Source organism: Escherichia sp. XD33 (assembly GCF_019375075.1).
Classification (GTDB): domain Bacteria; phylum Pseudomonadota; class Gammaproteobacteria; order Enterobacterales; family Enterobacteriaceae; genus Enterobacter; species Enterobacter flexneri_A.
In genome coordinates, this window is sequence record NZ_JAENDM010000013.1 from 57,672 (window position 1) to 108,369 (window position 50,698).

Annotated in this window: 52 protein-coding genes and 2 pseudogenes; 29 read left to right on the forward strand and 25 right to left on the reverse strand. The window is 50.1% G+C overall.

The window, feature by feature from the left end:
- The first annotated feature begins 19 nt into the window (after positions 1-19).
- From yebF to ptrB, 3 genes are all read left to right on the forward strand, one after another.
- The gene (gene yebF, locus K0778_RS10150) at positions 20-376 is read left to right on the forward strand and encodes a protein YebF (protein WP_001295500.1); all 357 of its coding nucleotides are present in this window, start codon (positions 20-22) and stop codon (positions 374-376) included.
- A gap of 326 nt (positions 377-702) precedes the next feature.
- Entirely contained in the window at positions 703-1,362 is a 660-nt protein-coding gene (locus tag K0778_RS10155) for a tellurite resistance TerB family protein (protein WP_000024745.1), read from the forward strand.
- A gap of 208 nt (positions 1,363-1,570) precedes the next feature.
- The gene (gene ptrB, locus K0778_RS10160) at positions 1,571-3,631 is read left to right on the forward strand and encodes an oligopeptidase B (protein WP_000936967.1); all 2,061 of its coding nucleotides are present in this window, start codon (positions 1,571-1,573) and stop codon (positions 3,629-3,631) included.
- Here ptrB and exoX read toward each other — a convergent pair.
- The 3 genes from exoX to holE all read right to left on the reverse strand — a co-directional run bounded on the left by exoX (position 3,628) and on the right by holE (position 5,302).
- Positions 3,628-4,290 carry an exodeoxyribonuclease X gene (gene exoX / locus K0778_RS10165; RefSeq protein WP_063084778.1) on the reverse strand — a complete coding sequence of 221 codons (663 nt, stop codon included), beginning with the start codon at positions 4,288-4,290 and terminating at the stop codon, positions 3,628-3,630. The genes ptrB and exoX overlap by 4 nt on opposite strands.
- A gap of 23 nt (positions 4,291-4,313) precedes the next feature.
- The gene (gene yobB / locus K0778_RS10170) at positions 4,314-4,970 is read right to left on the reverse strand and encodes a carbon-nitrogen hydrolase family protein YobB (RefSeq protein ID WP_000011657.1); all 657 of its coding nucleotides are present in this window, start codon (positions 4,968-4,970) and stop codon (positions 4,314-4,316) included.
- A gap of 101 nt (positions 4,971-5,071) precedes the next feature.
- Positions 5,072-5,302, reverse strand: a complete 231-nt coding sequence (gene holE, locus K0778_RS10175) for a DNA polymerase III subunit theta (protein WP_000916763.1) — start codon at positions 5,300-5,302, stop codon at positions 5,072-5,074.
- Positions 5,303-5,440: 138 nt separating this feature from the next.
- On the opposite strand from holE, the gene yobA reads away from it, so the two are divergent.
- The 4 genes from yobA to pphA all read left to right on the forward strand — a co-directional run bounded on the left by yobA (position 5,441) and on the right by pphA (position 8,096).
- Positions 5,441-5,815, forward strand: a complete 375-nt coding sequence (gene yobA, locus K0778_RS10180; protein WP_000168747.1) for a CopC domain-containing protein YobA — start codon at positions 5,441-5,443, stop codon at positions 5,813-5,815.
- 3 nt (positions 5,816-5,818) lie between these two features.
- Complete coding sequence (copD, locus tag K0778_RS10185; protein ID WP_000879294.1) at positions 5,819-6,691, forward strand: copper homeostasis membrane protein CopD; 873 nt, start codon at positions 5,819-5,821, stop codon at positions 6,689-6,691.
- A gap of 12 nt (positions 6,692-6,703) precedes the next feature.
- A complete protein-coding gene (locus K0778_RS10190; protein ID WP_000976472.1) occupies positions 6,704-7,045 on the forward strand; it encodes a YebY family protein in 342 nt (113 codons plus the stop codon).
- Between the two features lie 394 nt (positions 7,046-7,439).
- Positions 7,440-8,096, forward strand: a complete 657-nt coding sequence (gene pphA, locus K0778_RS10195; RefSeq protein ID WP_000812724.1) for a protein-serine/threonine phosphatase — start codon at positions 7,440-7,442, stop codon at positions 8,094-8,096.
- On the opposite strand, the gene K0778_RS10200 is transcribed toward pphA, so the two are convergent.
- The 5 genes from K0778_RS10200 to yebS form a co-directional block, all read right to left on the reverse strand.
- Positions 8,097-8,288 (reverse strand): YebW family protein, encoded by a 192-nt coding sequence (locus K0778_RS10200; protein WP_001296140.1) that lies wholly within the window; start codon positions 8,286-8,288, stop codon positions 8,097-8,099.
- Between the two features lie 104 nt (positions 8,289-8,392).
- On the reverse strand, positions 8,393-8,629 hold the full coding sequence (locus K0778_RS10205; protein ID WP_001295499.1) for a YebV family protein: 237 nt from the start codon (positions 8,627-8,629) through the stop codon (positions 8,393-8,395).
- 117 nt (positions 8,630-8,746) lie between these two features.
- Entirely contained in the window at positions 8,747-10,186 is a 1,440-nt protein-coding gene (rsmF, locus tag K0778_RS10210; protein ID WP_000057022.1) for a 16S rRNA (cytosine(1407)-C(5))-methyltransferase RsmF, read from the reverse strand.
- A 79-nt stretch (positions 10,187-10,265) separates the two neighbouring features.
- Positions 10,266-12,899, reverse strand: a complete 2,634-nt coding sequence (yebT, locus tag K0778_RS10215) for a lipid-binding membrane homeostasis protein YebT (RefSeq protein ID WP_001297532.1) — start codon at positions 12,897-12,899, stop codon at positions 10,266-10,268.
- Positions 12,868-14,151: a membrane integrity lipid transport subunit YebS gene (gene yebS / locus K0778_RS10220; protein ID WP_001207282.1), complete on the reverse strand. Its 1,284-nt coding sequence runs from the start codon at positions 14,149-14,151 to the stop codon at positions 12,868-12,870. Before yebS ends, yebT begins: the two co-directional genes overlap by 32 nt.
- Before the next feature lie 129 nt (positions 14,152-14,280).
- Between yebS and msrC the strand changes: the two genes are divergently transcribed.
- The 4 genes from msrC (at position 14,281) to htpX (ending at position 18,714) form a co-directional block, all read left to right on the forward strand.
- A complete protein-coding gene (gene msrC, locus K0778_RS10225; RefSeq protein WP_001043877.1) occupies positions 14,281-14,778 on the forward strand; it encodes an L-methionine (R)-S-oxide reductase in 498 nt (165 codons plus the stop codon).
- Between the two features lie 96 nt (positions 14,779-14,874).
- Positions 14,875-15,573, forward strand: a complete 699-nt coding sequence (gene proQ / locus K0778_RS10230) for an RNA chaperone ProQ (RefSeq protein ID WP_000431381.1) — start codon at positions 14,875-14,877, stop codon at positions 15,571-15,573.
- A gap of 19 nt (positions 15,574-15,592) precedes the next feature.
- Entirely contained in the window at positions 15,593-17,641 is a 2,049-nt protein-coding gene (gene prc, locus K0778_RS10235) for a carboxy terminal-processing peptidase (protein WP_063084776.1), read from the forward strand.
- A 191-nt stretch (positions 17,642-17,832) separates the two neighbouring features.
- Positions 17,833-18,714, forward strand: a complete 882-nt coding sequence (htpX, locus tag K0778_RS10240; protein ID WP_000984517.1) for a protease HtpX — start codon at positions 17,833-17,835, stop codon at positions 18,712-18,714.
- Between the two features lie 45 nt (positions 18,715-18,759).
- Here htpX and K0778_RS10245 read toward each other — a convergent pair whose 3' ends face one another.
- Positions 18,760-20,133 carry an MFS transporter gene (locus tag K0778_RS10245; RefSeq protein ID WP_063084775.1) on the reverse strand — a complete coding sequence of 458 codons (1,374 nt, stop codon included), beginning with the start codon at positions 20,131-20,133 and terminating at the stop codon, positions 18,760-18,762.
- Positions 20,134-20,309: 176 nt separating this feature from the next.
- On the opposite strand from K0778_RS10245, the gene kdgR reads away from it, so the two are divergent.
- On the forward strand, positions 20,310-21,101 hold the full coding sequence (gene kdgR / locus K0778_RS10250; RefSeq protein ID WP_001262182.1) for a DNA-binding transcriptional regulator KdgR: 792 nt from the start codon (positions 20,310-20,312) through the stop codon (positions 21,099-21,101).
- Between the two features lie 142 nt (positions 21,102-21,243).
- Here the strand turns inward: kdgR and K0778_RS10255 are convergent, their stop codons facing one another.
- The gene (locus K0778_RS10255) at positions 21,244-21,483 is read right to left on the reverse strand and encodes a YobH family protein (RefSeq protein ID WP_001619528.1); all 240 of its coding nucleotides are present in this window, start codon (positions 21,481-21,483) and stop codon (positions 21,244-21,246) included.
- A gap of 158 nt (positions 21,484-21,641) precedes the next feature.
- Between K0778_RS10255 and mgrB the strand changes: the two genes are divergently transcribed.
- From mgrB to rlmA, 5 genes are all read left to right on the forward strand, one after another.
- Positions 21,642-21,785: a PhoP/PhoQ regulator MgrB gene (gene mgrB, locus K0778_RS10260; RefSeq protein WP_000714550.1), complete on the forward strand. Its 144-nt coding sequence runs from the start codon at positions 21,642-21,644 to the stop codon at positions 21,783-21,785.
- 74 nt (positions 21,786-21,859) lie between these two features.
- The gene (locus K0778_RS10265; protein ID WP_001006862.1) at positions 21,860-22,147 is read left to right on the forward strand and encodes a YebO family protein; all 288 of its coding nucleotides are present in this window, start codon (positions 21,860-21,862) and stop codon (positions 22,145-22,147) included.
- Between the two features lie 669 nt (positions 22,148-22,816).
- Positions 22,817-22,960, forward strand: a complete 144-nt coding sequence (locus K0778_RS10270) for a DUF2627 domain-containing protein (protein WP_001295496.1) — start codon at positions 22,817-22,819, stop codon at positions 22,958-22,960.
- A gap of 12 nt (positions 22,961-22,972) precedes the next feature.
- Positions 22,973-23,182, forward strand: a complete 210-nt coding sequence (gene cspE, locus K0778_RS10275; RefSeq protein ID WP_001062678.1) for a transcription antiterminator/RNA stability regulator CspE — start codon at positions 22,973-22,975, stop codon at positions 23,180-23,182.
- Between the two features lie 165 nt (positions 23,183-23,347).
- Positions 23,348-24,157, forward strand: coding sequence for a 23S rRNA (guanine(745)-N(1))-methyltransferase (rlmA, locus tag K0778_RS10280; RefSeq protein WP_000010120.1), 810 nt, complete (start codon positions 23,348-23,350; stop codon positions 24,155-24,157).
- Here rlmA and mntP read toward each other — a convergent pair.
- The 5 genes from mntP to manX all read right to left on the reverse strand — a co-directional run bounded on the left by mntP (position 24,154) and on the right by manX (position 28,360).
- Complete coding sequence (gene mntP, locus K0778_RS10285) at positions 24,154-24,720, reverse strand: manganese efflux pump MntP (protein ID WP_001296134.1); 567 nt, start codon at positions 24,718-24,720, stop codon at positions 24,154-24,156. The two genes, rlmA and mntP, sit on opposite strands and share 4 nt — an antisense overlap.
- A gap of 428 nt (positions 24,721-25,148) precedes the next feature.
- The gene (locus tag K0778_RS10290; protein WP_000156255.1) at positions 25,149-25,607 is read right to left on the reverse strand and encodes a DUF986 family protein; all 459 of its coding nucleotides are present in this window, start codon (positions 25,605-25,607) and stop codon (positions 25,149-25,151) included.
- Between the two features lie 54 nt (positions 25,608-25,661).
- Entirely contained in the window at positions 25,662-26,513 is an 852-nt protein-coding gene (gene manZ / locus K0778_RS10295) for a PTS mannose transporter subunit IID (protein ID WP_000228655.1), read from the reverse strand.
- A gap of 12 nt (positions 26,514-26,525) precedes the next feature.
- Entirely contained in the window at positions 26,526-27,326 is an 801-nt protein-coding gene (manY, locus tag K0778_RS10300; RefSeq protein WP_000406926.1) for a PTS mannose transporter subunit IIC, read from the reverse strand.
- 62 nt (positions 27,327-27,388) lie between these two features.
- Positions 27,389-28,360 (reverse strand): PTS mannose transporter subunit IIAB, encoded by a 972-nt coding sequence (gene manX, locus K0778_RS10305; protein WP_000150543.1) that lies wholly within the window; start codon positions 28,358-28,360, stop codon positions 27,389-27,391.
- Positions 28,361-28,676: 316 nt separating this feature from the next.
- On the opposite strand from manX, the gene yoaL reads away from it, so the two are divergent.
- Positions 28,677-28,835, forward strand: coding sequence for a protein YoaL (gene yoaL / locus K0778_RS28315; protein WP_001327808.1), 159 nt, complete (start codon positions 28,677-28,679; stop codon positions 28,833-28,835).
- Positions 28,823-30,379 carry a CNNM family cation transport protein YoaE gene (yoaE, locus tag K0778_RS10310; protein ID WP_000394983.1) on the forward strand — a complete coding sequence of 519 codons (1,557 nt, stop codon included), beginning with the start codon at positions 28,823-28,825 and terminating at the stop codon, positions 30,377-30,379. Before yoaL ends, yoaE begins: the two co-directional genes overlap by 13 nt.
- A 3-nt stretch (positions 30,380-30,382) precedes the next feature.
- Here yoaE and K0778_RS10315 read toward each other — a convergent pair whose 3' ends face one another.
- The 4 genes from K0778_RS10315 to pabB all read right to left on the reverse strand — a co-directional run bounded on the left by K0778_RS10315 (position 30,383) and on the right by pabB (position 35,603).
- On the reverse strand, positions 30,383-31,981 hold the full coding sequence (locus tag K0778_RS10315) for an EAL domain-containing protein (protein ID WP_001295494.1): 1,599 nt from the start codon (positions 31,979-31,981) through the stop codon (positions 30,383-30,385).
- 130 nt (positions 31,982-32,111) lie between these two features.
- Positions 32,112-33,476 (reverse strand): L-serine ammonia-lyase, encoded by a 1,365-nt coding sequence (gene sdaA, locus K0778_RS10320; RefSeq protein ID WP_000624298.1) that lies wholly within the window; start codon positions 33,474-33,476, stop codon positions 32,112-32,114.
- 183 nt (positions 33,477-33,659) lie between these two features.
- Positions 33,660-34,238, reverse strand: coding sequence for a CoA pyrophosphatase (locus K0778_RS10325; protein WP_000456714.1), 579 nt, complete (start codon positions 34,236-34,238; stop codon positions 33,660-33,662).
- 3 nt (positions 34,239-34,241) lie between these two features.
- Positions 34,242-35,603, reverse strand: coding sequence for an aminodeoxychorismate synthase component 1 (gene pabB, locus K0778_RS10330; RefSeq protein WP_000854972.1), 1,362 nt, complete (start codon positions 35,601-35,603; stop codon positions 34,242-34,244).
- 73 nt (positions 35,604-35,676) lie between these two features.
- Here pabB and K0778_RS10335 point away from each other — a divergent pair, with 73 nt between their 5' ends.
- Positions 35,677-35,856 (forward strand): YoaH family protein, encoded by a 180-nt coding sequence (locus tag K0778_RS10335; protein WP_000457334.1) that lies wholly within the window; start codon positions 35,677-35,679, stop codon positions 35,854-35,856.
- 119 nt (positions 35,857-35,975) lie between these two features.
- On the opposite strand, the gene K0778_RS10340 is transcribed toward K0778_RS10335, so the two are convergent.
- Together K0778_RS10340 and K0778_RS10345 are read right to left on the reverse strand one after the other, a co-directional pair.
- The gene (locus K0778_RS10340) at positions 35,976-36,275 is read right to left on the reverse strand and encodes a DUF1889 family protein (RefSeq protein ID WP_001111993.1); all 300 of its coding nucleotides are present in this window, start codon (positions 36,273-36,275) and stop codon (positions 35,976-35,978) included.
- 421 nt (positions 36,276-36,696) lie between these two features.
- Positions 36,697-37,041: a RidA family protein gene (locus tag K0778_RS10345; RefSeq protein ID WP_001295493.1), complete on the reverse strand. Its 345-nt coding sequence runs from the start codon at positions 37,039-37,041 to the stop codon at positions 36,697-36,699.
- A 131-nt stretch (positions 37,042-37,172) separates the two neighbouring features.
- Here K0778_RS10345 and K0778_RS10350 point away from each other — a divergent pair, with 131 nt between their 5' ends.
- The 5 genes from K0778_RS10350 to rnd all read left to right on the forward strand — a co-directional run bounded on the left by K0778_RS10350 (position 37,173) and on the right by rnd (position 43,544).
- Positions 37,173-39,083 (forward strand): ATP-dependent DNA helicase, encoded by a 1,911-nt coding sequence (locus K0778_RS10350; protein ID WP_000128847.1) that lies wholly within the window; start codon positions 37,173-37,175, stop codon positions 39,081-39,083.
- Positions 39,084-39,140: 57 nt separating this feature from the next.
- Positions 39,141-39,836, forward strand: a complete 696-nt coding sequence (tsaB, locus tag K0778_RS10355; protein WP_001220966.1) for a tRNA (adenosine(37)-N6)-threonylcarbamoyltransferase complex dimerization subunit type 1 TsaB — start codon at positions 39,141-39,143, stop codon at positions 39,834-39,836.
- Positions 39,837-39,875: 39 nt separating this feature from the next.
- A complete protein-coding gene (gene yeaY / locus K0778_RS10360) occupies positions 39,876-40,457 on the forward strand; it encodes a Slp family lipoprotein YeaY (protein WP_000290576.1) in 582 nt (193 codons plus the stop codon).
- Between the two features lie 204 nt (positions 40,458-40,661).
- Positions 40,662-42,347: a long-chain-fatty-acid--CoA ligase FadD gene (gene fadD, locus K0778_RS10365; protein ID WP_000758422.1), complete on the forward strand. Its 1,686-nt coding sequence runs from the start codon at positions 40,662-40,664 to the stop codon at positions 42,345-42,347.
- A gap of 81 nt (positions 42,348-42,428) precedes the next feature.
- A complete protein-coding gene (gene rnd / locus K0778_RS10370) occupies positions 42,429-43,544 on the forward strand; it encodes a ribonuclease D (protein WP_001303529.1) in 1,116 nt (371 codons plus the stop codon).
- 53 nt (positions 43,545-43,597) lie between these two features.
- Here the strand turns inward: rnd and yeaX are convergent, their stop codons facing one another.
- The 4 genes and pseudogenes from yeaX to dmlA form a co-directional block, all read right to left on the reverse strand.
- The gene (gene yeaX / locus K0778_RS10375) at positions 43,598-44,563 is read right to left on the reverse strand and encodes a carnitine monooxygenase reductase subunit YeaX (RefSeq protein ID WP_001287031.1); all 966 of its coding nucleotides are present in this window, start codon (positions 44,561-44,563) and stop codon (positions 43,598-43,600) included.
- A 55-nt stretch (positions 44,564-44,618) separates the two neighbouring features.
- Positions 44,619-45,743, reverse strand: a complete 1,125-nt coding sequence (gene yeaW, locus K0778_RS10380) for a carnitine monooxygenase, oxygenase subunit YeaW (protein ID WP_000067822.1) — start codon at positions 45,741-45,743, stop codon at positions 44,619-44,621.
- Between the two features lie 31 nt (positions 45,744-45,774).
- Positions 45,775-47,256, reverse strand: a pseudogene (gene yeaV / locus K0778_RS10385) (BCCT family transporter YeaV); the annotation flags it as partial.
- A gap of 154 nt (positions 47,257-47,410) precedes the next feature.
- A complete protein-coding gene (gene dmlA, locus K0778_RS10390; protein WP_000978494.1) occupies positions 47,411-48,496 on the reverse strand; it encodes a multifunctional D-malate/3-isopropylmalate/tartarate dehydrogenase in 1,086 nt (361 codons plus the stop codon).
- Positions 48,497-48,598: 102 nt separating this feature from the next.
- Here dmlA and dmlR point away from each other — a divergent pair, with 102 nt between their 5' ends.
- From dmlR to K0778_RS27670, 4 genes and pseudogenes are all read left to right on the forward strand, one after another.
- A complete protein-coding gene (gene dmlR / locus K0778_RS10395; RefSeq protein ID WP_001300522.1) occupies positions 48,599-49,522 on the forward strand; it encodes a DNA-binding transcriptional regulator DmlR in 924 nt (307 codons plus the stop codon).
- A gap of 126 nt (positions 49,523-49,648) precedes the next feature.
- Positions 49,649-50,287: a leucine efflux protein LeuE gene (gene leuE / locus K0778_RS10400; protein ID WP_000457206.1), complete on the forward strand. Its 639-nt coding sequence runs from the start codon at positions 49,649-49,651 to the stop codon at positions 50,285-50,287.
- A 172-nt stretch (positions 50,288-50,459) separates the two neighbouring features.
- Positions 50,460-50,582: pseudogene (locus K0778_RS10405) on the forward strand (DUF1971 domain-containing protein); the annotation flags it as partial.
- Positions 50,583-50,636: 54 nt separating this feature from the next.
- The coding region (locus K0778_RS27670) for a hypothetical protein (RefSeq protein ID WP_223671452.1) at positions 50,637-50,698 on the forward strand (62 nt) is incomplete at its 3' end.

Consider the following 50,698-nt stretch of genomic DNA (forward strand, 5'->3'; position numbering starts at 1 on the left):
TTGTGCTATGGAGAAAAACATGAAAAAAAGAGGGGCGTTTTTAGGGCTGTTGTTGGTTTCTGCCTGCGCATCAGTTTTCGCTGCCAATAATGAAACCAGCAAGTCGGTCACTTTCCCAAAGTGTGAAGGTCTGGATGCTGCCGGAATTGCCGCGAGCGTAAAACGTGATTATCAACAAAATCGCGTGGCGCGCTGGGCAGATGATCAAAAAATTGTCGGTCAGGCCGATCCCGTGGCTTGGGTCAGTTTGCAGGACATTCAGGGTAAAGATGATAAATGGTCAGTACCGCTAACCGTGCGTGGTAAAAGTGCCGATATTCATTACCAGGTCAGCGTGGACTGCAAAGCGGGAATGGCGGAATATCAGCGGCGTTAATGGCTTCTGATAATTCGATTGACCGTTGGCGGATGCGGCGCGAGTGCCTTGTCCGCCCCAGAACGCACCACAATCGTAGGCCTGAGAAGACGCAACAGCGTCGCATCGGGCAATCAGCATCAAACAATGCCACTCAAAACGACAAACTACTTTCACCTAAAATACCCTTATCACCTGATATACAGTAAATACCTTACCTGGCGCGAATTTCTTTGAATAACGGCCTACCGCCCCGCTTATTTGCGCATCTTTTGTCTCGATATACATTTTCTGACATCCTCATCCGCTATGCTACAGGCACTAAAAATGGTTATTGAGGAGCAAATATGGCTAACTGGTTAAATCAACTGCAATCCCTGCTTGGGCAAAGCAGTTCTTCTACCTCCTCGTCTGCGGATCAGGGATTGGGCAAACTGTTAGTGCCAGGCGCATTAGGCGGACTGGCTGGGCTGCTGGTCGCAAATAAATCAGCACGTAAACTTCTTACGAAATATGGCACCAACGCGTTACTGGTTGGCGGCGGAGCGGTAGCGGGTACGGTGCTGTGGAATAAATACAAAGATAAAATTCGCGCGGCGCATCAGGACGAACCGCAGTTTGGCGCGCAAAGTACGCCGCTGGATGAGCGTACGGAACGTTTGATCCTTGCGCTGGTCTTTGCCGCTAAAAGTGATGGTCATATTGATGCCAAAGAACGTGCGGCAATCGACCAGCAATTGCGTGAAGCCGGCGTGGAAGAGCAGGGGCGTGTACTCATTGAGCAGGCAATCGAACAACCGCTGGATCCACAACGCCTGGCTACCGGGGTCCGCAATGAAGAAGAGGCGCTGGAAATCTATTTCCTGAGTTGCGCGGCTATTGATATTGACCATTTTATGGAACGCAGTTACCTGAATGCACTGGGTGACGCGCTGAAAATCCCCCAGGATGTTCGTGACGGCATTGAACGCGATCTCGAACAGCAAAAACGCACTTTGGCGGAATAATTCCGCTCTCTGGATAGCCTGAAGTTGACTATTTCGGGCTATCCAGAACCGCACAGCCATTTGAACAGGCTGATTTTCTCTGTCTGCATAACATTCGATATCCGCGCCATTACCTGTCATCATCTAAGCAATGACGACCCTGTTTCGCTTGCATCCCCGGTGAGTTTTGCCACCCTTATAAGATGTTTCAACCAGAAAGAACAATAACATGCTACCAAAAGCCGCCCGCATTCCCCACGCCATGACGCTTCATGGCGATACGCGCATCGATAATTACTACTGGCTGCGGGACGATACGCGTTCTCAGCCAGAAGTCCTGGACTACCTGCAACAAGAAAATAGTTACGGTCATCGGGTGATGGCCTCACAACAAGCCTTGCAGGATCGCATCTTAAAGGAAATCATCGACCGCATTCCGCAACGAGAAGTTTCTGCGCCCTACATCAAAAATGGCTACCGCTATCGGCATATTTATGAACCAGGCTGTGAATATGCTATCTACCAGCGTCAATCGGCATTCAGTGAAGAGTGGGATGAGTGGGAAACATTGCTCGATGCCAATAAGCGCGCAGCTCATAGTGAGTTTTATTCGATGGGCGGAATGGCGATTACGCCCAATAACACCATCATGGCGCTGGCAGAAGATTTTCTTTCCCGACGCCAGTACGGCATTCGTTTTCGTAATCTGGAAACAGGTAACTGGTACCCGGAACTGCTGGATAACGTTGAACCCAGCTTTGTCTGGGCAAATGACTCCTGGACTTTCTACTATGTTCGCAAGCATCCGGTGACGCTGCTGCCTTATCAGGTCTGGCGTCACGCCATCGGTACGCCAGCATCGCAAGATAAACTGATTTACGAAGAAAAAGACGATACCTATTACGTCAGCCTGCATAAAACGACCTCGAAGCACTATGTAGTTATTCATTTGGCCAGCGCCACCACCAGTGAAGTTCGCCTGCTGGACGCGGAAATGGCCGATGCCGAGCCGTTTGTTTTTCTGCCGCGCCGCAAAGATCACGAATACAGCCTTGATCACTACCAGCATCGTTTTTATCTGCGTTCCAACCGCCACGGCAAAAACTTTGGCTTATACCGTACCCGTATGCGTGATGAGCAACAGTGGGAAGAGTTAATTCCGCCACGCGAAAACATCATGCTGGAAGGGTTTACGCTGTTTACCGACTGGCTGGTGGTTGAAGAGCGTCAGCGCGGGTTAACCAGTTTGCGCCAAATTAACCGCAAGACCCGGGAAGTCATTGGTATTGCCTTTGATGATCCAGCCTATGTGACCTGGATTGCCTACAATCCAGAACCTGAAACCGCGCGATTGCGTTATGGTTATTCTTCCATGACCACACCAGACACTTTGTTTGAACTGGATATGGATACCGGTGAGCGTCGTGTATTAAAACAAACAGAAGTGCCCGGTTTTGATGCGGCGAATTACCGCAGTGAACACCTGTGGATAGTCGCCCGTGATGGCGTCGAAGTTCCGGTTTCGTTGGTCTACCATCGCAAACATTTTCGCAAAGGACACAACCCGTTGCTGGTGTATGGCTATGGTTCTTACGGCGCAAGTATTGATGCCGATTTCAGTTTTAGCCGCTTGAGTTTATTAGATCGTGGCTTTGTCTACGCCATTGTCCATGTTCGCGGCGGTGGTGAGCTGGGGCAACAATGGTACGAAGACGGAAAATTTCTGAAGAAGAAAAATACGTTTAATGATTATCTTGATGCCTGCGATGCATTGTTAAAACTGGGCTATGGCTCTCCTTCGCTTTGTTATGCGATGGGCGGGAGTGCGGGGGGCATGTTGATGGGCGTTGCAATTAATCAACGCCCGGAATTATTCCACGGCGTTATCGCCCAGGTACCGTTTGTTGATGTTGTAACAACGATGCTTGATGAATCAATTCCTCTTACCACTGGTGAGTTTGAAGAGTGGGGTAACCCGCAGGATCCGCAATATTACGAGTACATGAAAAGCTACAGCCCGTATGACAACGTCACCGCACAGGCTTATCCGCATTTACTGGTAACGACCGGTTTGCACGATTCTCAGGTGCAATATTGGGAACCGGCAAAATGGGTCGCTAAATTGCGCGAGCTGAAAACCGATGACCATCTTTTATTGCTCTGTACCGACATGGACTCAGGCCATGGCGGTAAATCTGGTCGCTTTAAATCGTACGAAGGCGTAGCGATGGAATATGCTTTTCTGGTCGCGCTGGCGCAGGGAACATTACCCGCTACGCCTGCGGATTAAGTATTTTCCAGATAATGTTTCAGTGTTAAACGCAGCTCCGGGCTCATGCTGTCCAGGTTATTAAATAACCAGCGCAGATAGCCCGGATCGCGTTCGGCAACGTCGGAAACCGCTTTGCCACGGTATTTGCCAAAGGTGAAGGTCGTCATCAACGACGGACGTCCGGTGATATCGGCCATCTGTTCTGCCGTCCAGCCGGAGGTGTTCATAATATCGATAAGCAACGCGGCGGTGATATAACAGTCATACAACGCGCGGTGATGATGCAGGCCCGGCGGCGTCTGTACATTGAGCGTCCGTGTTTTATATAACGCCATATTGCTGTACTTGATTCCTGGCCACAAGCGACGGGCCAGTTTCATGGTGCAAATCCACTCACCGGGCATCTCAGGCAGTACGCGGCGGTCAAAGCTGGCGTTGTGCGCGACATACCATTCACTGCCGTAATAGTGTGGGATCACATCTTCAATCCACGGTTTATCGGCGACCATGGCTTCGGTGATGCGATGAATCGCCATCGCTTGTGGACTAATAGGACGATCGGGGCGCACCAGGTGGCTCATGGGGTTGACGATTTTTCCGTCAATGACATCAACAGAGGCAATCTCAACGATCCCTCCCTGCAAACCGCAGGTTTCTGTATCGATAATGCGCAACATGGCATGCTCCAGGCCGAAAAAGCCTAGCGTAATGGAATGATATCGCCTTGCCAACCCTGTGATGAACGCTGACCGACTAACAATAATGAACCATGATCGGCGCGAACGATGAGACGACCATATTCATCCCATAGTGCACTGTTACCACGGGCATTTGCCATCAGCACAGCAATCGAGTACTGATGTGAAAAAAATTGTAAGCGACGGGCCGACGCCAGCAGGTCGGGTTCTCCCAGACATTGCCCTGTCGTAAACAGTGAACAGGTCGGGTCCATATCCATACCTTGCGGTTGTTCATCGACCACCGTGATGGTTCTGGAACGACGGCCCAGACATGCACCATGACTCTGATGGTAGATCCCAGGCGTTTTTCGCCACGGTGCGAACACCGCAATTCCACGAATAAAGCGATCGTTATATTCAACGGGAAGGCCGGCAATGATGGTCATTCGCCAGGTCGTTGCGGCATAACAAAGCGGGTCTAACAGTGAGAGATCGGGTGGGGCAGGAAGGGCACGTCGCGAATAATCACACCCCAGTAAAGAAAGCGATGGAAAAACTAACAGCTGACATTGTTGCCTGGCGGCGGCCCTCACAAACTCCAGATGATGAGCTACCTGTTCGGTGAGTGAGGTTTTACGAGGCTCATATTGCGCTGCTGCAACTTTCCAGAACGACATAATGACTTCCTTTTCAAAATGACTGCAAATTATGGGTGCGGTTTAGAAAATACTCATAATTTAGCAGGCGTTATGTAAGAAAGTGTAACCCTGTATAAGTTTTATTTAAGTTTGGGCTCGTAAGGTAAACGTGACAGATTGACCGAAGCCAAACGGTGGGCAATAAGCCGCTCGCGAAACCAGCTGCGCAAATGTTCAGGCTGTTCACGTTCAACCGCTTCAGCGATCACCGGCATATTGTAGCGTTCTTTAAATGCCACCCCGGCCGCCGCCAAATCGACATTCACTTTATCCATTTCTGTTTGATCCAGTTTAGCCAGATTCTTCAGCATTCTTAATCTCCTCATCATTCGCGGGCAAAAGTTACTAAGAGTGAGCCAGGATGGCAAGCCGGAATTGATGATCCTCGACTCAGACATTAGACAAGGTTATGCTCTGTAAAAAAGTTATTACAAAAAGGAATAGATAATATGGCTTCAACTGCACGCTCCCTTCGCTACGCGCTGGCAATCCTGACCACTTCGTTGGTGACACCTTCCGTCTGGGCACATGCGCATTTAACGCATCAGTATCCTGCGGCAAACGCGCAAGTGACAGCTGCACCGCAGGCAATCACTTTAAACTTCTCGGAAGGTGTGGAAACAGGATTCAGTGGTGCAAAAATCACGGGGCCAAAAAACGAAAATATTAAAACATTACCGGCGAAGCGAAATGAGCAGGACCAAAAGCAACTGATTGTTCCACTGGCCGATTCGCTGAAACCCGGAACCTACACCGTTGACTGGCATGTTGTTTCGGTGGACGGGCATAAAACGAAAGGACACTACACCTTTAGCGTGAAATAAATCATGCTGGCGTTTACCTGGATCGCGCTGCGATTTATCCATTTCACCTCGCTGATGCTGGTTTTTGGCTTCGCAATGTACGGTGCCTGGCTGGCCCCCTTAACGATTCGTCGTTTGCTGGCGAAGCGTTTTCTGCGTTTACAACAGCACGCTGCCGTCTGGAGTTTGATCAGTGCCACTGCAATGCTCGCCGTTCAGGGCGGGTTGATGGGAACGGGATGGACAGATGTATTTTCGCCAAACATTTGGCAGGCTGTTTTACAAACGCAGTTTGGTGGCGTCTGGTTATGGCAAATTGTTCTCGCCCTCGTAACGTTGATCGTCGCCCTTATGCAACCGCGGAATATGCCACGTTTGCTGTTTATGCTCACTACCGCGCAATTTTTTCTGCTGGCGGGAGTGGGGCATGCGACGCTGAATGAAGGGGTAACGGAGAAAATCCATCAGACTAATCACGCGATTCACCTGATTTGTGCGGCGGCGTGGTTTGGGGGATTACTGCCGGTGCTCTGGTGTATGCAACTCATCAAAGGCCGTTGGCGACACCAGACTATTCAGGCGCTGATGCGTTTTTCCTGGTGCGGGCATTTTGCGGTGATCGGCGTACTGGCAAGCGGCGTGCTTAATGCATTGTTGATTACCGGATTTCCCCCCACGCTTACGACTTACTGGGGCCAACTCTTATTGCTCAAAGCCATCCTGGTGATGATTATGGTGGTCATTGCGCTGGCTAATCGTTATGTTCTTGTACCGCGCATGAGGCAGGATGAAGATCGTGCGGCACCCTTGTTTGTGTGGATGACTAAACTCGAATGGGCGATAGGTGCGGTAGTACTGGTGATCATCAGCCTGCTTGCGACTCTCGAACCTTTTTGATGGATTACGAAAATGATGAAAAAAAGTATTCTGGCGTTTCTGTTACTCACCAGTTCTGCAGCGGCGCTGGCGGCACCGCAGGTGATTACCGTCAGCCGTTTTGAAGTGGGTAAAGACAAATGGGCGTTTAATCGCGAAGAGGTGATGCTGACTTGCCGACCGGGTAATGCTTTGTATGTCATCAACCCAAGTACCCTCGTGCAGTATCCTTTAAACGATATCGCACAAAAGGAAGTTGCCAGTGGGAAGACTAAAGCCCAGCCGATTTCGGTGATTCAGATTGATGATCCTAACAATCCCGGCGAAAAAATGAGTCTGGCACCGTTTATAGAACGAGCTGAAAAACTCTGTTAATTACCTAAATAGCCTTTTGATTTCCAATAAAAAAACCGCCTCAGTTCTTTCACCAGAACGGGCGGTTTTTAACATTTAAGCTGATGACTACCGCGCTTTTTATTGACCATTTTGCACGCAAACTGGAAAACCTGGCGTCGTCATCTATTCTTAAAGGGCAAGGCAACTAAGCCTGCATTAATGCCAACTTTTAGCGCACGGCTCTCTCCCAAGAGCCATTTCCCTGGACCGAATACAGGAATCGTGTTCGGTCTCTTTTTATCTGTTAAAAGCCAGAAGCATTTCCTTCGCTGACTTTATAGTCAACCATAACACACACTCTACTGTCTGAGTCCAGCGTTTTTTAACATTCTTGTTAAGATTATGTGATCTTTAGCGCGGGAGGAAAATATTGATGAAACAGCCTGCGCCCGTTTATCAGAGAATTGCGGGTCATCAATGGCGACATATCTGGCTTTCTGGCGATATACACGGTTGTCTTGAGCAGTTGCGCCGCAAATTATGGCATTGTCGTTTTGATCCGTGGCGAGATTTACTTATCTCAGTGGGAGACGTTATCGATCGTGGGCCGCAAAGTTTACGTTGTCTGCAGTTACTGGAACAACATTGGGTTTGTGCGGTAAGAGGCAATCATGAACAGATGGCGATGGATGCGCTGGCATCCCAGCAGATGTCTTTGTGGTTGATGAATGGCGGCGACTGGTTTATTGCGCTGGCAGATAATCAACAGAAACAAGCGAAAACGGCGCTGGAAAAATGTCAGCATTTGCCCTTTATTCTTGAAGTACATAGTCGCACCGGCAAACATGTTATTGCTCATGCCGATTATCCAGATGATGTTTATGAATGGCAAAAGGACGTTGATTTGCATCAGGTCTTGTGGAGCCGCTCGCGATTAGGTGAACGCCAAAAAGGGCAGGGAATTACAGGTGCTGATCATTTCTGGTTTGGTCATACACCGTTGCGCCATCGCGTGGATATTGGCAACCTGCATTATATTGATACAGGTGCTGTCTTTGGGGGCGAACTGACTCTTGTGCAATTGCAATAATTAAAAATCACCATACTCCTGTGCAGGTCGCCAGAAACCATCTATAAAATCCTCAATCGGAAAACAACCGCCATGGCGGATCCGTTGATCGCTCATAGAATAAAGACACTGCTGTTCCGTGTTGTAGACATCCACAACGATATCTTCACAACCGCCATCCAGGTAGCAAACAAAAAGTACCAGCGCGAACATTTCATCCCCGAAGTGTGGTGCCGTACCGTTAAGTTTAGGAGAGATTTTACAACGGGGGAATAACCAGGACAAATAACCCGCCATGCCGACGGGTTCTTTTTGGATCAGGCAAGACGCATAATCCAGGCATCAGATTGTTGATCGTAACGGGTACGGTAAAGGACAGAGTGTTCGCCATTTAGCAGGGCAGGGATACTGGTTTCAGCATCCCAGGCATCCAGTTGCATACATAAATCGGGGTCAGATTTACAAGGAATGGTTAATGTTCGATCACCCGGCGATTCACCGTGTAATTCGCCGTCGTCGATTTCAAAAGCGCCTATGCGCACACTGGTTTTCATCTTCGTGCTCTCCATTTAGCTGCCGGTTGTGGTACGACCAGTCCGATCGCACCATTTTTCAGCCTAGTTGAGGCAGCCGAATGTGCCAGTCAAAAAGTGCGCTTTTTTTGTGCGCTGTCAGGCGTTACCGGTAAAAAGTTTCCCATCGCGCACCAGTTCACGCGGATAGCTGTTTTTCAATCGCGAACCAATCCGTTTGGCTAAACCAATCGGTTGATGCTGGAAAGTAACCAACACGTCATCCGCCACTGGCGCGGCTTGCGGGTAAACATCGCGCCCGCGATACCACTCCTCCGCTTCCTGCGGTGTCAGTTCAAAAGCGTTCACATTGTCGGGGGTGGCAAGGGCAATAACTGCTTCATGCTGCCAGCGATAACCTTTGTTGTGCGTTTCGGCAAGTTTAATCCCCAAGCGAGAAAATCGGACTTTACCGATCAGGGCTTCAATGCCCACCGGGAACAACCACAGTTCTTTGTCGCGTTGCCAGAGTCGCAGGTTTCCATCCCAGTTTAAGCCAACACTTGCAGCCGCCTGACGAATTTGTCCGGCTTCGCGATCTTTCACCGGGCTGAACGGGAAATTGCCCACTTTGTATTTGGGGGCGGGTAAGGCGGGGATCGCCTGAGTTTTACGCAGACGAGCAACGAAGAAGCCTTCGCAGTCGTAAATTTGTGGGAAAACATGCAAAAAGCCTTCTTCGGTCAGCGCTTTGTTTGCACCAGGGAAGAGATCGCCAAGTGGTAAAAACTCTACTGCGTCGGGGTAAGTCTCTTTCAGCCACAGGCAAACGGCTTCGTTTTCTTCCTGGTTTAAGGTACAGGTCGAGTAAACCAGCGTACCACCAGGACGTAATGCATGAAAGGCGCTGTCGATAAGCTCCCGTTGTGTAGCTGCGATTTCCTGATTGCTTTCTGGTGACCAGTTTTTTAGCGCATCGGGATCTTTACGCACCACGCCTTCGCCAGAGCAGGGAGCGTCCAGCAAAATGGCATCGAACATTTCTGGCACTGCCGCACCAAACACGCGGCCATCAAAATGTGTGAGCGCAACATTACTGATGCCACAGCGGCTGATATTGGCATGTAACACTTTTACCCGACTGGCGGAAAACTCATTGGCAAGGATTGCCCCTTCGTTATTCATCCGCGCGGCAATTTGCGTCGTTTTGGAGCCTGGCGCAGCTGCGACATCCATCACCCGCTGTGGTGCATTATCGTCAGCAAACAAGGCGGCAACGGGCAACATTGAACTGGCTTCCTGAATATAAAACAGGCCGCTTAAATGCTCGGCGGTACTACCCAATGGCAATGCATCTTCATTGTCGCGTTCAATCCAGAAACCTTCTTCACACCACGGAATTGGCGTAAGCGTCCAGCCATAAGGAGCGGTTAATTGCAGGAAATCAGCAACGGAGATTTTCAGCGTATTAACGCGAATGCTGCGGCGCAACGGGCGCTGACAGGCGGCAAGAAAATCATCAAATGAGAGCGTCGAAGGCATCGCTTCGCGCATTTGTGTCAGAAAGGCGTCCGGGAAATAAACGGTGTGTTGGGCCACGAGCATGTACCACTGGCAAAAAAACAGGCGCGCAGTTTAGCATAAACGCTCCGGCGCAGGCACGCCGGAGCAGTGGGCATTATTTGGGAAGCGCAGTTCCCCATTCACGCCACTCTTTCGGTTCACTTTCCTGCAACAGGAAGTGTTTGCCTTCCTGGGCTTTCGGTGCCAGTGGCGTACCCGGAGGCGTGGCGAAGGCGATGCCGCCACGGATAAACTGGTTAAAGGTGCCGGTTTTCACTACGCCGCCCGTCAGACCAAAGTCCAGACTGTAACCCGATGCCAACCAGAAGACGGAATTGTTACGCACCAGGTGTTGATAGCGTTTACTGATGCGCATCGCAATCATCACGCGATCTGACAATGTCCCCAGCGTCATTCCTGTAACCGTACCGACTTCCAGACCACGGAACAGCACAGGCGTACCAATACCTAACGAACCGGCTTCCGGCGCTTCAACAATAATGCTTAAGCCATCCAGGTAACGCGAATCAGTAATGGTGGCCTCTTGTAATTCAAAGTCGCGGCGAGGATTGCCCCGGCCTGGTTCGACGTTGATATACGGCTGGAGGATAGTATCTAGATGCTCAACGCCAGCTGCCGAAATTTGCGGTGTGACCACTGAGAAGCGCGTACCACCGCGAGCAAAGGTCTGGACATATTCCGGATAGAGCACCGCCTTTGCCTGTACTTCATTGCGCGCGGTAATCAGATCCAGCGTCTGGATTTGCCCGATATCAATACCGAGATAGCGAATTGGCATCCCGACCGCCAGTTTTCCGGCATCGAAAGCGTGAAGCGTAATCTGCCCACCAACCGCACGGGCCGCTGTTTCGGAAGCATACAGAATACGTTTGTCGCCTTTACGCTGACTGGCGCTGGCACCACTGAGGTTATCGAAGCTAATAGCCCCTTTTAATGCTCTGGAGAGCGGGGATGCCTGTACGGTCAGGCCACTACCATTCAGCTGAACTTTCGCCCCGCCTTCTGCCCAGAACACGCTATTGCTGGTCAGAAGGTTGCGATACTCCGGCTTAATATGCAGATCGATATCAAACGCGTTAGCTCGCGGACGCACGGTAATCACTTCACCAACTTCAAATTTACGGTACAGCACTACCGATCCTGCCTGCACATCCGGCAGCGTCTCTGCACTCAAACTCACGGTTGTGGTGGGTAAATCGCTAAGGCTGTTCTCCAGCGCTTTTTCCAAATTGGCATACAGTGGATAGCTGGCTTTCATCTCACCTTTATCGCCCGGCAGAATACGTATCCCGCCATTGATCCATTCTGAGGCGCTGGCACCGAGAAACTCAACGCCATCCAGCCCCACCTTCACATCGACACGGCTGTTGACGACAAATTTGCTATCGCCTTTTACCAGTTCGCGATGCTGAGGCTCGATGGCGACGGTAAAGGTGACGCCTTTGCTGGTGAGTTTACGATCGATAACCTGGCCTACCTGCACGCCGTGAAGAATGAGCGGCTGACCAGCATCAATACCGTAACTTTCCGGCGCGGTCAGGGTCAGCGTCAGAACATCAGGTTCATGCAGCAGTGCTTTTTCGCCTGGCACAACAACGAACTCTTTGCGTGGCTCGCCATCGCCGGGTACCAACTCGAAGGTTTTGCCAGTCAGCAGGGCGCTGAGATTGGCATCGCTAAGGGATAATTTCGGATTACGTAATTCGATGCGGGTATTTTCACGAAGCAGGGTAACGACGCTGGGATCAACTGTCATTTCCCCAGTGACTTTACCACCAGGATTTAAATCCAGTTTAGTTAGCTGTCCGACTTCCAGTCCCTGATACATTAATGGCGTCGAGTCGGCGGTTAATCCTGCCCCACTCGGCAGTTCCAGTTTTATTATTACGCCACGCTGGCTGTGGGCCAGATCTTCATACAGACCAAAGGTATCTTCCGCCTCGGCAGGTTTCGACTCTTCAGGTGAATCGAAGGCAATCGCACCGTTAACCAGTGCCGCCAGACTTTCCAGTTTCACCTTCGCGCCACTGATACTGACATTGGCATCAACGCCGGAAACGTTCCAGAAACGGCTACCTTTTTTCACCAGATCGGTAAAACGCCGCTCGATCAGGACATCAATCACCACGCCTTGCTTGTTGGGATTGATGGCATAGTCGTAGACTTTTCCCACAGGGATCTTGCGGAAATAGACCAATGAACCGCTGTTCAGCGAACCGAGATCGGGGGCTTGCAGGTGGATCATCAGATCGCCATTGTCCAGTCGATATTTCGGTTGGGTATCGAGTGCGACAAAGTGATCCTGCTCTTTACCTTTACCTGGCATCATGCCGATATAGTTACCACCGACGAGGGCGTCCAGCCCGGAGACACCTGCCAACGATGCTTTTGGCGTCACCAGCCAGAACTGAGTCTCTTCGCGCAGCGCATCTTTCATATCGGACTTGATGCTGACCTTGACTTCAATCTTACGAAGATCGTCGCTGAGGCTGATATCCTGCACTGTTCCGACTTCAACGCCCTGATAACGAACAGGCGTACGGCCCGGGACAATACCATCCGCCGACATAAAGTCGATGGTGACGGTATTACCCCGGTCCTGATAACTGTCCCAAATCAGCCAACCGGCAATCATTAGCGCGATGAACGGCAGCAGCCAGAAAGGTGAGATACGGCGTTTATTTTTAATCTGCGCTTCAGTCGTCGAAGCGGGCGTTTCCTGACTCATGTGCATCCCAAAGTAAGCGGCTGTCCAGCCATTCCACAGCAAGAATAGTCAAAATTACCGCTGCGCCGAAATAAAACGCAGCCGGTCCCATAGTAAAAGCGAGGATCTGATCGCGATTAATCAGCGACATGGTTAAAGATATGACAAACAGGTCGAGCATCGACCAGCGACCAATCCAGGTCACCATCCGCAGTAACAGAATGCGTGTGCGTAAACCTTGCTGGCATTTAAAATGAATGCTCAACAGTAAAGTGAACATGACGATCACTTTAGTAAACGGTACCAGAATACTGGCGATAAACACGATTCCTGCAACCGCAATGTTGCTACTTGCCAGCGACATAATTCCGGAAAGAATTGTATCTTCCTGCCGTCCTCCGTTCAGATAAATGATAGAAATAGGCAACAGGTTGGCAGGTAACAATAAAACGATTGACGCTAACAGCGCCGCCCAGCATTTTTGCAGACTATGACGGCGACGCAGGCGTAGCGGGATATGGCAACGCGGGCAGCGACCACGCTGATCTGGATAGCCGGTAAAATGGCACCCAAGACAGACACGAAGTTTCTCGTCCCTACGCGTAGCGGGGCGCTGCGGATAAAATCGCTCCCACAGTTCTTCGACATTAAGATGTGACAACGTCACCGTCGTTAAAATCACCAACGCCACAAAAGAGAACAAGCCGACACCAGCCTGGATATGGGCATAATCCTGTACCTTTATAGAAGCAACGCCAATGCCGACCAGGTAGATATCGAGCATTACCCACTCTTTAAGTCGCTCAAGCATCAGCAGTACCGGACGTAAATTCATTCCCAGTCGGTTACCAAACCATAAATAAGCTATGGAGGTCACCAGAATGAGCGGGGCACCAATAACGCAGAAAAAGACCATCGACCCCGTTATCGCATCGCCCTGTTTGGTCATTTGCCAGATGCCTTGCATAACGTTGGCGTCAATACGAATGCCTAACAGCCAGATATGCAACAGCGGTTCGCCCCAGGCAAACGGCATAAGCAACAGCATGGTGAAGGCCATTGCCGCCAGGCGCGTTAGCGACCAGTCGCGCCCGTCACGAATTTTTGCCTGACAGCGCGGACAATAGGCACTTTGATGAGAATTTATCTCGGGCAGGCTAAACAGCATGTCACATTGCGGGCAACGTTGGTAATCACCACGCGGCAGTTCCTCGCCGATTGCCCTCACTGTTATCTTTTTTGTCGGCGTAATTTGTGGTGTGTTAAGAGCCATGACGTGCCAAATGTAATAAGAATTAACATTAATCTTAACCCATGATGGGAATGATCTTGAGCATTAACGCATTTAATGCTTATTTTAATAGGCTGGCAGATCCAGGTAAGACAACCAAGTGATTATATAATGAACAAAACAGAATTTTACGCGGATTTAAATCGCGACTTTAACGCGCTGATGGCGGGAGAAACCAGTTTTCTGGCAACGCTTGCGAACACCAGTGCGTTGTTATATGAGCGTCTCACTGACATAAACTGGGCAGGTTTTTATTTGCTTGAGGACGATACACTGGTACTCGGACCATTTCAGGGCAAAATTGCCTGTGTCCGGATACCCGTCGGGCGCGGCGTGTGCGGCACTGCGGTTGCCCGCAATCAAGTGCAGCGTATCGAGGATGTTCATGTGTTTGACGGGCATATTGCCTGTGATGCGGCGAGTAATTCTGAAATTGTTCTGCCGCTGGTGGTGAAAAATCAGATTATTGGTGTTCTCGACATCGATAGTACCGTCTTCGGTCGCTTTACAGACGAGGACGAGCAAGGCTTACGTCAGCTTGTGGCACAGCTTGAAAAAGTGCTTGCAACGACGGATTACAAAAAATTCTTTGCGAGCGTCGCAGGATAATCAACGGATAACGTAGCATTTACTGATAGCGTCATTATAATGACGCCTGTTCATGCCTGCGCTTGTTGGCTACGTCCGTTGTAATCAGGAAATTTCATGGAAAATCAACCTAAGTTGAATAGCAGTAAAGAAGTAATCGCGTTTCTGGCCGAACGTTTTCCCCACTGTTTCAGTGCGGAAGGTGAAGCGCGTCCGCTGAAAATCGGTATTTTTCAGGATTTGGTCGATCGTGTTGCTGGGGAAATGAACCTGAGCAAAACGCAATTGCGATCCGCTTTACGTCTCTACACTTCGAGCTGGCGTTATCTTTACGGTGTTAAACCCGGCGCAACGCGTGTCGATCTTGACGGCAACCCATGCGGTGAGCTGGACGAGCAACATGTAGAGCATGCTCGCAAGCAGCTTGAAGAAGCGAAAGCGCGTGTTCAGGCACAGCGTGCTGAACAGCAAGCGAAAAAACGCGAAGCTGCCGCAACTGCTGGTGAGAAAGAAGACGCACCGCGCCGCGAACGCAAGCCACGTCCGACTACGCCACGCCGCAAAGAAGGCGCTGAACGTAAACCTCGTGCGCAAAAGCCGGTAGAGAAAGCGCCAAAAACAGTAAAAGCACCTCGCGAAGAACAGCACACCCCGGTTTCTGACATTTCAGCTCTGACTGTCGGACAAGCTCTGAAGGTGAAAGCGGGTCAAAACGCGATGGATGCCACCGTATTAGAAATCACCAAAGACGGCGTCCGCGTCCAGCTGAATTCGGGTATGTCTTTGATTGTGCGCGCAGAACACCTGGTGTTCTGAAACGGAGGCCGGGCCAGGCATGAACATGTTTTTTAGGCTTACCGCGTTAGCTGGCCTGCTTGCAATAGCAGGCCAGACCTTCGCTGTAGAAGATATCACGCGTGCTGTTCAAATTCCGGTATTAAAGGAAGAGACGCAGCATGCGACGGTAAGTGAGCGCGTAACGTCGCGCTTCACCCGTTCTCATTATCGCCAGTTCGACCTCGATCAGGCATTTTCGGCCAAAATCTTTGACCGCTACCTGAATCTGCTCGATTACAGCCACAACGTGCTGCTGGCAAGCGATGTTGAACAGTTCGCGAAAAAGAAAACCGAGTTAGGCGATGAACTGCGTTCAGGCAAACTCGACGTTTTCTACGATCTCTACAATCTGGCGCAAAAGCGCCGTTTTGAGCGTTACCAGTACGCTTTGTCGGTACTGGAAAAGCCGATGGATTTCACCGGCAACGACACTTATAACCTTGACCGCAGCAAAGCGCCCTGGCCGAAAAACGAGGCTGAGTTGAACGCGCTGTGGGACAGTAAAGTCAAATTCGACGAGTTAAGCCTGAAGCTGGCAGGAAAAACGGATAAAGAAATTCGTGAAACCCTGACACGCCGCTACAAATTTGCCATTCGTCGTCTGGCGCAAACCAACAGCGAAGATGTTTTCTCGCTGGCAATGACGGCGTTTGCGCGTGAAATCGACCCGCATACCAACTATCTTTCCCCGCGTAATACCGAACAGTTCAACACTGAAATGAGTTTGTCGCTGGAAGGTATTGGCGCAGTGCTGCAAATGGATGATGACTACACCGTTATCAATTCGATGGTGGCAGGTGGTCCGGCAGCGAAGAGTAAAGCTATCAGCGTTGGTGACAAAATTGTCGGTGTTGGTCAAACAGGCAAGCCGATGGTTGACGTGATTGGCTGGCGTCTTGATGATGTGGTTGCCTTAATTAAAGGGCCGAAGGGCAGTAAAGTTCGTCTGGAAATTTTACCTGCTGGTAAAGGGACCAAGACCCGCACTGTAACATTGACCCGTGAACGTATTCGTCTCGAAGACCGCGCGGTTAAAATGTCGGTGAAGACCGTCGGTAAAGAGAAAGTCGGCGTGCTGGATATTCCGGGCTTCTATGTGGGTTTGACAGACGATGTCAAAGTTCAACTGCAGAAACTGGAAAAACAGAATGTCAGCAGTGTGATCATCGACCTGCGTAGCAATGGCGGTGGGGCGTTGACCGAAGCGGTATCGCTCTCAGGTCTGTTTATTCCTGCGGGTCCCATTGTTCAGGTCCGCGATAACAACGGCAAGGTTCGTGAAGACAGCGATACCGACGGGCAGGTGTTCTATAAAGGCCCGCTGGTGGTACTGGTTGACCGTTTCAGTGCTTCGGCTTCAGAAATCTTTGCCGCGGCAATGCAGGATTACGGTCGTGCGCTGGTTGTGGGTGAACCGACGTTTGGTAAAGGCACCGTTCAGCAATACCGTTCATTGAACCGTATTTACGATCAGATGTTACGTCCTGAATGGCCAGCGCTGGGTTCTGTGCAGTACACGATCCAGAAATTCTATCGCGTTAACGGCGGCAGTACGCAACGTAAAGGCGTAACGCCAGACATCATCATGCCGACGGGTAATGAAGAAACGGAAACGGGTGAGAAATTCGAAGATAACGCGCTGCCGTGGGATAGCATTGATGCCGCGACTTATGTGAAATCAGGCGATTTAACGGCCTTTGGGCCGGAGCTGCTGAAGGAACATAATGCGCGTATCGCGAAAGATCCTGAGTTCCAGAACATCATGAAGGATATCGCGCGCTTCAACGCTATGAAGGACAAGCGCAATATCGTTTCTCTGAACTACGCTGTGCGTGAGAAAGAGAATAATGAAGATGATGCGACGCGTCTGGCGCGTTTGAACGAACGCTTTAAACGCGAAGGTAAACCGGAGTTGAAGAAGCTGGATGATCTACCGAAAGATTACCAGGAGCCGGATCCTTATCTGGATGAGACGGTGAATATCGCACTCGATCTGGCGAAGCTTGAAAAAGCCAGACCCGCGGAACAACCCGCTCCCGTCAAGTAATATCAATCAGGCACAAGAAATTGTGCCTGATTTTTTAACAGCGGCAAGATGCCGTAAATCAGATGCTACAAAATGTAAAGTTGTGTCTTTCTGGTGACTTACGCACTATCCAGACTTGAAAATAGTCGCGTAACCCATACGATGTGGGTATCGCATATTGCGTTTTGTTAAACTGAGGTAAAAAGAAAATTATGATGCGAATCGCGCTCTTCCTGCTAACGAACCTGGCCGTAATGGTCGTTTTCGGGCTGGTACTGAGCCTGACAGGGATACAGTCGAGCAGCGTTCAGGGGCTGATGATCATGGCCTTGCTGTTCGGTTTTGGTGGTTCCTTCGTTTCGCTTCTGATGTCCAAATGGATGGCATTACGATCTGTTGGCGGGGAAGTGATCGAGCAACCGCGTAACGAAAGGGAACGTTGGCTGGTCAATACTGTAGCAACCCAGGCTCGTCAGGCAGGGATCGCTATGCCGCAAGTGGCTATCTACCATGCGCCGGACATCAACGCTTTTGCAACCGGTGCGCGCCGTGATGCCTCTCTGGTTGCTGTCAGCACCGGTTTGCTGCAGAACATGAGCCCGGATGAAGCCGAGGCGGTAATTGCTCACGAAATCAGCCACATCGCCAATGGTGATATGGTTACCATGACGCTGATTCAGGGCGTGGTGAACACCTTCGTTATCTTTATTTCCCGTATTCTGGCGCAGCTTGCCGCGGGTTTTATGGGCGGAAATCGTGATGAAGGTGAAGAGAGCAACGGCAACCCGCTGATCTACTTTGCGGTTGCAACGGTTCTGGAACTGGTGTTTGGTATTCTGGCGAGCATTATCACCATGTGGTTCTCGCGTCATCGTGAATTCCATGCTGATGCCGGTTCGGCAAAACTGGTTGGTCGCGAGAAAATGATTGCCGCGCTGCAGCGCCTGAAAACCAGCTATGAACCGCAAGAAGCAACCAGCATGATGGCTTTCTGCATTAACGGTAAGTCGAAATCGCTCAGTGAGTTGTTCATGACTCACCCGCCGCTGGATAAACGAATTGAAGCTCTGCGTACGGGTGAATACCTGAAGTAATATGAAGTAAATACTAAAAAGCGCGTCCTGATCGACGCGCTTTTTTTATGCCCTGGATCGTGGCTGAGTGATACGTAAACCACTGACACAGGCAGCAATCACTGCCAGAATAGCCGCAGCCATCAGCGAAACGTGCGTACCATTATCACCGAACTGATTTAGCATCAGCGCCACCAGTGCCGCGCCGCTACTCTGACCCAGTAGACGAGCCGTTCCTAACATGCCACTGGCTCCACCGCTACGTTCGCGAGGAGCGGAGGTAATAATGGTGTGGTTATTGGGTGACTGGAACAAGCCAAATCCAGCGCCACATAAGATCATCGGCCAGATAATATTGATATCCGCAGGTGACGCGGGCAGCAGAACCAGGGAAAAAAGCCCCGCAGCCATGATGAACAACCCTAGAGCACCCAGCAATCCTGCATGTACGCGTTCAATCAAATAGCCTGCCAACGGAGCCATCACCATCGTTGCTAACGGCCACGGTGTCAGAAGTAAACCTGTTTCGACTTCACTACGCCCGAGCACGGTTTGCAGGTAAAAGGGCAGGGAAACCATTGCCAGCATTTGTGCGCAGAAAGAGCAAACAGATGTGCAAATAGAAAGTGAAAACAGCGGGATACGCAGTAAATCCACCGGTAGCAGCGGTACGGGAAGAGAAAGCTGGCGGCGAATAAAGAAAATACCAACAACAACCATTACCACCAGTTCCGCAGCAATTAACGTCAGCGATTGCCCCTGAGCGAAACCACTCAACGCAGTGATAAGCAGGCCGAAGGTTAACGCGTTCATCACGGCGCTGGGCAGGTCGAAACGGGGTTTACTGGCGCGAGAACCATTGGGTGGCAGAAAACGCATCGCCAGAAGCAGGGCGATAATACCTAACGGTACGTTGATTAAAAATAACCATTTCCAGGATGCGATGGAGAGGATTGCTGCAGCAATTGTCGGCCCGGCAGCAGAAGAGATGGCAACAATAAACGAGTTTATGCCCATCCCTCTCCCCAGAAAACGTTGTGGATAGATCAGGCGGATAAGTGCGGTATTAACGCTCATCAACGCTGCACCGCCGAAACCTTGTATGACACGCGCAAGGGTGAGCATTTGCAGCGAATCAGAAAGGGCGCAGAACAGTGAAGACAACAGAAAAACGACCAGACCGCATTTATAAATACGTCGATAGCCAAACATATCGCCCAGAAACGAAAACGAGAGCAGGGAGATGACAATGGCGATTTGATAGGCGTTCACTACCCAGATGGAACTGGCTGGCGTGGCATGAAGGTCCGTGGCGATTGTTGGCAGGGCGACGTTGGCGATTGCGCCGTCAAGGACAGCCATCGAAATACCAATCACAATGGTTAATATCGCACCGTATCGCTGGGGCAATGGCAGGCCGTCGGCCTGAACTTTTGGCATAGGAATTTTATATCTTTGGTGAATAATCAACAGGGGTATGATTCTAGCACTGATATTCACGGTGGATGTCGCAGAATTGTAACTAACCGGCAAAAGATGGATTGCGACCACCCTGGTGCGAAATTATAATAAAAAACAGTTCTGATTTTTATAAAACACTCGCAATGAGGTGATAAATGGCTAACGCAGATCTGGATAAACAGCCTGATTCTGTATCTTCCGTGCTAAAAGTTTTTGGCATTTTGCAGGCGCTGGGTGAAGAGCGCGAAATAGGGATAACCGAGCTGTCGCAGCGCGTCATGATGTCAAAAAGCACCGTTTATCGCTTTTTACAGACCATGAAAACCTTAGGTTATGTGGCGCAGGAAGGGGAGTCGGAGAAATATTCCCTGACCCTGAAATTGTTTGAACTGGGCGCTCGCGCGTTACAAAACGTCGATTTAATTCGTAGCGCAGATATCCAGATGCGTGAGATCTCCCGCCTGACCAAAGAAACTATCCACCTCGGCGCACTGGACGAAGACAGTATTGTTTACATTCACAAAATTGACTCTATGTACAATTTGCGCATGTATTCACGGATTGGGCGTCGTAATCCGCTGTACAGCACCGCGATTGGTAAGGTACTGCTGGCATGGCGCGATCGCGATGAAGTGAAGCAAATTCTTGAGGGCGTGGAGTATAAACGCAGTACCGAGCGGACCATCACCAGTACAGAAGCGTTATTACCCGTTCTGGACCAGGTGCGCGAGCAGGGGTATGGCGAAGATAACGAAGAGCAGGAAGAAGGGCTGCGATGCATTGCGGTACCGGTATTTGATCGCTTTGGCGTGGTCATTGCCGGTTTGAGCATCTCCTTCCCGACGTTGCGTTTCTCTGAAGAGCGTTTACAGGAATATGTCGCAATGTTGCATACCGCAGCGCGCAAAATTTCTGCCCAAATGGGTTATCACGACTATCCGTTCTGATGAGAGTAAGAACCTGTCGGAATATCAAACAGACAGGTTCTTTATTTAGCATGAGAAAAATAAAGTTGAAGGTGCGTTATATTAAACGCGCTTGCTATAAGAATATTTTACTCATGAGTGAGAATCTGGTTATTTATTACCCTTAAACATTATCGACCACGATATTGCTTTTACGTAACAGTGGGCAATCTGTTATCCCCAAGAAACCACTTTTAGTGTGCAAGTATTGGACCGTGCTGGTGCCTCTGGCAGTCAGATAGGTACATTGCAAACCTAATCCTGCGGCATTCTCTTTGCTTCCAATCAAAACGCCATATCCGCTGAGTAATAATCCTATCCATACCAGTGCTATCAGCATAACTGTGCGAATGATGAATCGCATTACAACCTCTTCTCTTTTTATGTTCGCTTAATCGTAGCGGCAATATGCGCTGAAGCAAGCTACTCATTCCGAAAAAGCACGAATATCGACATAGTTAGGCGCTGTTTAACTAACGCATGCTAGTTTAATGACATAAGGTAGGTGAAGCGGAGATTGGAGTGAAAAAGTTTCGATGGGTCGTTCTGGTTGTCGTGGTGTTGGCTTGCTTGCTGCTTTGGGCGCAGGTATTCAACATGATGTGCGATCAGGATGTACAATTTTTCAGCGGAATTTGTGCCATTAACCAGTTTATCCCGTGGTGATATCATTTTTTCAGCACTAGATTTTCTTCCTCTCCAGCAGTGGTAGAATAGCGCCTCTACTCAGAGGTGGTGAAATGAACGAAGTTGTAAATTCAGGCGTGATGAACATTGCGTCTTTGGTTGTATCGGTGGTGGTTCTTCTTATCGGGCTCATCTTGTGGTTTTTTATCAATCGTGCCAGTTCTCGGACTAACGAACAGATTGAACTGCTTGAGGCGTTGCTGGATCAGCAAAAACGTCAAAATGCACTGTTACGTCGTTTGTGCGAAGCAAACGAACCAGAGAAAGCAGATAAAAAGACCATTGAGAGTCAAAAATCGGTTGAAGACGAAGATATTATTCGCCTGGTCGCCGAACGATAATCCTTCCTCAATCTTGAGTAACCCCGTCGTTGAAGGGTTACTCAATTCATCCTGATTATACGCACTGTCATGGTGCAACTGCTTCAAATTAAAACTCTGGTCTGACTTCAAATAATTGTCATATTATTTATTTGCGTAACGGGATATCAGAAAAAGATATTTTCCTCATTAATTTATTAGGATGTTTACATCAGATTTGTGATTAAGCGTGGTATTATTTATTAGCGAAACGTTTCTCTCTCGATTTTTTTGCTCACTCATCAATTTTTCTTATTTTAAATTTACAATCCCTTTGGGGGTTGACTTCTCTTTAGGGTAATTGATAGCCGTTAACTGACTGTTTTATGAGAAAAAGTGATATAACTTTTTATTCATTGCATAGCAGAAAATGTGATATTGCACGCACTATGTAATAACTTCTCCCACTGGCCTGGAACAACTGAACTTATTGAACTATGTTAGAAACTACGCCAGTTTAAGTATCTGCCTGAACTGGCAAGGTTAAGCACAATGATATATCGGCGCGTATTCCGTTGCATAAGTGTGCAAAAAAAGTGGAAGACGTATCGAGATTTGTGCGTCTGATCGAGACATGTTTAAAAATGGCTTGCCATAATTAACGTTGTATGTGATAACAGATTTCGGGTTAAACGAGGTACAGTTCTGTTTATGTGTGGCATTTTCAGTAAAGAAGTCCTGAGTAAACACGTTGACGTTGAATACCGCTTCTCTGCCGAGCCTTATATTGGTGCCTCATGCAGTAATGTGTCAGTTTTATCTATGTTATGCCTGCGGGCGAAGAAAACAATCTAAGGAATTTTTCAAATGGCAAAGATTAAAGGTCAGGTTAAGTGGTTCAACGAGTCTAAAGGTTTTGGCTTCATTACTCCGGCTGATGGCAGCAAAGATGTGTTCGTACACTTCTCCGCTATCCAGGGTAATGGCTTCAAAACTCTGGCTGAAGGTCAGAACGTTGAGTTCGAAATTCAGGACGGCCAGAAAGGTCCGGCAGCTGTTAACGTAACAGCTATCTGATCGAATCCACTGATCTGAAGTGTGAATACGCTTCAATCTCGCTATAAAGCCTCGTCGAATGCGAGGCTTTTTACTATGCTTTATCTTCGCTCCTGGCGTTCGGATATTTGCCCGCCGCGTGATTCGCGTTACACTTGCGGCCTTTAGTATCCTGCCGGAGTTGTAATGTCGTTTTCCTGTCCACTTTGCCATCAGCCTCTTTCGCGTGAAAAAAACAGCTATATCTGTCCCCAGCGACATCAGTTTGATATGGCGAAAGAAGGGTATGTCAATCTGCTGCCCGTTCAGCATAAACGGTCTCGTGATCCGGGCGACAGCGCGGAAATGATGCAAGCACGCCGCGCATTCTTAGATGCCGGACATTATCAGCCGCTGCGTGATGCAATTGTCGCCCAACTGCGGGAACGGCTTGATGAAAAGGCCACGGCGGTGCTGGATATTGGCTGTGGTGAAGGGTATTACACACACGCATTTGCCGATGCGTTGCCCGAAATCACCACCTTTGGCCTGGATGTCTCGAAGGTAGCGATAAAAGCGGCGGCGAAACGCTATCCGCAGGTCACTTTTTGTGTCGCTTCCAGCCACCGTTTGCCGTTTTCCGATACCAGTATGGACGCCATAATACGTATTTACGCGCCGTGTAAAGCAGAAGAATTAGCGCGAGTAGTGAAGCCCGGCGGTTGGGTCATTACTGCCACGCCGGGACCGCGACATTTGATGGAGCTGAAGGGACTGATTTACAATGAAGTACATCTTCATGCACCTCATGCAGAACAACTGGAAGGTTTTACATTACAGCAGAGTGCTGAGTTGTGTTATCCGATGCGTCTTCGCGGTGATGAAGCCGTCGCATTATTGCAGATGACGCCGTTTGCCTGGCGTGCGAAGCCAGAAGTCTGGCAAACACTGGCAGCAAAAGAAGTGTTCGACTGCCAGACGGACTTTAATATTCACCTCTGGCAGCGTTCTTATTAACCGTGGAAGTGCGTCCAGAGGATCTGGACGCCGATGCCGATCAGTACCAGCCCGCCGAGAATTTCCGCTTTTTTCCCAATAATTGAGCCGATAAAGCGACCAACCATCATCCCTAATGTCGACATAATCAAGGTTGCACAACCAATGGCCAATGCGGTCGCGATAATGTTGACCTGAAGGAAAGCAAGACCAACACCCACAGCCATGGCATCCAGGCTGGTGGCAATCGCGGTGGTTACCAGTAGCCAGAAACCGTGCCGACGGCGCGGCTCTTCATCTTCATCATCTGCGCCACGAAAACCCTCAATAATCATTCGCCCGCCGAGGAATATCAGCAGCACAAACGCAATCCAGTGATTCCATTCAAGGACAAACCGGCTGGCTAACATGCCCATTCCCCAGCCGATCAGCGGCGTCAGGGTTTCGACGGCACCAAAAATAAGGCCGGTTCGCAATGCTTCAGAAAATTTCGGTTTATGGAGGGTGGCACCTTTACCGATTGATGCAGCAAATGCATCCATCGACATACCAAACGCAAGAAGAACAGTAGCAGTGATATTCATGACAATGTCCTGACCGGGGTATCCATAAAACACATCATCGCCCCCAGCAAACATGCATACATGAACAACAAGCCGCGATGGTTTTCGCGTTCATGCAGGCATAGCGATTGATGTGCATATGGTCTCGCCTGACTGAAAGTATTCAGTCCGTACGTGCCACGTTTTGCAACGAGTATGTTGACACGTACATTTCCGGAATCTGGAAATCGGCTACTCCCCAAATGAGGGCGCAACCTTAACATATTTTGAGAATATAAAACAACTGTTGGAATATATTATTTCATTGCTTTATTGATAACGATTTACATTTAGATTTATATATCAATGAAACGTTAAAATAAATAACAAATAAGGGAAGAGGTAATATAGCCTAAGCTATGTCTGATTATTAAAAATACACTAAACATAGCTTTGGCTAAATTCATAACTTATTGAGTTGAAACGAGAAGCTTATAAATTTTTTCCAGATCGTCGATATTTCGAACGCGGATTAACAGCCGACGCTGTTCTAATTGCATCACCAACACGCCATCTTCCGACAAGTTCATCGCTTTGATTCGGCTATATTCAATCCAGACATTGGCGAAGAAAAAACCTTTTTGTTTAAAGATGATCTTCGGAACGCGGATCCAGAATATATAAAAACCCATCAGAGCCAGTGCGCTTAATAACCATGTCGTTATTAACGCACCATGATTCGTGACGTTGTTATAGATAAGAATGACAATCAATCCGACGAAGATAACGCTATCGATGCGACCACGCCGGAGCAAAGGAATTGCCAGCAGGGTGGGGCCATTACGGCGGGGCATGATGAACTGATCGTAGATCGCGAAGGCCAGGAGTGCGGCGATGAAAAGAATCAGTACCAGGTCCGTGATTGTCATTAATCCTCCAGATAAAAAAACGGGGCCAAAAGGCCCCGGTAGTGTACAACAGTCTTACAGTCCCAGCAGGCCGCAAGCGTAACCAGCGATACCGATGACGAAGAAGCCAACGATGATCCACAGCGGGTTAACTTTTTTGCGCAGTAGCCACATACAAGCAAAGGTCAGCAGCAGTGGTACCAGGCCTGGCATTAACTGGTCCAGAATAGTCTGGACAGTAGTAACGTGTTCTTTGCCCGTCTGGTCAGTAATGCGAGAGACAACCAGCGGGATGTTGACATGTGTCCACTTGTTAACCAATGCCCCCATGACAAACAGGCCGAGGATAGACGCCCCTTCCGTCAGTTTTTGCAGGAAGCCACCACCCATATCTTTAACGATATCGATACCTTTGGAGTAACCATACGCTACGCCGTAGTAACGGGTTGCCAGACGCACCAGGTTAAACAGGATGAAGAACAGCAGCGGACCTAACAGGCTGCCGCTCATCGCGATACCGGCACCCAGTGCTGCAAATACCGGACGTACGGTTCCCCAGAAGATCGGGTCGCCTACACCAGCCAGTGGCCCCATCAAACCGACTTTGATACCGTTGATAGCACCGTCGTCGATCTCTGCGCCATTAGCACGCTGTTCTTCCAGCGCCAGGGTTACGCCGAGAATCGGCGCAGCCACGAACGGCTGGGTGTTAAAGAACTCCAGGTGACGGCGAATAGCTTGTTTACGAGCTTCGTTGTTCTCAGGGTAGAGGCGACGAATTGCCGGTACCATAGAGAAGCAGAAACCCAGTGCCTGCATACGTTCGAAGTTCCATGAACCCTGGAAGAGGTTAGAACGCAGGAAGACGCCACGAATATCACTTTGAGTGAGTTTTTTCTCGGTGGTAGTTTGAGTTGTATCAACCATTTCGCTCACCTGTTAGTCCAGTTCGTTATCGAGATCGTTGTTACCAGCTGCCTGAGCAGGCGCACCGGCTACGCGGTTGTATTTCGGGCTAAGTTGGATGTAGAGCACTGCCATAACAGTACCAATCACACCCAGAGCAACCAGGTTAAAGTTGGTGAATGCTGCGGTTACGAAGCCGAGGTAGAAGAACGGCATCAGGTAGCCAGCACGCATCATGTTGATAACCATCGCATAACCAACCACCACGATCATGCCACCGGCGATATTCAGACCATTGGTCACCACTTCCGGAATCGCATTCAGCATGTTCTGTACTTCGCTGGTACCAACAGACAGCGCAACGATGACGGCCGGAATAGCCACACGCATTGCTTGCAGGAACAGAGAAGAAACGTGGATCCAGGAAATCGCTGTCAGGTTGCCGTTATCAGCAGCCTTATCCGCAGCGTGCTGGAAAGCAACGGTAATAGTACGAACGATGATGGTCAGTACCTGGCCCGCAGCGGCCAGAGGGATTGCCAGTGCGATACCTGCACCAATGCTCTGATGACCTGCGATAACCAGAATGGTAGAAATGATAGAAGCCAGAGCGGCGTCAGGCGCAACTGCAGCACCGATGTTCATCCAGCCCAGCGCGATCATTTCCAGCGTACCACCGATAATAATACCGGTTTTCATATCCCCAAGAACGATACCCACCAGGGTACACGCGATTAGCGGACGGTGAAACTGAAATTCATCGAGGATTGATCCCATACCTGCGATACAGGCTACGATAAATACCAGCACAATTTGAAGAGTGGTAATCTCCATTGTACTTCTCCTGTTTACGTAAGACTTAAGTGTGAAAACTGAGTGATAATCAACACAATACGTTACTTATCGATTTTGCTGATCAGATCCATCATTTTCAGTTTCGGATCGGTGGAAACCTTACGGACTTCCAGCTCAATACCGCGCGCATTCAGTTTCTTGAACGCCTCGATATCTTTTTCATCAACCGAAACCGCGTTATTCACCTGGGTTTTACCCTGACGGAATGCCATACCACCGACGTTAACAGAGGTGATTTTCACGCCGCCTTCAACGAGACGCTCTACATCTGTTGGGTTGGTAAATAACAGCATTACGCGTTCGCCAGCATATTTCGGGTTGTTGTAGACGCGAATCATTTTGGCAACATCAACTACGTGTGCTGTTACGCCCGGAGGTGCAACCTGGGTGAGCAGTGTCTTACGAACGGTATCCGCAGCCACTTCATCACTAACAACAATAATACGGGAGACATTGGTTTCTTTGGTCCAGCGGGTGGCGACCTGACCGTGAATCAGACGGTCGTCGATACGCGCAAGGCCAATAACCATGTAGTCGTTTGGCCCCATTGGTTTTGCCGGAGTTGGAGCCGCTTTTGGTGCTGCGGCAGCGGGTGCTGGCGCGGCTTTTTCAACCGGTTTGGCTTTCAGTGCTTTCACGCCTTCACGGCCTGTTTCTACTGCCAGCGCAACCAGTTCATCAAAGCTTGGGTCATCATCACGAGCCATTAACGTTTCCACGAGCATTGGAATGTTAACGCCTGCAATGACTTCATAATGCTCTTTGTCGACGACAATGCGGCTGGCAGCATTGAACGGGCTGCCTCCCCATGTATCAACGAGAAACAGCACGCCTTTAGTGGTGTCGAGTTTTGCCAACTGAGCGTTGTACTTTTCAATCAGCGTTTCGGCATTTTCACCTGGAACGAAATCGATCCAGCCGACGTTTTCCTGCTCGCCTAACAGCATTTCTGCCGTTTTAAGCAACTGCTCTGCAGCCCAACCATGTGTGCCTATAACAATAGCAATGGTCACTTGCTACCTCCTTTATTATCGTTAACACCTCAACGTGCCAGATGTATTTTTGAATCGTCGTCCACAATCGAATCGATTCAGATAAGGGCTACAACCAAAAACCCCTGCGTTTCGCGATTTATTTTAGATATCGAAAAAATTATTTTATGTGATGAAGATCCGTAATTTAACTTTCGATTAGCAGAAATTTCGAAAGGTAAAATATCCTTGTCACATTCGTTTGCAAAGGAAGGTAAATCTTTGCCAAATCAGAGGCGTCTCTGATATGTTTAACTCCCGTTTAACAACCATGGAGTATAGGGCAGTAGCCCGCAGTATGGATCGTCACCGACGTCATTTCAGCATCAGGCCTTTTAACGCCTGCCTTTCTGGCACTCTATGCCGCACCTTTCGTTTGCATTTTGTCGTTACGCCTGCATTATTTCTGGCGTCGAATAGCTATTCCTTAAGCAGGAGCTTGTCATGGAATTCTTAATGGACCCCTCAATTTGGGCGGGGCTACTCACGCTTGTTGTTCTCGAAATTGTGCTGGGTATCGATAACCTGGTCTTCATCGCCATTCTTGCTGACAAACTGCCGCCAAAACAACGCGATAAAGCGCGTTTGCTGGGGTTATCACTGGCGCTGATTATGCGTCTGGGGCTGCTGTCGCTGATTTCATGGATGGTCACGCTGACCAAACCGCTATTTACCGTCATGGATTTCTCCTTCTCCGGACGCGACCTGATTATGTTGTTCGGGGGGATATTCTTGCTGTTCAAAGCAACAACCGAACTGCATGAACGGCTGGAAAACCGCGATCATGATTCCGGCCACGGTAAAGGCTACGCCAGTTTCTGGGTGGTCGTCACACAGATTGTCATCCTTGACGCCGTCTTCTCGTTGGATGCGGTAATTACTGCAGTAGGGATGGTTAACCATCTGCCGGTGATGATGGCGGCGGTAGTGATTGCGATGGCGGTTATGTTGCTGGCATCCAAACCGCTGACGCGATTCGTTAACCAGCACCCCACGGTGGTGGTGCTCTGTCTGAGCTTCCTGTTAATGATTGGTCTGAGTCTGGTGGCAGAAGGTTTCGGTTTCCACATTCCGAAAGGTTACCTGTATGCCGCGATTGGCTTCTCGATCATCATCGAAGTGTTTAACCAGATTGCGCGTCGCAACTTTATTCGCCACCAGTCGACTTTGCCGCTGCGAGCGCGTACTGCCGATGCCATCCTGCGTTTGATGGGCGGGAAACGTCAGGCCAATGTTCAGCACGATGCCGATAACCCGATGCCGATGCCGATCCCGGAAGGTGCATTTGCCGAAGAAGAACGTTACATGATTAACGGCGTACTGACGCTGGCGTCGCGTTCTCTGCGCGGGATCATGACGCCGCGCGGTGAAATAAGCTGGGTTGACGCTAATCTCGGGGTCGATGAAATCCGCGAGCAACTGCTCTCTTCACCGCACAGTCTGTTCCCGGTATGTCGCGGTGAACTGGATGAAATCATCGGTATTGTACGTGCTAAAGAACTGCTGGTGGCGCTGGAAGAGGGCGTTGATGTGGCGGCGATTGCTTCGGCGTCTCCGGCGATTATCGTCCCGGAAACCCTCGATCCGATCAACCTGTTGGGCGTGCTGCGTCGTGCTCGCGGGAGCTTTGTTATCGTGACCAACGAGTTTGGTGTGGTACAAGGTCTGGTCACGCCGCTGGATGTGCTGGAAGCCATTGCGGGTGAATTCCCGGACGCTGACGAAACGCCGGAAATCATTACTGATGGTGACGGCTGGCTGGTAAAAGGCGGTACAGATTTGCATGCCTTGCAGCAGGCGCTTGATGTTGAGCACCTTGCCGATGACGATGATATCGCGACGGTCGCGGGCCTCGTGATCTCGGCAAATGGTCACATTCCCCGTGTGGGCGATGTGATTGATGTAGGGCCACTGCATATCACCATCATTGAAGCCAATGATTATCGTGTTGATCTGGTTCGCATTGTTAAAGAGCAACCGGCGCACGATGAAGATGAGTAAGCATTAACGTAACGGCATAATGGGCGTGATATGTCCATTATGCCGGGCGGGCGGCGGTTGGCTGCCCGCCAGCCATTTGGGAAAATCACGTAGCGGCATCGGCTGTGCGTACAAATACCCTTGCAAAATATGCACGCCATGACGGCGCAAATACTTCGCCTGTTCTTGCGTTTCCACGCCCTCCGCCACCAGTTCAATATTCAGTCTTTGCCCCAGCGCGATGATGATATCGGTCACCGTCGAGTTAACCGCGTCAGAACCTATAGCTGCGGTAAATGACTTATCAATTTTCAGCACGTCAGGACGTAATGTTTCAAGCCAGGAAAATGAACTGTTGCCGGTGCCGAAGTCATCAATCGCCAGTTTGACGTTTTTACGATGTAGCTCGCGGGCAATCCGATAATCAACATCCAGTAAGGCATCGCGTTCGGTGATTTCGAGGATCAGTTGCTGAATCGGGTGAGCGCTAAACCAGTACTGATTGAGATCTTTTATCAGCACACCACGGCGAAAATGGCTGGGTGCGACGTTAATGCCAACATGAAACTGACTACTCATCGGGAAAACATGGCGCTGACGAATGGTTTCTGCCATCACATAGCGGGTCAGTGGCACAATTAAATGATGTTCTTCCGCGATAGGAATAAACACATCCGGTGAAATCCAGCCCTGACGCGGATTGTTCCAGCGCAGCAAAATCTCTACACCAATACATTGCTGGCTGCGCGCATTAAGCAAAGGCTGACAGAACAATTCGAACTCATGTTGCGCCAGGCCCAGATTGATTTCGCGGGAAAAGCTCATCCGGTAAGCGGTCGCCAGCCAGGCGATGTAGCCCACCAGTAAACTTAGCAGCACCGCCAGCGGTAATTGTGTTGGAAGATAGTGCCATGCCAGCGCCGTAGCCCCCGGACCATTAACGTTAATGGTAAAAGGAAAGCGTTGCGAAGAAACCTGATAGTTTTCATTGTCTTCAGGTTGCGGAAGGGAATCTACCAGCCCATTACCATAGAGCAAATGCCGTTTGTCCACCGTCAGGCTGGCGCTACTGATTTGCGGCAGTTGTGGCTCAAGGAGCATTGCCGTCAGTAAGTCGATGTTAATCATCTCCATGACCCCAGCATTGCTACTGCCCGCTGCAGGCGTCCATTGAATCAAAACCGGACTGCCTTTAATCAGGGCACGGTCGATCGTCAGGCGTAAAAGTGGTTGCGGTGCAGGAAGTTCAGCCAGAATGTCCACGACGGGCACATTGCGATAACCAAAAATGCTGGAGCAATAAAGTGTGCCGTCTTGCACCAGGCCAATGGATCGCACAGTTTGGAGTTTTGCCGCCTGTTTACGTAATGGCAAATGGGCGACAGAGCAGGGCAGACCAATCAGCGGAAGCAAGACTTCGCTACCTGCCTGTAGGGGAAGCAGTACTTTATCTAATTCCTCTACAGCGTGATTGGCGAATTGTACTACCCGTTGTTGATTTAAGTTACGCTGTGAAATAAATCGCACGCTCAGGGTCGAAGCGAGCGTAACGAGTGCGCAAATCGTACAAACAATCATTCGATTACGGCGATAGGTTTTAATGATCCGTTGTGCTTTTTGCATGCGGGCCACCCTGTAAGCGTATGGCGACAAACGCCTGACGCAACAGTGGAAGTGTAGTGGGGAATATTACAGCAGACGAGAAAGCGGGTATAAATTCGCCCATCCGTTGCAGATGGGCGAGTAAGAAGTATTAGTCACACTGGACTTTGATTGCCAGACCACCGCGTGAGGTTTCGCGGTATTTGGCGTTCATGTCCTTACCGGTTTCGTACATCGTTTCGATGACCTTATCCAGCGAGACGCGCGGTGCACTGGTGCGGCGCAGAGCCATCCGTGCGGCGTTAATCGCCTTCACAGAGGCAATGGCATTACGCTCAATGCACGGCACCTGAACCTGCCCTGCAACCGGGTCGCAGGTTAAACCAAGGTTGTGTTCCATGCCAATTTCCGCCGCCACGCAAACCTGTTCCGGGCTACCGCCCAGCAGTTCTGCAAGACCCGCAGCAGCCATTGAACAGGCAACACCCACTTCGCCCTGGCAACCAACTTCCGCACCGGAAATAGAGGCGTTCATTTTATACAATGCACCAATCGCGCCCGCTGCCATAAAGTAACGGGTATAGATGTCCGGGCTGACCGATTCAATAAAGTGGTCATAGTAAGCCAGCACTGCCGGAACGATACCGCAGGCACCGTTGGTTGGCGCAGTTACCACACGACCACCGGCGGCGTTTTCTTCGTTAACTGCCAGCGCAAACATGTTTACCCAGTCAATGACATTCATCGGATCGTTAGACAGTTTATCGCTGGAAACTAACATCCGGCGCAGGGCAGACGCACGACGTGGCACGCGCAGCGGGCCTGGCAGTACACCTTCGGTGTTCATCCCGCGATCGATACATGCCTGCATGGTTTGCCAGACATGCGCGAAATACTCGTCGATCTCTTTCTTGCTGTGCAGCGCCAGTTCGTTCTGCATAGCGAGACCAGACAGCGAATAGCCGGTTTCATTACAGTACGCGAGCAGTTCGGTGGCAGATTTGAACGGATACGGCACGCTCACTTCGTTGGCAGCATCCTGACCAAAGTGTTCTTCATCGACGATAAAACCACCGCCGATGGAATAATAAGTTTTGCTGTAGACGACTTCATCGCCGTTATAGGCGTGGATTTGCATACCGTTTTCATGCAGCGGCAGGTTGCCGTTATGAAAACGCATCCCGTTGTCGCGCGGGAAATCCACTTCATGCCGTCCCTGTGCCAGCAGCAGACGTTCGCGCTCTTCTACGTCGCGAATAAAACCGGGAATACTGTCGATATCCACGGTGGCAGGTTCGTTACCTGCAAGACCCATAATAATGGCGATATCGGTGTGGTGGCCTTTACCCGTCAGCGACAGTGAACCATAAACGTCCACGGCAACGCGAGTAACGCTATCCAGTAAGCCTTTTTCGACCAGATCATCGACGAACTGTTTACCCGCCTTCATAGGCCCTACGGTATGGGAAGATGAGGGACCAATCCCCACCTTAAACATGTCGAATAGACTAATCACGATAATACTCCTGACAAGGTGACTGGACTTCCAGTAACGAACTAATAACAGCGCATAGTGTAAGAGGGAACGCGGCGACTGGCTTAACTATTCACATGAATTAAACTAATCAAAAACCGCGATTTAACTAATATTGCGATGATTGTCTCAAGTAGTGTTTTGTAGATGTAAAGATAAGTATAGTCAGGGTTTCACACCAATTTGCAGCGCCAGCTCACGAATTATGCATGCGGTCATTCCCCATACAAAATACTGTTCGTACCAGGACAGCCATACCCGATGTGAATCGCCACGGCGGTAGATATCTAAAGGGTGATAACGACCCAGATGTAATGCCTGGGCGAGCGGCATTTCAAACACCGCCGAGACTTCATCTTCACTGGCGCGATACGGCAGATCGGGCGGGATAATGCCGACCACTGGGGTTACCTGATAGCCAGTTACGCTATCGACGGGCGGCAGCACGCCGATAACTTCAACGGCGGAAGGCGGTATAGCGACCTCTTCTTCAGCTTCGCGCAGCGCGGCGGCGATAGCTGATGCGTCCGTGTCATCGACTGCACCTCCAGGGAATGCCACTTGTCCAGCGTGTTTACGCAGATGAATTGAACGCTGAGTCAGCAACAACCCCGGTTGCGGTCGACGGACGATGGGGATTAACACGGCAGCCTGACGATGATTTAGGGTTTCCCGGTTAATTTGCGGGCGCAAAAGTTGAAAGCGAGATAAAAAATCATCAAGCGTCAGGCTACGGTATTCCACGTCTTACTTCTCCAGTTGGCGTAATATCTTATTAACTTTATCAAAAGTTTCCTGATATTCCGCTTCTTCCTGGCTATCGGCGACAATTCCACCGCCCGCAGAGCAGTATATTTGTCCGTTAATGGCAGTCAGCGTGCGGATAGTAATGCTGGTATCCATGTTGCCGCAAAAGCTCAAATAGCCAATGCTGCCGCACCAGGCATTACGTCGCTGCGGTTCCAGTTCGTCGATAATTTCCATAGCCCGTACTTTCGGAGCCCCGGTTATTGAGCCACCAGGAAAAGCTGCGCGCAGCAGATCGCTGGCGTGTAACTGTTCTGGTAGTCGCGCCGTTATAGTGCTGACCAGATGATGCACGGCAGGGAAGGGTTCCACCACGAACAGCTCTGGTACTTTTACCGAACCGGCTACGGCAACACGACCGATATCATTACGCATTAAATCGACAATCATCAGATTTTCGGCACGATCTTTCGCTGAGTTCGCCAGTTTTTCTGCTTGTTTGCTATCTTCCTGAGGATCGGGCAGGCGTGGTAGCGTGCCTTTAATCGGGCGGGTCTGGATTTCACTATTATCACAAAGAATAAACCGCTCTGGCGAAAGGCTTAAAATTGCACCCTGTTCAAGACGTAAAAAAGCGCTAAATGGCGCGCGGTTGGCCTGATTAAGCTGAAGGAATGCCTGCCATTCATCGCCAGAATAGGTCGCATGAAAACGCTGGGCGAGATTCACCTGATAGCAATCACCGCTGTGCAGATATTCCTGTACCTGGCGAAATTTTTCGCCGTACTGCTCGCGGGTCATATTGGATTGCCAGTCGGAAGTGAGCGTGAAATCTTCCTGCGGCGAGAATTGCTGGCTTTCCAGCCAGGCCCGACGGGCATTGACATCATTATGACTCAGCAAAGAAACTGTATGACGCTGGTGGTCGACAATGAGCGCCCAATCGTAGATACCCACTGCCATATCCGGCAGAACGATATCTTGTTCCGCAATTTCTGGCAGTGACTCAAAACGGCGGCCCAGATCGTAGCCAAACAACCCCAGTGCGCCGCCCTGAAATGGCAAATCTTCGTTATGCGTTGGGCGAATGTCTGCGCGATCCAGCACCTGCTGGAGCACCTGTAGCGGGTCATCAGTGGTCGTTGTGCGTTTTTCGCTTTCACTAACAACGGTTTCTTTACCGAAAGTGGTTAAAGTGCAAATCGGATCGGCGACCACAATATCAAAGCGGCTATACGGATGATCGGCATAGCCGGAGTGTAAAAGCATCGCCCACGGCAGGTGGCTTAAGCGGGAGAAATAAAATTCAGCGGCGTCCTGACGCCAGGGTAAAGTAATCACAGCGGGAGATAACGTCTTCATCAGTCCTGACTCTACTGGCTATGTGCCGGGTAGCATGAAATAATTAGCGCCAACAATTTAGCAGGAGTTAACAATGTTTGCAGGTTTACCTTCACTCACCCATGAACAGCAGCAAAAAGCTGTCGAGCGGATCCAGGAACTGATGGCACAAGGGATGAGCAGCGGCCAGGCAATCGCGCTGGTGGCAGAAGAGCTGCGTGCCAACCACTCCGGCGAGCGAATCGTGGCGCGTTTTGAGGATGAAGACGAGTAACACACTAATCCGTATCGATTTCGTTATAGAATCCGATGATTATTTGATTGTGAGAAAAAGGACGCTTTTTATATGTGATTAAAAGCGTCCTGACCCATTTATGCTGATATAAATTAAACTCAGACCAGTGCTTTTAGTTCTTCCTGCATATATGTTGAAAAGTATTCAGGATTTTTAATTACAGTGCGTTCACCAGACTCCATTTTTTTTGCCCATCCAACCATTTTTTCCGTGAACCCAGGGTTCCAGCCTTCCTGGTCAGCTCGCGCCGTAATATCAGCGGCACTCGCGGGTACTCCCAGTTCTTTTAAATATTTAAAGATTCCCTTCGCTGTGCTTTCATTCATCGAACTTGGTGTTGGCGCTGATACATCCATGGCACCAATGAAATCCAGGGCTTTATCTATTACAGCAGGCATATTCTTATCCTTAAAATTAACCATGTTATCGATAAGGCTATATATGACCTTAATTTGCATCTAATATCAAAGGGATTATAACGATATGGCACGAGTTAACCTGTTGACATTCAGGTGTTTTAAAGGTAGCAGCTCATGGTGTGTTATCCAGTAAGATGGAGAAAATTAACGGTCAGTCCGCACGCTATAACCAGATTGTTCAGCTAAGAAAGAAAACCAGAGGTGCTAATCGAAGGGCGAACACAACGGCATGGTTATGTTTATTTATATAGTTAGCTTTATAGCTAAAATTGAAATTATAAAAATAAATAATGAATTAGCAGGAGCATCAACAGTAATATCTTAATCTCTGGTCGATTTATGTAAAACCGACCAGTATTATCGATAAATTATCGTCTGACTTATTTTGCTTCGATAAAGCTTACACCGCAGCCACAATCTTAATTTCAACTTTATACTTCGGGTTCATCAGCCCCGCTTGCACCGTGCAGCGCACCGGCGCATGACCCGCCACAACCCAGGCATCCCACGCTTTATTCATCGCCGCGAAGTCGTTTTTATCGGCCAGGAAAATGGTGGCATCCAGAATGCTCGATTTATTGCTGCCCTGTTTTTCCAGCACGGCGTCAATCTGTGCCAGCGTGTTGGCGGTTTGCTCAAAGGCATCGGCGTCGAGGTTTTCCGGTACACCAGTGTAGTAGAGCGTGTTGTTGTGGATTACTACATCAGACCAGCGGGCTTCAGCATCGATACGAACGATAGTCATCATTTTGTCCTCATTATACTTCCATTTTCGTGCTGCAAAGACTGCCACAATGTGAGGTCGCCGTCACCACTTCAACTGGCGAAAGCGCCCTCATCCTGACATAATCCCTGTTCAAATCAACAGGGGGTAGTGTGACGGACGATTTTGCACCAGACGGTCAGCTGGCGAAAGCGATACCAGGCTTTAAGCCGCGAGAACCACAGCGACAGATGGCGGTAGCCGTCACCCAGGCGATAGAAAAAGGCCAGCCGCTGGTGGTGGAAGCAGGAACCGGTACGGGCAAAACCTACGCTTACCTGGCTCCTGCGCTGCGGGCGAAAAAGAAAGTCATTATCTCGACCGGCTCAAAAGCGTTGCAGGATCAGCTCTACAGCCGCGATTTGCCAACAGTCTCAAAGGCATTGAAATATACGGGCAACGTGGCGCTGCTGAAAGGGCGCTCAAACTACCTCTGCCTCGAACGTCTCGAACAGCAGGCGCTGGCGGGGGGCGATCTGCCGGTACAAATCTTAAGCGATGTGATCCTGCTGCGCTCCTGGTCTAATCAAACAGTCGATGGTGATATCAGCACCTGCGTCAGCGTGGCGGAAGATTCACAGGCGTGGCCGCTGGTCACCAGCACCAACGACAACTGTCTTGGCAGCGACTGCCCGATGTATAAAGATTGCTTTGTGGTCAAAGCACGTAAAAAAGCGATGGACGCCGATGTGGTGGTGGTAAACCATCATCTCTTTCTGGCGGATATGGTGGTTAAAGAGAGTGGATTTGGCGAACTGATCCCGGAAGCGGACGTCATGATCTTCGACGAAGCCCACCAGCTACCGGACATTGCCAGCCAGTATTTTGGTCAGTCACTCTCCAGTCGACAACTGCTCGACCTGGCAAAAGACATCACCATCGCCTACCGCACCGAATTAAAAGACACCCAGCAGTTACAAAAGTGCGCTGATCGTCTTGCCCAGAGTGCGCAGGATTTTCGTCTGCAACTCGGTGAGCCAGGTTATCGCGGTAACCTGCGTGAGCTGTTAGCTAATCCGCAAATTCAGCGGGCATTTTTACTGCTCGATGACACCCTGGAACTTTGTTATGACGTGGCGAAACTGTCACTGGGGCGTTCCGCCTTGCTGGATGCGGCATTTGAGCGCGCCACGTTGTATCGCACACGGCTGAAGCGGCTAAAAGAGATCAATCAGCCGGGCTACAGCTACTGGTACGAATGCACTTCGCGCCATTTTACTCTGGCTCTCACGCCGCTCAGCGTGGCGGATAAATTCAAAGAGTTAATGGCGCAAAAACCCGGTAGCTGGATCTTCACCTCAGCAACGCTGTCGGTGAACGACGATCTGCATCATTTCACCTCGCGGCTTGGCATCGAACAGGCCGAGTCGTTGCTGTTGCCCAGCCCATTTGATTACAGCCGCCAGGCGTTACTCTGTGTGCCGCGCAATCTGCCGCAAACCAACCAGCCAGGTTCTGCTCGCCAGTTAGCGGCAATGCTGCGACCGATCATCGAAGCTAACAACGGTCGTTGTTTTATGCTTTGTACCTCGCACGCCATGATGCGCGATCTGGCCGAGCAGTTCCGCGCTACCATGACGCTTCCTGTATTGTTGCAGGGGGAAACCAGCAAAGGGCAACTGTTGCAGCAATTTGTCAGCGCCGGTAATGCGCTTCTTGTGGCAACCAGCAGTTTCTGGGAAGGGGTGGACGTGCGTGGCGATACATTGTCATTGGTAATTATCGACAAATTGCCGTTTACCTCGCCGGATGATCCACTGTTAAAAGCGCGCATGGAAGATTGTCGTTTGCGCGGTGGCGACCCGTTCGATGAAGTGCAACTACCAGATGCCGTCATTACTCTCAAACAGGGGGTAGGGCGACTGATTCGCGACGCCGACGATCGTGGCGTGCTGGTGATTTGTGACAATCGGCTGGTGATGCGTCCTTACGGCGCGACGTTTCTCGCCAGTCTGCCGCCCGCGCCACGCACCCGTGACATTGCCCGTGCGGTTCGTTTCCTTGCGATACCATCCTCCAGGTAATTTGTTACGGAGTATGGTATGATGCGCGCCTTTTTATTGATCTAAGCACGAAGACCCATGCGAATTCTGGCTATCGATACCGCGACAGAGGCCTGCTCTGTCGCCCTGTGGAACGACGGTACTGTCAACGCTCATTTTGAGCTTTGCCCTCGTGAACATACTCAACGAATCTTACCGATGGTGCAGGATATCCTGACCACCAGCGGAACTTCCCTCACTGATATTAACGCTCTGGCTTACGGGCGCGGCCCCGGTAGCTTTACTGGCGTGCGCATTGGTATTGGCATCGCGCAAGGGCTGGCGCTTGGCGCGGAATTACCGATGATTGGCGTCTCCACGCTAATGACGATGGCGCAAGGGGCGTGGCGCAAAAACGGCGCAACCCGCGTGCTGGCAGCCATTGACGCGCGAATGGGCGAAGTTTACTGGGCCGAATATCAGCGTGATGAAAACGGTATCTGGCACGGTGAAGAAACCGAAGCCGTACTCAAACCCGAAATCGTCCATGAACGAATGCAACAGCTTTCCGGCGAATGGGTGACGGTAGGGACGGGCTGGCAAGCTTGGCCGGATCTCGGTAAAGAGAGCGGGCTGGTTTTGCGCGATGGCGAAGTGTTACTGCCTGCTGCTGAAGATATGCTGCCGATTGCGTGTCAGATGTTTGCCGAGGGTAAAACGGTGGCGGTGGAACATGCCGAACCGGTTTATTTACGTAACAACGTCGCATGGAAGAAACTTCCGGGCAAAGAATGAATCTTAAGAGTATGCCCTGAGAAAAAAAGGAGTCGCACCATGGCGGTTCAAAAGAATGTTATCAAAGGCATACTGGCAGGTACGTTTGCGCTAATGCTGAGCGGTTGTGTCACTGTGCCGGACGCCATTAAAGGCAGCAGTCCCACGCCGCAACAAGATTTAGTTCGGGTGATGAGTGCGCCGCAGCTGTACGTTGGTCAGGAGGCACGCTTTGGTGGCAAAGTGGTTGCGGTACAAAACCAGCAAGGGAAAACCCGCCTGGAAATTGCTACCGTACCGCTGGACAGCGGAGCCAGACCGACGCTGGGAGAACCTTCTCGCGGTCGCATTTATGCCGATGTGAACGGTTTTCTGGACCCGGTGGATTTCCGTGGACAACTGGTTACGGTAGTCGGGCCAATCACTGGTGCGGTTGACGGCAAAATCGGCAATACGCCCTATAAATTTATGGTGATGCAAGTAACGGGTTACAAACGTTGGCATTTAACCCAGCAGGTGATTATGCCGCCTCAGCCGATTGATCCATGGTTTTATGGCGGTCGTGGCTGGCCCTATGGCTACGGCGGATGGGGCTGGTATAATCCCGGTCCCGCGAGAGTACAAACAGTTGTAACTGAATAATTGCTTGTTTTTAAAGAAAAAGAAACAGCGGCTGGTCCGCTGTTTCTGCATTCTTACGGTAAAGATAAAAATAAATAGTGACGCGCTTCGCAACCTTTTCGTTGGGTAATTATCAAGCTGGTATGATGAGTTAATATTATGTTAACAGCATGTATATCATTTGGGGTTGCGATGACGACGAACACGCATTTTAGAGGTGAAGAATTGAAGAAGGTTTGGCTTAACCGTTATCCCGCGGACGTTCCGACGGAGATCAACCCTGACCGTTATCAATCTCTGGTAGATATGTTTGAGCAGTCGGTCGCGCGCTACGCCGATCAGCCTGCGTTTGTGAATATGGGGGAGGTGATGACCTTCCGCAAGCTGGAAGAACGCAGTCGCGCGTTTGCCGCTTATTTGCAACAAGGGTTGGGGCTGAAGAAAGGCGATCGCGTTGCGTTGATGATGCCTAATTTATTGCAATATCCGGTGGCGCTGTTTGGCATTTTGCGTGCCGGGATGATCGTCGTAAACGTTAACCCGTTGTATACCCCGCGTGAGCTTGAGCATCAGCTTAACGATAGCGGCGCATCGGCGATTGTTATCGTGTCTAACTTTGCTCACACACTGGAAAAAGTGGTTGATAAAACCGCCGTTCAGCACGTAATTCTGACCCGTATGGGCGATCAGCTATCTACGGCAAAAGGCACGGTAGTCAATTTCGTTGTTAAATACATCAAGCGTTTGGTGCCGAAATACCATCTGCCAGATGCCATTTCATTTCGTAGCGCACTGCATAACGGCTACCGGATGCAGTACGTCAAACCCGAACTGGTGCCGGAAGATTTAGCCTTCCTGCAATACACCGGCGGCACCACAGGTGTGGCGAAAGGCGCGATGCTGACTCACCGCAATATGCTGGCGAACCTGGAACAGGTCAACGCCACCTATGGGCCGTTGCTGCATCCAGGTAAAGAACTGGTAGTAACGGCACTGCCGCTGTATCACATTTTTGCCCTGACCATTAACTGCCTGCTGTTTATCGAACTGGGTGGGCAGAACCTGCTTATCACTAACCCGCGTGATATTCCAGGGTTGGTAAAAGAGTTAGCGAAATATCCGTTTACCGCTATCACTGGCGTTAACACCTTGTTCAATGCGTTGCTGAACAATAAAGAGTTCCAGCAGCTGGATTTCTCCAGTCTGCATCTTTCCGCAGGCGGTGGGATGCCAGTGCAGCAAGTGGTGGCAGAGCGTTGGGTGAAACTGACCGGACAGTATCTGCTGGAAGGCTATGGCCTTACCGAGTGTGCGCCGCTGGTCAGCGTTAACCCATATGATATTGATTATCATAGTGGTAGCATCGGTTTGCCGGTGCCGTCGACGGAAGCCAAACTGGTGGATGATGATGATAATGAAGTACCACCAGGTCAACCGGGTGAGCTTTGTGTCAAAGGACCGCAGGTGATGCTGGGTTACTGGCAGCGTCCCGATGCTACCGATGAAATCATCAAAAATGGCTGGTTACACACCGGCGACATCGCGGTGATGGATGAAGAAGGGTTCCTGCGCATTGTCGATCGTAAAAAAGACATGATTCTGGTTTCCGGTTTTAACGTCTATCCCAACGAGATTGAAGATGTCGTCATGCAGCATCCTGGCGTACAGGAAGTCGCGGCTGTTGGCGTACCTTCCGGCTCCAGTGGTGAAGCGGTGAAAATCTTCGTAGTGAAAAAAGATCCATCGCTTACCGAAGAGTCACTGGTGACCTTTTGCCGCCGTCAGCTCACGGGCTACAAAGTACCGAAGCTGGTGGAGTTTCGTGATGAGTTACCGAAATCTAACGTCGGAAAAATTTTGCGACGAGAATTACGTGACGAAGCGCGCGGCAAAGTGGACAATAAAGCCTGAGCGTTAAGTCAGTCGTCAGACGCCGGTTAATCCGGCGTTTTTTTTGACGCCCACTAAAGAGAATACAATTTGAATTACCAAATGATTACCACGGACGATGCGCTGGCTTCTTTGTGTGAAGCCGTCCGTGCCTTTCCGGCGATAGCCCTGGATACTGAATTTGTTCGTACGCGCACTTATTACCCGCAGCTGGGTTTAATTCAACTTTTTGATGGTGAGCATCTGGCGTTAATTGATCCTCTCGGGATCACCGACTGGTCACCGCTGAAAGCGATCCTGCGCGATCCGTCCATCACAAAATTTCTCCATGCAGGCAGTGAAGATCTGGAAGTGTTCCTCAATGTCTTTGGCGAATTACCACAACCCCTGATTGACACGCAAATCCTTGCTGCCTTCTGCGGACGCCCGATGTCATGGGGGTTCGCTTCCATGGTGGAAGAGTATTCCGGCGTTACGCTGGACAAGAGTGAATCGCGCACCGACTGGCTGGCCAGACCGCTGACCGAACGTCAGTGTGAATACGCAGCGGCTGATGTCTGGTATCTGTTACCGATCACCGCCAAGCTTATGGTAGAAACGGAGGCCTCCGGCTGGCTACCTGCGGCGCTGGATGAATGCCGCCTGATGCAAATGCGTCGTCAGGAAGTCGTTGCGCCGGAAGATGCCTGGCGTGATATCACCAATGCCTGGCAATTACGCACACGCCAACTGGCCTGTCTGCAACTGTTAGCCGACTGGCGACTGCGCAAGGCTCGTGAGCGTGATCTGGCGGTGAACTTTGTCGTGCGTGAAGAGCATTTGTGGTCGGTCGCGCGTTATATGCCGGGAAGTTTAGGCGAACTGGACAGCCTGGGTTTATCCGGTAGCGAAATCCGCTTTCACGGTAAAACGCTGCTGGCGCTGGTGGAAAAAGCGCAGACATTGCCGGAAGAGGCCTTACCGCAGCCGATGCTTAACCTGATGGACATGCCGGGTTATCGTAAAGCGTTTAAAGCGATTAAGTCGCTGATTACTGACGTGAGCGAAACGCATAAGATCAGCGCCGAATTGCTGGCATCGCGTCGGCAAATCAACCAACTGCTGAACTGGCACTGGAAACTGAAACCGCAGAACAATTTGCCGGAGCTGATTTCCGGCTGGCGTGGTGAGCTGATGGCGGAAGCATTACACAATTTATTGCAGGAATATCCGCAGTAAAATCTTCCGAAGCCGGACTGGGCGCGCTCAGCGCCACATCCGGCTTTGGCAAACTACAAATCCAACACCAGGCGTTTACCCTTCGCACGCGAACAACAGATCAACATACTTTGCTGGCTGGCACGCTCTTCATCGCTAAAATACTGATCCCGATGGTCAGCTTCACCTTCCAGTATTGCTGTTTCGCAGGTTCCGCATACCCCTTCACGACATAAACATTCCACTTTCGCGGCTTTATTATTTTCAATAACCTGCAAAATAGTCATCTCTTCCGGCACCACAAACTCTTTTCCGGAACGGGCAAGCACCAGGGTAAAGGCATCGCCGGTTTTGTCTTCGATAGCAAATTGCTCAAAGTGCAGCGTATCGGCGGCGATGTCCAGACGCGCAGCTTCACTTCTTACCGCTTCATTTAGCGCCTCGGGACCACAGGTATAAACGTGTGTGCCAGGTTCGATATCCGCCAATAATCGCGCTAATTCCAGTCGTGTTCCGGTTGATGAGTGATGCAAGTGAACTTTCTCAGCCTGCGGATGCTGGACTAGCTCATCACGAAATGCGCAACTTTCTGGATTTCGCGAGCAGTAATGTAGCTGCCAGTCGACGTCGCTGTGTTGCAGCTCTGCCATGTGCGACAGAAAAGGGGTGATACCAATACCGCCCGCGATAAACAGATGCTTTCTGGCTGAGGGAATTAGCGCAAACAGGTTATTAGGCGTTGAAATCGTTAACCGATTGCCCACTTTTACCTGCTGATGCAAAAAGCGGGAACCGCCGCGCGAGTTTTCCTCCAGCCGAACGGCAATCTGATAACAAGAGGTGTCATGCGGCGAACTCAGTAGTGAATACGCATTGCTGTACTGGTTATCACCATCGCTCATCTGCACAATGACGTGACTTCCTCCGGTAAACGCAGGTAATGGTTTGCCATCGGTTGCCACCAGCGTGAAGCGTTTCACCTGTTCGGTAAGGGGTTCAACCTGGCTCACCTGTACTTCAAACATTTGATAGTCTGACATTGCTGTACTCCATCAAAAATCAGCCCAGCGGCGGAAAATACCGCCGCCGATGTCATTAGTCCTTAAACACCTGCGCCAGCAGATTATGGAAATGGGCGATACCATGTTCGGAAATGCCACTACCGCTACTGTCGGCCATGATGCGCCCCTGACCACGATAGCCACGCGATTTCAGCCCTTTCTGTACGCTTTCAACCAGACGTAAATCTTCCGGACGGAACACATCGCGATACCACTCAATCAGCGATTTTTGCTCGTCGGTTAACTCTTCATTGGTGAAGTAAATATCGTAGTTTTGCAGGGTAGTTTCAGAATCCACCGGGAATTCATAAATGACCGTCATCATCCCTTTGATCGGGGTGACGTTCAGCATCGTGCACGGCCACAGCCAGAAACCGTGGAATGCCGCATCCGTACCCTCTTCAAATTTAAACGACTGTTCGGACGGTTTGGCGAAACCGTATTGCAGCGTCCAGTTACCGTGCATGGTGTGCCAGTAACGATCAACCTGTACGGAGTCGGAGAAACCTGGATGCGCCGGACCACAGTGATAGCACTCGAGATAGTTATCGACAATGTTCTTCCAGTTGGCAGGCGTGCGGGTGGTAAAGCGGGCCGCCAGTTTCAGATCGTGGACTTCCGGGCAGGCTTCCAGCACTTTCGCGCCCAGGCCGGGTAATTGATCTTCTACGCTGGTGGCGTTGGGGTCCATGTTGATGAAGACGAATCCGGCATATTCTTCCAGACGCACCGGAACCAGTTGCGCTTTGTCGCTATCGAAATTGGCGACGTTTTCGCAGTTACGTGCATGGGCCAGGTTGCCATCGAGTTTGAATGCCCATGCGTGATACGGGCAGGTAATCACATTTTTTGCTTTTCCTTCACCGCTCAACAACTGATGACCACGGTGCGGACACACGTTATAGAACGCGCGCAAAACCTTATCACGACCGCGTACCAGCACGATGCTTTCGCCAATGATCTCACGCGTCACATAATCATTGGCATTCGCCAGTTCGCTGCTGTGAGCGACGCAAATCCAGCTTTTGGCGAAGACGTTCTCTTTTTCGTGTTCAAACGCGTTCTGATCGGTATAAAAACGGGCAGGAATGGTCCACGCCTCTTGCGGGTTAGCGCAAAAATTTTCGGGTAGTACAAAGTCAGGGCTCAGATTGCTCATAGGGATACCTTTATCGTTAGGATGATGGCGCTCAGTTGTCGCCTTTGAATACGGTTCCCGCAGGGAGCACTGGCGTTTTTTCCAGGGCTTCAACCGGTGTCTGCGGGAGATAATGTTCAACTTGATGAGCCGGAATGTCGGCGTAATCCTGTTTCAGCCAGCGAATAAACCCGCCGACTTTCACCAGTAAAATGACGAGGAAGGGAAGGGCTGTGAGCACGACGGTGGTTTTCATCGTTTCCAGCGAAGCACCGGTAAACAAGATGGAAAGCGGGATCAGAGTGATCACCACGCACCAGAAAAGACGCAGCCCACGGTCAGGATCGTCACCTTCCTGGAGATTACGCGTACTGGTCGCCGCCATGGTGTAGGCCACTGCATCCATATGCGAGGCAAGGAAAATAATCATCACGCCCAGGTATGCGGCGAGGAACAATTTACCGGCTGGCAACGACATCAGAACTTGCTGTACAGCTGTTTCGCCGCCCAGTGTTTCCAGCACCTGTGGGACGTTGATTACGCCATTGATAAACTGATGAATGGCATAGCTTTCCATTACGCCAAAGAAGAACCAGCAACCGACGGTGCTGCCGAGGATCAGTCCCCAGATAACTTCTTTAATCTTACGACCGCGGGAAACGCGGGTGACAAACATTGCTACGCCAGGGGTGTATGAGATCCACCACAGCCAGTAGAAAACGGTCCAGTTGCGGGTAAATGAACCATCGCCAAGCGGATCGGTGAATAAGCTCATTTGCAGGAAGTTTTGCGTGGTCAGGCCGATGGCATTGATGATGCTGTTGGTAATAAATTCGGTTGGGCCGACAATCAGCACCAGTAATGGCAGCAGGAACGCGCCCCAGCCAACCATTTTGCTCAGACGTTGCAAACCGTTGTTGATACCAATCCACGAGCTTAGGCAAAAAATGCCGCCGGAAAGCAGGATCACAAATGCCTGCACGGTGAAGTTATCGGGTAAACCGGTCAGCGCGGAAAGCCCACGGGTAAAGGTTGCTGCGGTAACAACAAGGGAAATGGTCAGTGCGCCGACAGTGGCGATCAGGAACATCAAATCGACCAGTTTTCCCCATGGGCCTTGCGGGCGAACGCCGGTAATAGCAGCAATAATGCCGGAAAGGCTCAGACCTTTGTTTTTCCGCACATGAAAGTGATAAGCCATGATTAATGAGGCCAGCGTATAAGTTGCCCAGGCGCTGATGCCCCAGTGGAAGAAAGAGTAGGGAACGCTAAATTCGAGTGCCTGTTGTGAACGCGGTGCGATATTTAATCCAGGCGTTTGATAATAATAGGCCCATTCAGCAACCCCCCAATAAAGCGTAGAAGAACCTAAACCGGCACAAATAAACATAAACAGCCAGGAGAGCGTGCTGTATTCCGGTTTTCCTTCGCCAAGACGAATATTGCCGTATTTACTGGTGGCTAAATAAATCACCAGTCCCATTGCCAGCAAAACCAATACCTGTACGGCGGAACCTAACGTACGCGTAACAAAATTTGCATGTTACATAAATTAAACAATTAAGAATACGGAAAGCCATAAAACACGAAACGGAAACAATAAAAGGTGAAATGACGCAGGTTATTTACTGCAAAGAACGAATAAAAAAACCGCGTCAGTGACGCGGTTCAAATAAACTGGTTTGACCTTAACGCAAAATAATTTTGCAAATCGCGTCGGCAACCTGTGGCGTGGTGGCATTGCCTTTCATATCAGGTGTTTTCGGCCCGTGAGCAATCACTTCTTCAATTGCTGCCAGAATACCGTTATGCGCTTGCTGGAAACGCTCATCGCCATTGCCGAGAAAATCGAGCATCATTGCCCCGGCCCAAATCGTGGCGATAGGGTTAGCAATATTTTTCCCGTAGATATCCGGCGCGGAACCGTGGACAGGCTCGAAGAGCGACGGGAAAGTGCGTTCCGGATTCAGGTTGGCGGATGGGGCAATGCCAATGGTGCCGGTGCAGGCCGGGCCAAGATCGGAAAGGATATCGCCAAACAAATTGGACGCCACCACCACATCGAATCGTTCCGGCTGCATCACAAAACGCGCGCAGAGAATATCAATATGCTGCTTGTCCCAGCGGATCTCCGGGTAATTCTCGGCCATTGCTTCCACTCGCTCATCCCAGTACGGCATGCTGATGGCTAAACCGTTCGATTTAGTGGCAGAAGTTAGCGTCTTACGTGGGCGGCTTTGCGCAAGTTCGAAGGCATAACGCAAAATGCGATCGACACCACGACGCGTAAATACCGATTCCTGAATGACGACTTCATGCTCTGTACCTTCATTCACTCTACCGCCGAGCGAGGAATATTCGCCTTCGGTGTTTTCCCTGACCACGTAAAAATCGATGTCGCCAGGCTGTTTTCCCGCCAGCGGGCAGGGAACGCCAGGAAAGAGACGAACCGGGCGCAGGTTGACGTACTGGTCGAATTCACGACGAAATTTCAGCAGCGAACCCCACAACGAAATATGGTCCGGAACGGTATCCGGCCAGCCGACGGCACCAAAATAGATGGCGTCGAAACGGCTAAGTTGCTCATGCCAGTCGTCCGGCATCATTTTACCGTGATGGCTGTAATACTCGCAGCTCGCCCACTCCATTTGCTCAAAACTCAAGGCGAAGCCCCAGCGCTCAGCGGCAGCCTGTAACACGCGAATCCCTTCAGGAAGGACTTCTTTGCCAATCCCGTCTCCCGGGATCGCAGCAATACGCATCGTTTTCATCATTGGGTTCTCACTTCCTGACCATCAAAATTGACAACATCACCATCCTATAATTGACTGAAAAGGAATTAATCCCCGTAACTGGTGAAACATAAAACACGAATCATGAATAATTTACCGCTGCTGAATGATTTGCGCGTCTTTATGCTGGTGGCTCGCCGGGCTGGTTTTGCCGCCGTGGCGGAAGAACTGGGCGTTTCACCGGCGTTCGTCAGCAAGCGCATCGCCTTGCTGGAGCAAACGCTAAACGTGGTGTTGTTACACCGCACCACCCGCCGCGTCACCATTACCGAAGAAGGAGAGCGGATTTATGAATGGGCGCAGCGGATTTTGCAGGATGTCGGTCAGATGATGGACGAACTTTCTGACGTGCGTCAGGTGCCGCAGGGGATGCTGCGTATTATCAGCAGCTTTGGTTTTGGACGACAGGTGGTGGCTCCGGCGTTATCAGCGCTGGCGAAGGCGTATCCGCAACTGGAATTACGTTTTGATGTGGAAGACCGACTGGTCGATTTGGTCAATGAAGGTGTCGATCTCGATATTCGCATTGGCGATGACATCGCCCCTAATTTAATCGCCCGCAAACTGGCGACCAATTACCGTATTCTCTGCGCGTCGCCGGAATTTATTGCGCAACATGGCGCGCCGAAACATTTAACCGATCTTTCTGCATTGCCGTGCCTGGTCATTAAAGAGCGCGATCATCCTTTTGGTGTCTGGCAATTACGCAATAAAGAAGGCCCCCATGCGATTAAAGTCACCGGCCCACTGTCGTCTAATCATGGAGAAATTGTCCATCAGTGGTGTCTCGATGGGCAGGGGATTGCTCTGCGTTCCTGGTGGGATGTTAGCGAAAACATTGCCAGTGGTCATTTAGTGCAAGTGCTACCGGAATATTACCAGCCAGCGAACGTCTGGGCCGTTTATGTTTCAAGGCTGGCGACGTCAGCGAAAGTGCGGATAACGGTAGAATTTTTACGCCAGTATTTTGCCGAGCACTACCCGAATTTTTCACTGGAGCATGCCTGATTAATGATTCAATTATCGGGTTGATATCAGGTTAAAACCTGATTTTCTCCTTTCTAAGCCGCTACAGATTGGTTAGCATATTCACCTTTAATCGCGCATGATCGAAAGATAATTAAAGAGGTTAATGTGTTCGCTGAATACGGGGTTCTGAATTACTGGACCTATCTGGTTGGGGCCATTTTTATTGTGTTGGTGCCAGGGCCAAATACCCTGTTTGTACTCAAAAATAGCGTCAGTAGCGGTATGAAAGGCGGTTATCTTGCGGCCTGCGGTGTATTTATTGGCGATGCGGTATTGATGTTTCTGGCATGGGCTGGAGTGGCGACATTAATTAAGACCACCCCGATATTATTCAACATTGTACGTTATCTTGGTGCGTTTTATTTGCTCTATCTGGGGAGTAAAATTCTTTACGCGACCCTGAAGGGTAAAAATAGCGAGGCCAAATCCGATGAGCCCCAATACGGTGCTATTTTTAAACGCGCGTTAATTTTGAGCCTGACTAATCCGAAAGCCATTTTGTTCTATGTGTCGTTTTTCGTACAGTTTATCGATGTTAATGCCCCACATACGGGAATTTCATTCTTTATTCTGGCGGCGACGCTGGAACTGGTGAGTTTCTGCTATTTGAGCTTCCTGATTATATCTGGTGCTTTTGTCACGCAGTACATACGTACCAAAAAGAAACTGGCTAAAGTTGGCAACTCACTGATTGGTTTGATGTTCGTGGGTTTCGCTGCCCGACTGGCGACGCTGCAATCCTGATGCTTTCAGCCCGCGTTGTCGCGGGCTTCCCATCTATAATCCTCCCTGATTCTTCGCTGATATGGTGCTAAAAAGTAACCAATAAATGGTATTTAAAATGCAAATTATCAGGCGTACCCTGAAACGGCTGGAATAAACCGTTTTCAGCGCATTCACCGAAGGAGGGAAAAGGATGCTTCAAATCCCACAGAATTATATTCATACGCGCTCAACGCCTTTCTGGAATAAACAAACTGCACCTGCCGGAATATTCGAACGTCATCTTGATAAAGGAACGCGCCCGGGGGTTTACCCCATAAGCGCTAACTTAAGGGTTGTGGTATTACGCCTGATATGATTTAACGTGCCGATGAATTACTCTCACGATAACTGGTCAGCAATTCTGGCCCATATTGGTAAGCCCGAAGAACT

Bases quoted from the DNA above. Each gene is read 5' to 3' on its own strand.
- yebF (WP_001295500.1), top strand. From the start codon at position 20: ATGAAAAAAAGAGGGGCGTTTTTAGGGCTGTTGTTGGTTTCTGCCTGC.
- K0778_RS10155 (WP_000024745.1), top strand. From the start codon at position 703: ATGGCTAACTGGTTAAATCAACTGCAATCCCTGCTTGGGCAAAGCAGT.
- ptrB (WP_000936967.1), top strand. From the start codon at position 1,571: ATGCTACCAAAAGCCGCCCGCATTCCCCACGCCATGACGCTTCATGGC.
- exoX (WP_063084778.1), bottom strand. From the start codon at position 4,290: ATGTTGCGCATTATCGATACAGAAACCTGCGGTTTGCAGGGAGGGATC.
- yobB (WP_000011657.1), bottom strand. From the start codon at position 4,970: ATGTCGTTCTGGAAAGTTGCAGCAGCGCAATATGAGCCTCGTAAAACC.
- holE (WP_000916763.1), bottom strand. From the start codon at position 5,302: ATGCTGAAGAATCTGGCTAAACTGGATCAAACAGAAATGGATAAAGTG.
- yobA (WP_000168747.1), top strand. From the start codon at position 5,441: ATGGCTTCAACTGCACGCTCCCTTCGCTACGCGCTGGCAATCCTGACC.
- copD (WP_000879294.1), top strand. From the start codon at position 5,819: ATGCTGGCGTTTACCTGGATCGCGCTGCGATTTATCCATTTCACCTCG.
- K0778_RS10190 (WP_000976472.1), top strand. From the start codon at position 6,704: ATGATGAAAAAAAGTATTCTGGCGTTTCTGTTACTCACCAGTTCTGCA.
- pphA (WP_000812724.1), top strand. From the start codon at position 7,440: ATGAAACAGCCTGCGCCCGTTTATCAGAGAATTGCGGGTCATCAATGG.
- K0778_RS10200 (WP_001296140.1), bottom strand. From the start codon at position 8,288: ATGTTCGCGCTGGTACTTTTTGTTTGCTACCTGGATGGCGGTTGTGAA.
- K0778_RS10205 (WP_001295499.1), bottom strand. From the start codon at position 8,629: ATGAAAACCAGTGTGCGCATAGGCGCTTTTGAAATCGACGACGGCGAA.
- yebT (WP_001297532.1), bottom strand. From the start codon at position 12,899: ATGAGTCAGGAAACGCCCGCTTCGACGACTGAAGCGCAGATTAAAAAT.
- yebS (WP_001207282.1), bottom strand. From the start codon at position 14,151: ATGGCTCTTAACACACCACAAATTACGCCGACAAAAAAGATAACAGTG.
- msrC (WP_001043877.1), top strand. From the start codon at position 14,281: ATGAACAAAACAGAATTTTACGCGGATTTAAATCGCGACTTTAACGCG.
- proQ (WP_000431381.1), top strand. From the start codon at position 14,875: ATGGAAAATCAACCTAAGTTGAATAGCAGTAAAGAAGTAATCGCGTTT.
- prc (WP_063084776.1), top strand. From the start codon at position 15,593: ATGAACATGTTTTTTAGGCTTACCGCGTTAGCTGGCCTGCTTGCAATA.
- htpX (WP_000984517.1), top strand. From the start codon at position 17,833: ATGATGCGAATCGCGCTCTTCCTGCTAACGAACCTGGCCGTAATGGTC.
- K0778_RS10245 (WP_063084775.1), bottom strand. From the start codon at position 20,133: ATGCCAAAAGTTCAGGCCGACGGCCTGCCATTGCCCCAGCGATACGGT.
- kdgR (WP_001262182.1), top strand. From the start codon at position 20,310: ATGGCTAACGCAGATCTGGATAAACAGCCTGATTCTGTATCTTCCGTG.
- K0778_RS10255 (WP_001619528.1), bottom strand. From the start codon at position 21,483: ATGCGATTCATCATTCGCACAGTTATGCTGATAGCACTGGTATGGATA.
- K0778_RS10265 (WP_001006862.1), top strand. From the start codon at position 21,860: ATGAACGAAGTTGTAAATTCAGGCGTGATGAACATTGCGTCTTTGGTT.
- K0778_RS10270 (WP_001295496.1), top strand. From the start codon at position 22,817: ATGTGTGGCATTTTCAGTAAAGAAGTCCTGAGTAAACACGTTGACGTT.
- cspE (WP_001062678.1), top strand. From the start codon at position 22,973: ATGGCAAAGATTAAAGGTCAGGTTAAGTGGTTCAACGAGTCTAAAGGT.
- rlmA (WP_000010120.1), top strand. From the start codon at position 23,348: ATGTCGTTTTCCTGTCCACTTTGCCATCAGCCTCTTTCGCGTGAAAAA.
- mntP (WP_001296134.1), bottom strand. From the start codon at position 24,720: ATGAATATCACTGCTACTGTTCTTCTTGCGTTTGGTATGTCGATGGAT.
- K0778_RS10290 (WP_000156255.1), bottom strand. From the start codon at position 25,607: ATGACAATCACGGACCTGGTACTGATTCTTTTCATCGCCGCACTCCTG.
- manZ (WP_000228655.1), bottom strand. From the start codon at position 26,513: ATGGTTGATACAACTCAAACTACCACCGAGAAAAAACTCACTCAAAGT.
- manY (WP_000406926.1), bottom strand. From the start codon at position 27,326: ATGGAGATTACCACTCTTCAAATTGTGCTGGTATTTATCGTAGCCTGT.
- yoaL (WP_001327808.1), top strand. From the start codon at position 28,677: ATGGATCGTCACCGACGTCATTTCAGCATCAGGCCTTTTAACGCCTGC.
- yoaE (WP_000394983.1), top strand. From the start codon at position 28,823: ATGGAATTCTTAATGGACCCCTCAATTTGGGCGGGGCTACTCACGCTT.
- K0778_RS10315 (WP_001295494.1), bottom strand. From the start codon at position 31,981: ATGCAAAAAGCACAACGGATCATTAAAACCTATCGCCGTAATCGAATG.
- pabB (WP_000854972.1), bottom strand. From the start codon at position 35,603: ATGAAGACGTTATCTCCCGCTGTGATTACTTTACCCTGGCGTCAGGAC.
- K0778_RS10335 (WP_000457334.1), top strand. From the start codon at position 35,677: ATGTTTGCAGGTTTACCTTCACTCACCCATGAACAGCAGCAAAAAGCT.
- K0778_RS10340 (WP_001111993.1), bottom strand. From the start codon at position 36,275: ATGCCTGCTGTAATAGATAAAGCCCTGGATTTCATTGGTGCCATGGAT.
- K0778_RS10345 (WP_001295493.1), bottom strand. From the start codon at position 37,041: ATGACTATCGTTCGTATCGATGCTGAAGCCCGCTGGTCTGATGTAGTA.
- tsaB (WP_001220966.1), top strand. From the start codon at position 39,141: ATGCGAATTCTGGCTATCGATACCGCGACAGAGGCCTGCTCTGTCGCC.
- yeaY (WP_000290576.1), top strand. From the start codon at position 39,876: ATGGCGGTTCAAAAGAATGTTATCAAAGGCATACTGGCAGGTACGTTT.
- rnd (WP_001303529.1), top strand. From the start codon at position 42,429: ATGATTACCACGGACGATGCGCTGGCTTCTTTGTGTGAAGCCGTCCGT.
- yeaX (WP_001287031.1), bottom strand. From the start codon at position 44,563: ATGTCAGACTATCAAATGTTTGAAGTACAGGTGAGCCAGGTTGAACCC.
- yeaW (WP_000067822.1), bottom strand. From the start codon at position 45,743: ATGAGCAATCTGAGCCCTGACTTTGTACTACCCGAAAATTTTTGCGCT.
- dmlA (WP_000978494.1), bottom strand. From the start codon at position 48,496: ATGATGAAAACGATGCGTATTGCTGCGATCCCGGGAGACGGGATTGGC.
- dmlR (WP_001300522.1), top strand. From the start codon at position 48,599: ATGAATAATTTACCGCTGCTGAATGATTTGCGCGTCTTTATGCTGGTG.